Genomic DNA, 57,107 nt, shown 5'->3' with positions numbered 1-57,107 from the left:
CCTTCCGCGGCGGGACCACTCAGGCGAGGGTCGCCACGAGTACGGCCTTGATCGTGTGCAGGCGGTTCTCCGCCTCGTCGAAGACGACCGAGTGAGCCGACTCGAACACCTCGTCCGTCACTTCGAGGGAGTCCAGGCCGTGGCGCTCGTGGATCTCGCGGCCGACCTTGGTGCCGAGGTCGTGGAAGGCCGGGAGGCAGTGCAGGAACCTGACGTCCGGGTTGCCGGTGGCACGCAGGACGTCCATGGTCACGGCGTACGGGCCGAGGGCGGCGATCCGCTCGTCCCACACCTCCTTGGGCTCCCCCATGGAGACCCACACGTCGGTGGCGACGAAGTCGGCGCCGGCCACGCCCTCGGCGAGGTCCTCGGTGAGCAGGATCGTGGCACCGGAACCCTCGGCCAGTTCACGGGCCCGCGCGATCACCTCGTCCGCGGGCCAGTACTCCTTGGGCGCGACGATACGGACGTCCATGCCGAGCAGGGCTCCGGTGACCAGGTAGGAGTTGCCCATGTTGAACCGGGCGTCGCCGAGGTAGGCGAGGGCGATCCCGCCGCCTGCGAGATCCTTGTCGCAGTGCTCGGTCATCGTGAGCACGTCGGCGAGCATCTGGGTGGGGTGCCAGTCGTCGGTGAGACCGTTGTACACGGGCACGCCCGCGTGGGCGGCGAGCTCCTCGACCTTGTGCTGACTGTCCCCCCGGTACTCGATGCCGTCGTACATCCGGCCCAGCACCCGGGCGGTGTCCTTCACGGACTCCTTGTGCCCGATCTGGGAGCCGGAGGGGTCGAGATACGTCGTCGAAGCGCCCTGGTCGGCGGCGGCGACCTCGAACGCGCAGCGGGTGCGCGTCGAGGTCTTCTCGAAGATCAGGGCGATGTTCCTGCCGCGCAGGTGCTGGACCTCGGTCCCGGCCTTCTTGGCGGCCTTCAGCTCGGCGGCCAGCTCGATCAGGCCGCGGAACTCCTCCTCGGTGAAGTCCAGCTCCTTGAGGAAGTGGCGGCCGGCGAGGGCGGTCGGAACTGTCGCCATGGGGGTCGCTCCAGAAGTGCGGTGAAGAGATGCAGTGCACGGCACTGCGGTGGCAGGGACCCTCGGAAGTCTATACGACACTAGGCATTTTTATACAGACACTCGTGCGCCTATACGGCACTCCGTTCGACGGGACAGCTCATGCAGCGTGGCCCGCCCCTCCCCCGGCCCAGCTCGCTGCCGGGGATCTCGATCACTTCGATGCCCTGCTTGCGCAGATGGGTGTTGGTGGTGACGTTGCGCTCGTAGGCGACGACGACTCCCGGCTCCACGGCGAGGACGTTGCAGCCGTCGTCCCACTGCTCGCGTTCGGCCGCGTGCACGTCCTGGGTCGCTGTGAGCACGCGGATCTCGCTCAGGCCGAGAGCCGCGGCGATCGCGCGGTGCATGTGCTCCGGCGGATGGTCGGTGACCTTCAACTCCTTCTCGCCGACGCCCGGTTCGATCGTGTACGAGCGCAGCATGCCGAGGCCCGCGTACTGGGTGAAGATGTCGCCGTCGACCATGGTCATCACGGTGTCGAGGTGCATGAAGGCGCGCCGCTTCGGCATGTCGAGGGCCACGATGGTCTCCGCCGAGCCCGCCGCGAACAGCTTGTGGGCGAGCATCTCGACGGCCTGCGGGGTGGTGCGCTCGCTCATGCCGATCAGCACGGCGCCGTTGCCGATGACGAGGACGTCACCGCCCTCGATGGTGGACGGATAGTCGGCCTGCCCCTCGGACCAGACGCGGAACGTCTCACCGCGGAAGAGGGGGTGGTGCCGGTAGATCGCCTCGAAGTGGACGGTCTCGCGCTGCCGGGCCGGCCAGCGCATGGCGTTGATGGCGACGCCGTCGTAGATCCAGGCGGAGGTGTCGCGGGTGAAGAGGTGGTTGGGGAGCGGGTCGAGGAGGAACTCGTCGAGGTCCATGACATGGAAGCGCACGGAGGTCGGTTCGGGGTGCGCCTCCAGGAACTCCCGCTTGGTCATGCCGCCGACGAGGGCCTCCACCAGTTCCGGGGCGGGGAGCGTCTCGAAGGCGGCGCGGAGGTGGTCGGTGGCGAGCACCCCGTACTCCTTCTCGTCGAAGACGCGGTCCAGGACGAGCGCTCGGGCCGCCGGGATCTCCAGGGCCTCGGTGAGCAGGTCGCCGAAGAGGTGCACGGCGACCCCGCGATCGCGCAGCACGTCGGCGAACCCGTCGTGCTCGGCGCGCGCCCGGCGCACCCACAGCACGTCGTCGAAGAGAAGGGCGTCCTTGTTGCTGGGGGTGAGCCTTTTGAGCTCGAGATCCGGCCGGTGAAGGATGACGCGGCGCAGCCGCCCGGCCTCGGAGTCGACGTGGAATCCCATGTCTCCATCCTGACCATCGGGGACCACCTTCACCCCCTACCGGACCGATTCCGCACGAGCTTGTTCGGCTGCCCCTCCCCATCCGCTCGTTCTCGTCCCCTTGACGACAACAGGAGTCGCGACTATCGTTCCCCTTATCGTCGCACTGACGAAAAACGGAACCAGGGGGGTCTCTCATGGCCGACATCACCCGGCGCCTGGGCTGGCGCCATCTGCGCGGCGCCCCCACGGCGCATGTGCGCCACCACCGCTCCGGCGAACTGGTGCACGACGGACCGGGACTCAGCTTCTGGTTCCGCTCACTGAGCGCCGCGCTCTCCGAAGTACCCGTGGACGACCGCGAGTTGGCGATGACCTTCCACGCCCGTACGGTCGACTTCCAGGATGTGACGGTGCAGGCGACGGTGACCTACCGGGTCAGCGACCCGGCCGTCGCGGCCGCCCGGCTCGACTTCTCCATCGACCCGGACACGGGTGTGTGGCGCGGTGCGCCCCTGGAGCAGCTCGGCACGCTGCTGACCGAGACGGCGCAGCAGCACGCGCTGGACGTCCTCGCGCGTACGTCGCTGTCGTCGGCGCTGGTGGACGGCGTGACCTCGGTGCGGGAGCGGGTCGCCGCGGGGCTGGCGGCGGAGCCGCGGCTGCCGGCCACGGGCATCGAGATCGTGGCCGTGCGGGTCGTCGCGCTGCGTCCCGAGCCGGAGGTGGAGCGGGCGCTGCGCACCCCGGCGCGTGAGCAGATCCAGCAGGAGGCCGACCGGGCCACGTACGAGCGGCGGGCGGTGGCCGTCGAGCGGGAGCGGACGATCGCCGAGAACGAACTGGCCAGCAAGATCGAACTGGCCCGCCGCGAGGAGCAGTTGGTCGAGCAGCGCGGCACGAACACCCGGCGCGAGGCGGAGGAGAACGCGGCGGCGGACAAGGTACGGGCGGAGGCGGAGGCGACCCGGTCCGTGCGGCTCGCGGAGGCGGAGGCCGCGAGGGCGGTGAAGCTGGCCGAGGCCGAGGCCGAGAAGCAGGTGCGGCTGGCGGACGCCGAGGCTCAGCGCACCGAGCGGCTGACGCTGGCGGAGGCGGCGCGTACGGTCCGCCTCGCGGAGGCGGAAGCGGCCCGCTCGGTGCAGCTCGCCCATGCCGAGGCGCAGGCGGCGCGCGAGGTCGGGGAGGCCCGGGCCCAGGCCCAGGCGGCCTGGCTGCGGGTCCACGCCGACGTCGACGTAACGACCCTGCACGCCCTCACCGGGACGCGCCTCGCGGAGAACCTGCCGCGCATCGACAGCGTGACGATCTCGCCGGACGTCCTCACCGGACTCCTGTCGAGGCTCGGCGCCGGGGAACCCGGATGAGTCTCGCCCCGCGGGCCGTGCTGGTCCACCGCACCACGGAGTACGAGGAGTTGGTGGCCCGGCACGGCACCCACGGCCAGGCCGCCTTCTTCCTCTCCTCGCGGGGCCGGGACATCGAGGAGGTCGCCGAGCGCCACCGGCGCACCAGGCGCGCCCTGGCTGAGGTGACCGCCGCGATCCCCCTGACCTGGCGTCAGACTCGGGTGGAGCGCAGGGACTTGGACCGCTTTCTCTTCGCGCCCGAGGACGTGGTGGTCGTGGTCGGCCAGGACGGACTGGTGGCCAACGTCGCCAAGTACCTGGCCGGTCAGCCGGTGGTGGGCATCGACACCGATCCCGGCCGCAATCCGGGCGTCCTGGTACGCCACCGCCCGGGGGACGCCCGGCTGCTCCTGCCCGCCGTGCTCGCGGCCGGCACCGGCACGGCCGAACTGACCATGGTGGAGGCGGTCGCCGACGACACGCAGCGGCTGCTGGCCCTCAACGAGATCTACCTGGGCGCCCCGGGCCACCAGACCGCCCGCTACCGCCTGGGCCTCGACGACGACGGGGGTGCCGTCGAGGCCCAGGCCTCCTCCGGGGTGCTGGTGGGCACGGGTACGGGAGCGACCGGCTGGATCCGGTCGGTGTGGCAGGAGCGGGGCGGCGGCCGGACCGAGGCCGGCCTGCGGCTGCCGGGCCCGTCGGAGGACCGGCTGGTGTGGTTCGTACGGGAGGCGTGGCCGTCCCCCGCGACCGGCACCTCCCTGGTCGCGGGCGAACTCACGGCCGGCGGCCACCTCACCCTCACGGTCGAGTCGGAACGTCTCATCGCCTTCGGCGACGGGATCGAGAGCGACGCGGTGGAACTGACGTGGGGGCAGCGGGTACGGGTGGGGAGGGCGGGGGCGGCACTGCGGCTCGTCGGCTGAGCGGCGGCGGCGCCCTCACCAGCCGGGCCGCGCCCCGCCCGGGACCTCGCTGCCGATGTGCGCGGCCAGCCGTTCCGCCCGGGGCGGGTCGCCCCGGGCGGTCACGTGGACGAAGACGGTGTGCTGCTCGGCCCACCCCCGCTCCTGGGCGTGCTCGGCGCGGAACACCACCTGGACGCCGTCGTACGTCGACAACCCGTACTGGTTCGCCGCCGGATCGTCCGGCCAGGTTCCGTGCCGGACGATGGAGGCCGGGCCCGGGCCCGGAGCCGCCGCGAACCGTTCCTCGACGCTCCCCGTCGGGGCGTCCACCATGATCTCGAGCGGCAGACGCGCCTCCGGAGCGGCATCGTCCGTCGCCGTCACCTCGACGTCGAACGTGAGGTCGTCACCCGTCGCAGGGTCGATACGGACGTCCACATGGCCGAACCGCGCCCCGGGAAGGACCGCGGTCATCCGCCGCACGTCAGCGACCGTCCACAGCCGGACCGGTGGCCCGACCTCGGCGTCGGCCTCTTCTAGCAGCTTCTGGCAGCGCGCACGGGCGCCTGGCCTGCTTGTACGCGGCGGCCGCCGTCGGTGGTACGGGGAACGGGGTGCGGGGTACGGGGTACGGAGAACGGGGTACGCCCGCGGGTTGCCCGTGGACCGCACCGTCACCCGCTCCCGCCCGCCCGCGCCACCGCGTTTCGCACGGGCGGGACGGGCGGGGCACAGCGATGGGGCCCGGTCCGCGCCGACGGCACGGACCGGGCGAACGTCTCACAGCCGCGGGTCCACCGGCTCCGATTCCAGGGCCAGTACGCCGAACACCGCTTCGTGGACACGCCACAGGGGCTCGCCCTCCGCCAGCCGGGCCAGGGCCTCCAGGCCGAGGGCGTACTCGCGGATCGCCAGCGACCGCTTGTGGTTGAGGAAGCGGCCGCGCAGCCGGGCGAGGTTGTCGGGGCGGGTGTACTCCGGGCCGTAGATGATCCGGAGGTACTCGCGCCCCCGGCACTTGATGCCCGGCTGGACCAACCGGCCCTCCACACCGCGCACCAGAGCACCCAGCGGCTTGACGACCATGCCCTCGCCGCCCCGGCCCGTCATCTCCAGCCACCAGTCGACACCGGCCCGCACCGACTCGGCGTCGGCCGTGTCGACGTAGAGGCGTCGGGTGGTCTGGAGCAGACCCGTGTTGTCGTGTTCCACCAGCCGGTCGAGGAGCGAGAGCTGCTCGTCGTGGGGCAGGTCCGCCAGGCTGCGGCCCTGGACCGCGAGGATCTGGAACGGGGCCAGCCGCACGCCGTCCAGGCCGTCCGTGGTCCAGCAGTAGCGGCGGTACGCCTCCGTGAACGCGGCCGCGTCCGAGGCGCGTTCACGCTGGCGGGAGAGCAGCTCCCCGACGTCGACACCCCGGGCAGCGGCGCCCTCCAGGGCCGACAGCACACCCGGGAAGACCGCTCCGGACGCGGCTCCCACGGCCGCGTACTGCGAGCGCAGGAGACCCGAGGCCTTCAGCGACCAGGGCATCAGCTCGGCGTCCAGCAGGAGCCAGTCCGTGTCCAGTTCGGCCCAGAGACCCGCCTCCTCCACCGCCGTGCGTATCCGCCCGAGGATCTCCTCGGTCACGGTCTCGTCGTCGAAGAACGGCCGGCCCGTGCGCGTGTAGAGCGAACCCGTGGGGCCCACCCCGTCCGCCGCCGCGGAGCGGGAGGCGCCGCCGGCTCCGAACCGCTTGCGCGCCGTCTCCGCGTCCCGGCACACCAGGGCCACCGCCCTGGAACCCATGTGCTTCTCCTCGCACACGACCCGCGCCACACCGTCCTGCGCGTACTGCGCGAACGCCTCCGCCGGGTGCTCCAGATAGCCCTCGACGTGCGAGGTGGCCGTGGGCGCCATCGTCGGCGGGAGGTACGGCAGCAGGCGCGGGTCCACCGCGAACCGGCTCATGACCTCCAGGGCCGCGGCCGCGTTCTCCTCGCGGATGGAGACACGGTTCTGTCCCTCGTAACGGGTTTCGACGATACGTCGGCCGTGCACGTCCGCCAGGTCCAGCGGACGGCCGTCGTGCCCGCCGGGTGCCTCGGAGCGCAGCGGCTTCGTCGGCTCGTACCAGACCTGCTCCGCCGGTACGTCGACCAGCTCGCGTTCCGGCCAGCGCAGCGCGGTCAGCTTGCCGCCGAAGACGGCACCGGTGTCCAGGCAGATGGTGTTGTTCAGCCAGGTCGCCTCCGGAACGGGGGTGTGGCCGTAGACCACCGCCGCCCGGCCCCGGTAGTCCTCCGCCCACGGGTAGCGCACCGGCAGGCCGAACTCGTCGGTCTCTCCGGTGGTGTCGCCGTACAGCGCGTGCGAGCGGACGCGGCCGGAGGTGCGGCCGTGGTACTTCTCCGGCAGACCCGCGTGGCAGACCACGAGCCTGCCGCCGTCGAGGACGTAGTGGCTGACGAGGCCCGCGATGAACTCCCGTACCTCGGCGCGGAACTCCTCGCTCTCGCCCTCCATCTGCTCGATGGTCTCGGCCAGGCCGTGGGTGTGCTGGACCTGGCGTCCGCGGAGATGGCGGCCGTACTTGTTCTCGTGGTTGCCCGGCACGCAGAGAGCGTTGCCCGACCTGACCATCGCCATCACGCGGCGCAGAACGCCCGGGCTGTCCGGCCCCCGGTCGACCAGGTCGCCGACGAAGACGGCCTGCCGGCCCTCCGGGTGGACACCGTCGGCGTAGCCCAACTTGCCCAGCAGCGCCTCCAGTTCAAAGGCGCAGCCGTGGATGTCGCCGATGATGTCGAAGGGGCCGGTGAGGTGGGTCAGGTCGTTGTAGCGCTTCTCGGTGACGACCGAGGCGTGCTCGATGTCCTCGACGCCCCGCAGGACGTGCACCTTGCGGAAGCCCTCCCGCTCCAAGTGGCGCAACGAGCGCCGCAGTTCGCGGATGTGGCGCTGGATGACCCGGCGGGGCATGTCGGCACGGTCGGTGCGCGCCACGTTGCGTTCGGCACACACCTCCTCCGGCACGTCCAGGACGATGGCGATGGGCAGCACGTCGTGCTGCTTCGCCAGGTCGACCAGCTGACGGCGGGCTTCCGGCTGCACGCTGGTGGCGTCGACCACCGTGCGGCGGCCGGCCGCGAGCCGCTTGCCCGCGATGTAGTGCAGGACGTCGAAGGCGTCCCGCGTGGCGCTCTGGTCGTTCTCGTCGTCGGAGACCAGCCCTCGGCAGAAGTCGGAGGAGATGATCTCGGTGGGCTTGAAGTGCCGTCGGGCGAAGGTGGACTTGCCGGACCCGGACGCGCCGATCAGGACGACCAGGGAGAGATCGGTGACGGGCAGCACACGGCCCTGCCGGATGGAAACCTGAGTCTCGGTCATGCTGCCTTCGCCTCCTTCTCGTGCACGCTGCTCATGGTGAAAACGGCCATCTGGGTGGGCGGCCCGACCTCCGGGTCGTCCGGGCCGACCGGGACGAAGCCGACCTCGTAGCCGTGCCGTCCGGCGACCGCGGCCGCCCAGCCGCGGAACTCCTCGCGGGTCCACTCGAAGCGGTGGTCGCCGTGCCGGACATGGCCGGCCGGGAGGCTCTCCCAGCGGACGTTGTACTCGACGTTCGGGGTGGTCACCAGGACCGTGCGCGGGCGGGCCGAGCCGAACACCGCGTACTCGAGGGCGGGCAGCCTGGGCAGGTCGAGGTGCTCGATCACCTCGCTGAGCACGGCGGCGTCGTAGCCCTTGAGCCGGGCGTCGGTGTAGGCGAGCGAGCTCTGGACGAGCTGGACACGGGAGGCCTGCCGCTCACCCATGCGGTCCAGCTTCAGGCGGCGGGAGGCGATGGTGAGTGCGCGCATCGAAACGTCGACGCCGACGATCTCGGTGAAACGCGGGTCCTTCAGCAGCGCCTGCACCAACTGGCCCTGTCCACAGCCGAGGTCGAGAACGCGGGCGGCCCCGGACTCCGTCAGCGCCGAGACGATCGCGTCGCGGCGCAGCACGGCCAGCGGGGTCGGGCGCTCCTCCGTCTCGGCCTCCGCCTCGACCGCGTTGTCGATCTCCTCGACCTCGCTGTCGTCGGCCTCGGCGAGCCGGACCAGTTCAAGACGCTCCATCGCCTGCCTGGTCAGCGACCAGCGGCGGGAGAGGTAGCGGCTCGTGATCAGTTTCTGCTGGGGGTGGTCGGACAGCCAGCCCTCACCGGCCCGCAGCAGCTTGTCGACCTCGTCGGAGGAGACCCAGTAGTGCTTGGCGTCGTCGAGGACGGGCAGCAGGACGTACAGGTGGCGCAGGGCCTCGGCGACGGTGAGGGTCTCCGACTCCAGGACCAGGCTCACGTACCGCGAGTCGCCCCACTCCTCGAACTCCGTGTCGAGGGGCACCGGTTCGACACGCACCGCCCAGCCGAGCGGCTCGAAGAGAGCGCGTACGAGGTCGGCGCCGCCGCGGGCGGGCAGCGCGGGCACCTCTACCCGCAACGGCCGTGTCTGCGCGGGCAGTTCGGGCTTCGCCGCGCACACCCCGCGCATGGCGCTGGAGAACACGCCGCTCAGGGCGACCGCGAGCAGCGAGGAGGCCGCGTAGGGGCGGTCGTTGACGTACTGCGCGAGAGCCGCGTCCGGAGCGCCGCCCCGGCCCTTGCCCTTGCCGCGCCGGACCAGCGCCACTGCGTCCACCTCCAGCAGCAGCGCCGCCGTGCAGCGCTCGGCACCGGCCTCGGGGTAGAGGACGTGGGCCTTGCCGTAGGAGGTGGAGAACGCCTGCGCCTTGTCAGGATGCTTGTGCAGCAGGAAGCCCAGGTCTGTGGCGGGACGTTCGGGGGTGCCGGTGGTGCTGATCGTCAGGAACACGTGGGTGCCTCGGTAAGGTTCGGAAAAAGGAACGGAAGCGCTGTTCGTGCGCTCACCCGCCCCTACAACGTACAGAGAACGCTCCAGCGCCACTCACGTTTTTCCCAGTCGGCCACCACCCGTCCCCGCTGGTCAGACACTGGCCCGGACGCCGTGTCGAGGGGCGGGCCGGACACCGAATCGGCGGGGGCGGCGGGCCGACCGGCAGGACTGCGATGCGGCCGTGAGGACCGGTCGGCCATCGCGGCCGGACCGCGTTCGGCATAACGGTCGGCCCGTCGCCTGGCGGTGGGCCACGGCACGTCGTAACGCTCGGCCGCACGAGCGACCGGCCATCCTTCATCAACGATCAGACGCCCCGGGCGAAGACGGGCACGGGGAGTCAGAGCAGGGTCAGCGAGAGACACGAAGGCCTCCTGGTTGGCGGAGCGGTTCCTCGACAGCCCCACTCCACAACCGGAGGCCTTCGTCATCTCACGGAATCAGACCCTGTCGCCGTACAGATTCGACCGACCTGCCTCGGCAGCACAGCTAGGTCAGCTGCGCCTGCACCTGGGCGGAGATCAACTCCAGGTGATCGAGGTCGTGCAGGTCGAGGATCTGGAGGTACATCCGCCGGGAACCGGCCTCGGCGTACCGGCCGATCTTGTCAACGACCTCGGCCGGGGAACCGGCCAGCCCGTTGGTCCTCAGCTCGTCGACCTCACGGCCGATCGCGGCGGCGCGCCGGGCGAGTTCCGCGTCGTCCTTGCCGACGCAGACGACGAGGGCGTTCGAGAGGGTGATCGCGTCGGCTTCGCGACCGGCCTCCTTCGCGGCGTCCCGTACCCGGGCGAACTGGCGTTCGCTGTCCTCGACCGAGCCGAACGGCATGTTGAACTCGTCCGCGAACCGGGCGGCCAACCGCGGCGTGCGGGTCGCTCCGGTGCCGCCGATCAGCACCGGGATCCTCGCCTGTGCGGGCTTGGGCAGCGCGGGCGAGCCGGTGAGGTCGTAGTACGTGCCGTGGAAGTCGTAGGTCTTGCCGACCTCTGTCGCCCACAGACCCGTGACGATCTCCAGCTGCTCCTCCAGGCGGCCGATCTTCTCCTTCGGGAAGGGAATGCCGTACGCCTTGTGCTCCTCCTCGAACCAGCCCGCGCCCAGGCCCAGTTCGATGCGTCCGCCCGACATCTGGTCCACCTGCGCGACCTGGATGGCGAGGACGCCGGGCAGCCGGAAGGTGCCGGCGGTCATCAGCGTGCCGAGACGGATGCGCTTGGTCTCGCGGGCGAGCCCGGCGAGGGTGATCCAGGCGTCCGTGGGACCCGGGAGGCCGCTCACGTCGCCCATCTTCAGATAGTGGTCCGACCGGAAGAAGGCGTCGAACCCTAGGTCCTCGGTGGCCTTCGCCACGGTGAGGAGGGTGTCGTAGGTCGCCCCCTGCTGGGGCTCGGTGAAGATACGGAGATCCATGCTTCCATCCTGCACTCCGGTCTCCCCGTCAACCCCACCGGTCCCTTCTCCCCCGGGCGTCCCCGGGTGGCCCTGGGTGGCCCCGGGTGGCCCCCGGCGGCCCCCCGCGGCCTTCCCCGGCCTTCCCCGGCGTCCCCCGGGCCTCCCCCGGCGGCCCCCGGCCTCCCCCGGGCCTCCCCCGGCGGGTGAAAACGTCCGCGCCGTGCGTGGCGGGTCGCCCGGGCCGGTGACCCGCCCCCGTGGTGATCGTTGGCCGCTGCGGAGCCGGACCCACCGGCGATCGCGCCCGGCCGGTCAGCGTCGGGACGTCACCCGCATCGGCCCTCCCGGGCCGCCTAACAGCTTACGGAGGCCCTCATGTACGAAGAGACCGTGCCGCAGCAGGGCGGAGCCACCGCCGCACCCCAGGCGAAGGGGTTGCCGCAGCAGATCGAGGAACTGATGGCGGCGTTGAACGCGGACCTCTCGGCGTTGGATGCGGATTTCCAGTCGACCGGAGGCGCTCACCGGGTGCCGCGGCAAGAAGGCGACATGGGCTGACTCCCTCAACCGAACCGGGTCGGCTTCCTCACCTCTCCGGCAGGGCCGCGCCCTCCCTCTCCTCGCGTTCCTCCCTCGCCGCCAGTTTGCGCAGCATCTCCAGGACCCGGTCCCTGGACTCGTCCGCCGCGTCGATGGCCTCCATGCACTTCCAGTACGTGCCCTGGTCGTCCGCCGAGCTCGCCAGGCCGACCAGGGCGATTCCGACCTCGCCCAGCAGCCCGCTCAGGTCGATCAGGGCGTGTCGGGCGTCGTCCAGCTCGGTGAGCCGGGCGGCGAGCAGGTCCCCGGGATCCAGGTCCGGCGCGCCCAGCACACCGCAGCCTCTCCCCGCCAGCTCGGTCAGGCCCAGTGCCTCACCGCGCAGTTCGGGCGGCCCCGAGACGGCGAGGCGACTGCCGATCGCCTGCGCCAGGGCCTGCGCCTGCCACACTTCCTCGAGGATCCCCGCGCCCTCGCCGCTGCCCGCGAGCGCGCGCCTGCTCGTCAGAATGAGCCGCACCGCGTCCATGCGCTGCCCCCGTCTGCCCCGACGTGCTGCCGCACGTCCGCCCGAACACCCGTCTCCACCACTCCACTACCCAGAGTGAGGGTCTGTGGTGCCAAAAGCCAGAGGAAGGCCGAAATCTGTGGACAACAAATCGATTTCGATCCACTTCTTGACTCCGGAGAGTGAAAACGGACCGCGCGGCTCCCGTCCGAGACATCCGGGTGCCGCTAAGGCGCCGGGAACCTGTGCTCGTTGCGGTCGATCTTCGCGTCCAGTGCCGTCAGCGGATCGATACCGAGCACTTCGCACAGTTGCAGCAGGTAGGCGAGCACATCGGCGACCTCGTCCGTGACCCGGTGGGCGGTGTCCGGGTCGTCCATCACTCGCGTCGACTCCTCCGGCGTCAGCCACTGGAAGATCTCGACGAGTTCGGACGCCTCCACGCTGAGCGCGGCGACGAGGTTCTTGGGGGTGTGGAAGGGCTGCCAGTTCCGCGCGGCCGCGAACTCGGTCAGTCTGCGCTGCAGCTTCGCCACGTCGAGGTGTTGTTCGGTCACGGACCCAGGTGTACCACCGTCACTCCCTCGGTCCGAGCGGCCCAGTGCCCGTCGCTGACCGCGCCGACGCAGCGGATGTGCCCGCGCTCGGCCATCCGCACCGCCAGCCGCAGCAGTTCGGCGCGCTGCCGCACGTCGAGACCCCGGTCGAGGCCGTCCGCGAGCAGGGTGAGGGTCTGCATCGCGGCGGGCACCTCCCCGGCCGGGTCCACATCGAGGACGCCCGGCCCGGTGAGCAGCACCAGGGCGAGGGCGACATAGCGCAGTTCGCCGTAGCCCAGCCGGGCGAGCTCCGTGCGGCTGCCGTCCGCGCGGTCGAGCAGCGCGCGGACCGTGCCGTCGGCCAGCGTCTCGGCGCGCAGGTCCACGACCGGTCCGGCGGATCCGGCGGACAGCGCGGCCACCAGTTGCGCGTGCCGCCGTCCGCACTCCTCGCGGGTGCGCCAGAGGACGTCGGCGAGGTTGTCGCAGCCCGCCAGCAGCCGGCCGGAGCCGGTGGGCACGGGCACGCCCATCCAGTCGGGCTGCGGATCGCAGGCGAAGACCGACCGCAGGGCGACCACCATCTGTTCGGCGGCGGCGAGCACCTGCCGCTGCCCGTCGGTCTTGCCGGCCACGCGCAGCGGCAGCAGCGCGGTGCCGAGCCGGTCGTCGGGCAGCGGGGCGCGCGTCACCGGGGCCGAGCCGCCGGTGTGCCAGGCGGCTTGTACCGTGCGGCGCCCGGGATCGCGCAGGGCCGTCTCCAGCAGCACGACACCCGCCGCGCTCAGCCGTTCCCCCACGATGCGCAGCTCGGGTTCGGCCTGTACGGCCACGTCGAGCCGCACCGGCCCGCCGGGCCCGTCGGCCGTGCACCCGATGCGGAACCCCCGTCGGCGCTGGGCATCAGGCCGAGCTCCCTGCGGCACACACGCGACCGGGTCGGCGAACACCTCACCCAGCCGGGCCCCGCCCCCGAGCCGCGCCAGCGCCTCGTACGCCCGCAGCGCACTGCTCTTGCCGCTTCCACTGGCCCCGACGAAGAGCGTGACCGCCCCGAGCGAATACCGGGCGTGCCGATGCCCCGCGAAGGCGGAGAGCCGCAGTTCGGTGACACAGGGCCGGACGTACCGCACCTTGGCGGACGCCGTGCTGGGGCCCGGCGCGGCCGGAGCCCGCCGCTCCTCGACGGACGGCCCCTGCGCGGGCACGGTACAGGCGGCGTCCCTGGACAGCGCCCCGTCGGACGCTGGACGGGGTAAGGGCGAGGAAGAGGCAAACGACGAGGACATATCCGGACCGTAGGACTCCACCACCCAGACGAACCGTTCCGCCCCGAAAACCTTCCTACGATCGAGCGACGACGTCGGGCCCGGGAGGCGGACGCGACGACGTCGGGCCCGGGAGGCGGGAACAGCGGCCGAGCGCAACCGCACCGGACAAGCCGAGCAGGACGAGCCCGACCAGGCCAGGCAGAGCCGAACACGGCGAGCGCGCCCAAGCCGGACGCAGCCCAGCACGGCGGGCGCAGTCGCACCGGACGGACCCAAGCCCGGCCAAACCAAGCAACGGGGAGCCGACCAGGGCGAGCGCGAGCCGGACGCGCCACAAGGCGAGCGCAGCCCTCGCCAGGGCTCGGCCCCGCCGGGTCCGGTGAGCCCGCTCAGTCCCGTCGGCGTCACCCGGCTCGGCGCGTGCGTCGGCGCCGCCCATGCCCGCCGCTCGGCACGGGCGTCGGCGCTGGCGTCGGTCAGGGCCGCCGCTCAGCGCGGGCCTCGGCGCCGGTCATGTTCGCCTCCCGGCGCGGGGCACCCAGGCGCCCACGCGCCGGCTCAGACCCCGGGGACTCCCGCCCCTTCCATGATTCCGCTCACCTCGGTGCCCGGTGGGGTGAGCAGGAAGACGTTGCGGTCGACCCGGTGCATGCCGCTGGCGAGGCCGAAGACGACCCCGGTGGAGAAGTCCAGGACACGCTTCGCGGTGTCGGTCTCCGCGCCCGTCAGGTCGAGCAGCACCGGGATGCCGGCCATCAGCGTCTCGGCGACCTCGCGGGCGTCGGCAAAGACGTTGATCCGCAGCACGACGAACCGGCGCCGGGTCTCCGTCTCCGCGTCAGGGAGCGCGCGGTGGCCCACCGCCGACGGCCATGCGTCCCGGCCCCGCAGCGGAACAACCTGAGCGAGCCCTTCCCACTGTTCATCGGTGACGTCGTAACGGTTCACCGGCACCCCCCGAACTGACTCGCCTTCAATGCGTGCACCAGCCAATTCTTACGCCAAGTCACCCGTTCGGCCCAACAGCGACACGGACCGCCACCGCCTCGGATACCGCACAGCGGCTTTTCTTCGCGGCCACACCGGACGCTCCCGGGCCGACCGGCCCCCGCCCACCAGCCCCGATTACGTTGCGAAACCACGCACTTGGCAGAGACACCACTGATGGCACCCGGCCGAAAGCGTGATCCGCCGGCGTCCGCAGCCCAGGGCGGCCACCACTACCCGCCGATGGCGCCGCCATCGTCCGATGACGGCTCCGCGGCCGCACCCGTCATCGTCCCGGCCCTGGCGAGCGCGACGGCAGCGGTCCTCGCCGCCCACGCCAGGGACACCACGTGAAGCCACGGCGAGGTCGCGTCAGGCACCCGCGCGCGTGAAACGGAGCGTGGTGGTGATCGTCGTCAGGCCGCCCATCATGCCGAGCTGGTTCATGGTCATGCCGAACTCCCCCCGGTCCACGGTGAAGGTGGCGTCCAGGGTGACCGCGTCGCCGTCCGCCTGGCTCAGGCGCGCGGTGAAGGTCTGCGGCCGGCTGATGCCGAGCACCGTCAGCTGACCGGACACCTTGACCGCCCCGTCGGCGCCGAGTTCGGCACCACGTACCGCGAAGGTGATCTCGGGGTACTTGTCGGTGTCGAAGAAGTCCGCGCTGCGCAGGTGCTTGTCCCGCTTGGCGTTCTTGGTGTCGATCGAGGCCGCGTCCAGGGTCAGGGTGCCGGTGACGGTTCCGTCGGCAGCCACCTCGCCCCCGCCTCCGACGGTGGCGAAGACTCCTTTGACGGGCACCAGGCCCCACATCGCCTTGTGCTTCAGGGCGACGGTGGAGGCGCCCGTGTCGAGCTGCCACAGTCCGGTTTCCACGGCGACGGTCATGGCCGTTCTCCTTGGTGTTCACATTTGGATAGGGGTCGCGGCCACGCTAGCTGGTTATCCAAATCTGAACAACCGGGTCATGCAAATTTGGACTAGAGATACACTCGAGGCATGGCAGACTCCGCTGATCACCCCGCCGACCTGCCCGCATGCCCGTCAGCGCAGGGCGCAGGGGACGGTCTGCTGCCACCCGAGCTGCGGGGTTGGATGCTGCTGCTGGCCGCGACCGGGGCGGTGGAACAGCGGTTGCGTTCAGTGGTCAAGGAGCGGCTCGACGTCTCGCACGACGAGTTCCTGGTCCTGTGCCTGCTGGCTGAGCAGCCAAAGAGTGGCCTCCGCATGACCCGCGTCGCGGAGCTGCTGGGGCGGCCCAAGACCCGGCTGACGTACCAGATCGCCTGCCTTCAGCACGCCGGGCTGGTCACCCGCAAGTCGGTGTGCGGGGACAAGCGCGGTGTCGAGGTGGCTCTCACCGAGAAGGCCCGAGGCCTGCTCCGGGAGGCGTCCGGCGCCCTGGCCGAGACGGTGACGGGGGCGCTGGCCCATGTCATGGGGCCCGAGCAGTGTGCTGCGATGAGCGGACTGATGCCGGACGCGGCCACCGCCGAAGCGACGGAGCCGGAGCCCGCCACCGTCTCCGACTGAGTCCGGACGCCGCCCGACCCACGCCGGGGACACGCTCAGACCGATCGCGAAGCCCAGCTTCATCATCGGCGCGAGGAAGTCCGGGTATGTGGAACCCGCGTCGACCCGGGTGGGCAGGAAGACGCCCGCGGTGCCGATTACCATGCCGGCCACGACCATCGACCGCACGCCCAGCTTCGGGGTCAGCCCGCCGGTCACCACGGCGCCGACGAAGACGGCACCGGCCAGCGGCAGCAGTCGTACACCGGTCTCCAGCGCGTCGTAGTCCAGCACGACCTGGAGGAACTGGGTGGAGTAGCAGATCGCGCCGAAGGTAGCGACGGCCTGAGCCTGCGTTCGGTCACGACCACCGCGACCGGCCTCGACGCCCGCTTCACGGGCAGGGTCACCTTCCGCCCGGCCGAGGCGTCGTCGCACCGGCACAGCTGAGAACGAGCCCGCCGCGCCGGACCGAGCGACCGCCCGCTCGGCTCAGACCACGCCGGGACGCCCCGCCTCCGCCTCCGTACCCGTACCCGCACCCGATCCCGATCCCGTCACCGCAGCCGCAGCCGCAGCCGCCGATAGGACGACGTCGTCCACGACGGTCCGGGCCCGCTCCTCGGGGACACCGGCCGCGACGAGCGTGGCGACGGCGGTACGCGTCCCGTCGTCCTCCAGCGCGCCGGTGTTGACCTCCTCCAGCAGCGCGATGTGCATCCCCTCCAGGCCGGCGCTCAGCACGGCCGGCGGCAGATGGGTGTGGAAGGCGCCGTCCTGCTGTCCCCGCGTCAGGATCGCCGTCACCTCGTCGCGAGCTGGGGCGAGGATGCCGGCCACCCGCTCGACGCCGAGGTCGCGCTGGGCCAGCGCCAGGAGCAGCCGGTAGCGGTCGCCCACCGGCCAGATCGAGTACACGAAGTGCGCGAGCGCCCGCTCGGCCGGCTCCTCGGGCCGTACCGCGACCTCCAGTACGCCCCGCAATGCCTCGGACGCCTCCTCAGCGAGCGCCTCGAACAGCGCCGCCCGCCCGGGAAAGTGACCGAAGAGCGTACGGCGTACGACACCGGAGGCCCGCGCGATCTCCTCCAGGGTGACGTCCGGATTCCGGCCGAGCTCCTGGCGGGCCGTGGCCAGAATGCGCGCCCGGTTGGACCGCGAATTGCGCCGCTGCGGCTCGCGGGCCACGGAGTGGGTCACGGGAAACCTCGGATGGTTCGGTACGGACGAACGGGCGCCCATTGTGGCGGATCTTCGCGGTCGGGGCGACTCGGGGACGGCGCGGGGGGCGGCTCGGGTGCGGCCCGGATTGGACTGGATTAGACCAGTTTGGTCCGGAGCCGACTCGGGGCTCACCCGGGGCTCACCCGGGATTCCAGTGACGGACCGGCGAGGGCATCCGGCCGCCAACAGCCAGGTCCAGCGCCAGGCAGACCGGGGCGTCAGGCAGACCGGAGCGTCAGCCCGAGACCGGCTCGGCGGTCTAGGCCGGATCCCCGTGCCCCTGCCAGGGCCGGGCCAGTCCGACGAGGGCGAGTCCCGCCGTCGTCGCGGCGACCAGCATGATGAGGGCCATCGGCGAGGAGCTGTCCTCCCCAGCGGGCGCCCGTGAGGTGCTCACGAAGGAACCGCCCCCCGCTCCCGCATCCCTCGGCCGCCGGTCCTTTCCCCTTCGACCCGGGTGACCGGCACGGCCCGAGCAGACCTTCACGAGAACCGCCCGCTCCTTCGTGCGCGTCCTGCTCTACGGTGCCAGCAGTCACAGACGACCGGGGAGGAACCGTGCAGCAGCCGAGGACGGCGTTCGCCGAGCGCATCGCCGAGCGGAGAAGTGGCGGCGACGACCCCCGTGCTCTGGTCGGCGAGATGCGGCGCTCGGTCCTTCTGGTGCCGGTGGCCGACGGCGGTATCTGGTCGGTGCGTTCGGGCGGGGTGCGGTGGATCTGCGGGTTCACGGACGAGGCCGCACTGGCCCGGTTCGCCCTGCGTCACGCGCCCGGTGATCGGCCCATGGACTACGCGGCGCTGCTGGGCGCGCGCATCGTCGACGAGATCGTGCCCACCCTCGGCGAGCCCGCCGGTCTCGCCGTCGACATCGCCACCGAGGACGGGTCGATGTTCTTCCCGCCGGTCGTCGGCATCGTCCCGGACGCGGTCGCCGTCGACGCCGGTGAGGCGGGAGACAGGGGAGAGGGGAGGCGGTCATGAGCGGCGAGGGACCGGACCTTCAGCTCGACAAGGCGTCCGTCGCCAAGTTCACCCATGGCGTGGGCGCGACGATCGACGAGCTCGGTGAACTCGGCGGCGCCACCGGTTCGGTGATGGGCAAGGGGTTCTCGGAGCTGGCGATGACCGGGATGGAGGCCGGGCACCACGGCCTCGCGGTCGATTTCGAGGACTTCTGCGAGCGCTGGGAATGGGGCGTGCGCGCCCTGGTGAGCGACGCCAGCGCCCTCGCGAACCGCCTCGGCCTTGCGGCGGGCACCCAGTGGGAGCACGACCAGTACATCGCGGGCACGCTCAAGGTGGGCGCCAACTCCCTGATGGGCGGAAACCCGCACGCGAGCGAGGAGGAGATCGCCCAGCAGAACTGGGGCGACATCTTCACGCCGGACTACCTGGACCCGGACTGGAGCGGCGAGTCGTTCGACAAGGCCGGTCAGGACATCGAGCAGACCTGGAAGGACACCGGCCGCACCGTCCTCACCGAGGGCGACGGCGGCCGGCGGTCGGAGCTGCTCAACGACGCGCTCGGCATCTCCGACGACCAGTGGAACCAGGCGCTGGACGACACCTTCGGCCCGTCGCCGGACGAACGTGCCCAGCAGGAGCAGCAGCAGGGTGAGCGCGGGGGGAACTGAGCGTGGGCATCGGCGACTTCATCAGTGACATCACGCCCGACTCGGTCGAGGACGCGGTCGAGGACGGCGTCGAGTGGGCCGGCGACCGCGTCGAGGACGCGGGCAACTGGACCGCCGACCGGCTGGAGGACGCCGGCTGGCAGACCGGCGCGGACTGGGTGCGCGAGCAGTCCCGTTCGGTCGCCAACCGGCTGGGCGCCGAGGTCGACGAGATGGACCTCGGACAGACCGAGGACAAGACCAAGCTGATCTACGGCAGCCCGGACAAGATCCGCTCCACCGCCGAGAAGCTCCGCGCCTTCCAGTCGTCCTTCGACAGCGCGGGCGAAGGCCTCAAGGGCCTCGACTCGTCCCGGCTCAAGGGCGAGACGGCCGACGCGCTGCGCACCGCGGTCAGCACCCAGCCGCCCAAGTGGTTCACCGGTGCCGACGCCTGCGCCAAGGCGGCCGCCGCGCTGGAGGCGTTCGCCGGCACCGTCACATGGGCGCAGGGACAGGCTCAGACGGCGATCGACAAGTGGAAGGAGGGCGTCAAGGCGTCCGCGGACGCCGCAGACGCCCACCGCAAGAAGGTCGACGACTACAACGGCGCCGTCGACCGCTACAACGCCCAGCCCGCCGACAAGCGCGACCCCTCCACGCTCCCTCCCAAGCCCGCGGCGACCTTCGACGACCCCGGCAAGAAGCTGATGCAGGACGCGCAGGACCTCCTCGCCGAGGCCCGCAAGCAGCGCAACTCGGCGGCCGAGACCGCACGCTCCGCCGTCCGCGCCGCCCGCGACACGGCCCCGGAAAAGCCGTCCTACGCCGAGCAGTTGAACGACGGCATGCAGGAACTGCAACTCATGGGCGACCACGTCGGCGGCGGCATCATCAAAGGCACCGCGGGCATCCTCAACTTCGTCCGCGGCGTCAACCCCATGGACCCGTACAACATCACGCACCCGGCCGAGTACGCCACGTCCCTCAACAGCCTGGCCGCCGGACTGGTCGTCGCCGCCAACGACCCGGTCGGCACCGGCACCCAGATGGTCACCGACTTCATGAAGGACCCGGCCGAGGGCTTCGGCCGGCTGATCCCCGACCTCGCGCTGACCGCGGCCACCGGAGGCGGCGGCGCCGCGGTGAAGGGCGTCCGGATCGCCGAGGACGCCGCCGAGGCCGCACGGCTGCGCCGACTGATCGACGACGCCCCGGACGGCACCCACAGCCGACCGGACGGGGAGCGCCCCACCGAGGGCACGGACCCGGTGGACCTCGCCACGGGCCGGATGTTCCTGCCCCAGACCGATCTCGAGATCCCCGGCATCCTGCCGCTGCTCTTCACCCGCCGCACCGAGTCCGGCACCGCGACCGGCCGCTTCCTGGGGCCCGCCTGGTCGTCCACCGTCGACGAACGTCTGGAGATCGACGCCGTCGGCGTCCTGCACATCACCGCCGACGGACTGCTCGTCCCGTACCCGCACCCGGTCCCCGGTTCGCCCACCCGCCCGAAGGGGGGTCCGGCCCGCACGCTGCTGGCCCGCGACACCGACGGCGGCTACACGGTCACCGCCCCCGACAGCGGCCTGACCTTCCACTTCACCGCCCCGTCCGGCGGCGAACCTGGGGGCGACGGCGTCGCCTGGCTGACGGCCATCACCGAACGCAACGGCCACGCCGTCGACATCGACCGCGGCGAGGACGGACTGCCACTGGCCCTGGTCCACTCGGCGGGTCACCGGGTGAACCTGTCCGCCACCGACGGCCTGGTCACCGGCCTGTCCCTGGCCGGCGGGGGCGAGGGCGGGGCGGATCTGCCCCTGATGAGCTACGGCTACCAGGATCGCGACCTCACCACGGTCACCAAGCCGTCGGGCGCTGCCACCACCTTCGTCTACGACGACCGCCGTCGCGTCATCGCCTGGATCGACTCCAACAACAGCCGCTACGACTACGTTTACGACGACCGCGACCGGGTCGTCGCCGAAGGCGGCGAAGCCGGCCATGTCCAGATCACCCTGGCCTATTCCGCACCGGATGCCGGGACAGGTCACCGCACGACGGTCCTGACCACCGCCGACGGGCGCGTCACCCGCCAGCTGTACGGCCCCGGCTGCCGTCGGCTCGCCCTCACCGACCCGCTCGGCCACACCACCCGGTTCCGCTACGACCGCAGCGGCAACCTCGTGACCCGCACCGACCCGCTGGGCCTCACCACCACCTTCTCGTACGACGAGGAGGGCCGGGTCGTGTCCGCCATCCGCCCCGACGGCAGCGAACTGCGCACGGTGCGCGGCCCGTTCGGCCTGCCGGTGGAGGTCGTCGGCCCGGACGGCGCACGCATGGTCCACGAGTACGACGAACGCGGCAACCGTACGGCGGTCACCGACCAGACTGGTGCCACCACCCGCTACACCCATGACCGGGCCGGCCGGCTCACGTCGCTCACGGACCCTCTCGGATCCACGACACACGTGGTGTGCGACGCGGCGGGGCTGCCCGTGGAGGTGACCGACCCGGCCGGCGCCGTCACCCGCACGGAGCGGGACGCCCTCGGCAGACCGGTCCGCGTCACGGATCCGGTGGGCGGCGTCACCCGCCTGGAGTGGGACGCCGACGGGCAACTCGCCCGGCGCACCGGTCCGGACGGCGCCACCGAGTCGTGGACCTACGACGGCGAGGGCAACCTGCTCACCCGCACCGACCCGTCCGGCGGCGTCTCCCGCTTCGAGTACACCCACTTCGACCTGCCGGCCGCCCGTACCCTGCCCGACGGTGCGCGCTACGAGTTCGAGCACGACGCCGGGCTGCGCCTCACCCGCGTCACGAACCCGCAGGGACTGTCCTGGACCTACGAGTACGACGCCGCCGACAACGTCGTCTCCGAGACCGACTTCGACGGCCGCACCCTCACCTACCGGGTGGACGCCGCGGGCCGGCTGGCCGCCCGTGCCGACGCGCTCGGCGGGACCATCTCCTTCGAGCGCGACCAGCTCGGCCAGGTGGTCGCCAAGGACGTCGACGGGCGGGTGACGGCCTACGCCTACGACCGGGCCGGGCGCCTGCTGGAGGCCGCCGGACCGGACGGCGAACTCCGCTACCTGTACGACCGTCGCGGACTCACCAAGGCGGAACTGGTCGACGGCCGCGCCATCCTGTACGCCTACGACGTCCTGGGGCGCCGCACGCGCCGCACGACGCCCACCGGTCACGTCACCTCCTACTCCTACGGCGCCGATGGACTCCCCCACCGTCTGACCAGCGGAGGTCACCGGATCGACTTCACGCACGACGCCGCCGGCCGCGAGCTCGCCCGCGTCTTCGGCGACGCGATCACCATGACCTCCGCGTGGGACGAAGCCGGACGGCTCGCCACGCAGCAGATCACCGCCGGGGGCCGCGACGTCAACAACCGCGCCTACTCCTACCGCGCCGACGGTCAGTTGACCTCTGTCGTGGACCGGCTGTCGGGCTCCCGCACCTTCGATCTCGACCGCGTGGGCCGGGTCACCGCCGTCCACGCCCAGGGATGGACGGAGCGGTACGTCTACGACGACGTCGGCAACCAGACCTCGGCGTCCTGGCCCTCCGGCCACCCCGGCCGCGAGGCCACCGGACCGCGCGCCTACCAGGGCACCGCCCTCACCCGCGCCGGAGACGTCCGCTTCGAGCACGACGCCCTCGGCCGGGTCGTCCTGCGGCAGAAGACCCGCCTCTCCCGCAAGCCGGACACCTGGCGCTACACGTGGGACACGGAGAACCGTCTCACCTCCGTGACCACCCCCGACGGGACCCGGTGGAGGTACCGCTACGACCCGCTCGGCCGCCGCACCGCGAAACAGCGCCTGGCGGCCGACGGCGAGAGCGTGGTCGAGGAGGTCCGTTTCACCTGGGACGGCCTGACCCTGTGCGAACAGACGAGCCACCGGCCGGACGCCCCGAACACGGTCGCCCTCACCTGGGACCACCGGGACGTCGTCCCCCTGGCCCAGACCGAGCGCATCCTCACGGCCGACGACCGCCAGGAGGAGATCGACCGCCGGTTCTTCGCCATCGCCACGGACCTCGTCGGCACACCGACCGAACTCATCGACGAGACGGGCGACATCGCCTGGCGCACCCGGAGCACGCTCTGGGGCACCACGGCCTGGTCCCGTGACAGCAGTGCCTACACCCCGCTCCGCTTCCCCGGTCAGTACTACGACCCCGAGACCGGCCTCCACTACAACTGTTTCCGCCACTACGACCCCGAGACCGGCCGCTACACCTCGCCGGACCCTCTTGGCCTGGCTCCCGCCCCGAACCCCCTCGCGTACGTGGACAACCCGCACAGCGGGTGCGACCCACTGGGCCTCATGCCCAAGTACACGAAGGAGGAGCGGGCCCAGAAGCGGATCGACAAGATCGTGGACGGCGTCGTCGACAGGGCGAACAACGCGGAGTTCAAGAAGCGTTTCGACTACCACGGCGACACCCGGCACGCCTTCAGCGACGAACGGGTCATCGAGATCCTCAAGAACCCGGACGCTGTGTACCACTCGACGGGCCAGGCCGGGACGTTCACCTTCCGGCAGGGCGACGACATCGTCGTGATCGACGGACCCGGCAACACCCAGGGCCAGGCCATCACGGCGTACGGGCCATCGGGCATTAAGGGCGGCTCCGGAGCCGAGGCGCTCGGCGGCAAACCCACGGACCCTGGTGCGCCGGTGACCGACGAGGCCATCGTGACAGGCAGGATTCCCGCCAAGGACGGCTTCCAGCCTCCGGCAGTCCGGATCAGATGAGGCAGTGATGACGACGAAACTGAAGTTCGACGGCGACTGGCGCGCGACCGTGACGGACGAACCGCTCCCCCTCGTCCCCCGGCTCCTGGGCACTTTCGTGATCGTTTCCCCCTACGCCGACAGGGTGGAACGCGAGAAGTTCCTCGCGGACACGTTCGGCAGCCAGGACTGGCTGTGGGACGACCCCGACGTTCTCCGCTTCGACCCGACCGGCCGACAGCTGGTGGGGGCTGAGTTCCGGATGCCGGAGGAGTCCGCGTCGGCCGAGGACCGCGCCCGCCTTCCCGCCGCGCCCGCGGTACGCCCTGGCGGGCTCCGCGCGGACGAGGTCAAGGGCTTCCGGCACGAGATGTGCACGGTGCTGTGCCGCGCCCCCGGCGATACGGTGCTGACCTGTCTGCGTGACCTCGACGTCCTCGACGCGCCTCTGGAAGCCCGCATCGGCATCGCCCCCGACGTGGCGCTCCTCGTCCAGCAGGGCGCGGTCGTCGGCTGGAGCCTGACCGACCCGGTCCGGTACTTGACCTCTGGGTTCGCCGCCCCTGACCCCGACCCGCCCTCGCCCGCCACCCGCCGCCTGCTCACCGAATGCCTGGACCTGATCACCACGCCGCTGATCGAGGACGTGATGGACGGTGAACCACTCGCCCTGGCCCGCCTCCGGGCCGCCGACGAGTCCCTGCGCAACCAACGCGAGGACCGAAACCGAGCAGACGCGCTGCTCGCGCTGATCGCCACCCTGGTCGAGGACTACGGGAACGGGTGACGAAGGCCCGGCCACTGGCGAGTACACCTCCGAGGGCGAGGGGCAGGACCTCGAACGCTCCGCCAAGGTGGGCGACGGCCATGGCACTTCGACGCCGGCCACGGTTACGACCGAGCCCGCACCGGACCGGGCGGATCGAGCAAGCGGTCGTCTCCGACGTGTACCCGTAGCGACCGGGTCCGAGCCCGGCGGCACATCGGCTGCCCGGAACGCCGTCGGGTTCGACCGCCATCGGCTGTCAGGGTCTGGGCGCCCGTACCGTCCGGACGCCCGGCGCGAAATCCCCCAGAAGAAGCGAGAGATGCCCGATCCGAACCCCGCGGCCAAGAGCCTCAGCCAGGCGATCGACGGCGTCGACACCCGTCAGGTCAACGAAGCGGCCCGCGACTTCGTCGAGAAACTCACCTTCGCGACGGCCGACGAGATCCTCTCCATGCTCCGGGACGTCCTCGCCGAGGACTGGATGGCCCTCCCGCCCTGGTCCCGGAACCTCGCCTACCGCCTTGCCTGCCTGCAACGCCCCGACGACCCGCAACTGGCCCGCGAGGCAGCCGCGGACCTGCTGCGGGCCGGTACCCCTGCAGCAGCCCCTGTCGTAGTGCCCGCTGTGTCTGCCGCTCCACTACGTGGGCGAACGCGGGGAGCAGTTCTTCGTGTCCGGCGACGTCAACGGCTCCGTCCCGCCGGCCCCGCGGGTCGAGGCTGTGGCCAAGGAGGACGAACAGGCGCCCGATGGGCATTTGGGCGTGATCCGCAGCCGGACGGTCTCGCCTCCCGGGACGTCAAGGACCACGGCCCCGACCCTGCTTCCCGCCCGAAGCCGCGGTTCGCCGGAGAGGCCCTTCGCGAGGCTCGTACGAGTTGTGGCAGAGGTGCCTGGCTGAGAGCCGACGGGACCTGAGCTGGGAGCGTGGCTCACACGGCGCCGGTGATCTTGAAAGCAGCCCAGAACAGCGGGTTCTCGGCGACCTGTTGATCCAGGTGGCTTCGCCAGTCCGGAAGCACCGAGTCGATGCCCGACTCGGCGGAGAGCAACGGCCCTCCCCAGGAGGGCACTTGCCAGTGACGCGTCCGGAGGTACCGAGTGGTGTCGGTGAAAGCGGTGTGAGGGTCCACGCCGGCGCCGAGATATGCATGGAGTACGGCAGAAAAGACGACGCCTTGCAGGTCCGTGATCTCCCACAGTGTGGAAACGACCGCCTTCGCTCCGCGCGCAAGGAACGCCGACTAAAGACTGCGCAGAGTCTGCACGGTACGACCGGTTCCTTCATGCGTGCCCGTTCTGCAAGCGTTCAGGACGACCAGGTCGACGCTGCCGAAGGCGCCTTCGGCGAGGATTCTGCTCGTGGTCAGCGTGGCTGATCCGAGTGAACTGCCCTGCAGCACAAGTCCGGCAGCCCAACGGTTGAGATGCGTCAGTCCGTGCGACGCCACATGGACGATTCGTGCCCTGGACATCGCCTGCAGAGCACGGTCGGGGGTCGCCTTCTCTTGCTCGAGGACCTCCGCATGGTCGTACAGGCCGGCGATCAAGTCAGCCTCGCAGAGCGGCCCGTCGATCGACTCTAATACCGGCACACCATCACCGCTGTGCGCCACCACCAGGACCTCTACTGCGGCCGAATGCCGCTGGGATTGCTGGATGGCCGCCGTGAGACGAGCTGTCGGAGCGTAGACAACGTGATCAAAAACGTCGCTCAGTGTCACGGTTCGCGGGGCACGTAGCGGAGCGGCATGGAGCGGCAGTAGGTCCAGTGGAGTCGCGGGACTGAGCATCAATCGACGAAAGTCATGACGCACGGTCATGTCGATGATCGCTTCTGCCATTTCACTGCATTCGAGGAGGGCCTGTTCCAGGAAGTCATGCCACATACGTCCGGGAGCATCCTGCGGTAGCCGTGCCCATTCACTCACGACCTCAGGAAAATGCCCGAGGGGAATCTCCTCACACGAAACGAGATCGAAGTGCGCGCGGCCCGCACGATTCGTGCATGCGGCGAGCTGAAGCGTCCCATAGCGGTTGATCAGGTGCACGAAAGCCGTTTGCTCGCCCAGCGAGGATACGTCGGCATCGCCACTGGAACCCGCTTTCACCTTGCCTCGCGCGGATGCCCGGAGGAGTTCCAGAGTGCGCTGCCGCTCTTCGACAGCGGCCTTCAGCTCCATGTTCGCCCCACGCGTGTCTTCCCCGTCGAGCAGGTGCAACGCCTGCCGTGCACGCGCACCGGCGAGACGGCGTGCGGCGGACATGAAGTGTCGGTACTCCATGGCGTCGGAGACCAGGGCAAGTTCGTCCTGGATGTCCTCACCCTTTGCGTTTTCACAACTCCAGAAGGCCGCCATGGCGATCTGGTCGAGACCTTCGCCGGCCATCTTCTGCTTGATGCTCTCCGTCTCGTCACCAACCAGTCGACGGAGTGCCGCGATCGCGGCTTCCTTGCACCGGGAACGCAACTCTTCCGGCAGGGCGAGCCAGATGCTCCCCACAGCCCTGAGTTCACCGTCGTCAACGAGCCGGACGACGGTGAGGCGGGCATATCCGACGGTCGCAAGATGCAGAAGTTCCCAGGCATGTTCCACCGAGGCCAGGGAGTAGGTGTACGGAGCGCGCATGGGAGGGCCCGGGTCGCCGGGAGGTGTGGGAAACACCAACCAGATCCTGAGGCCGTCACCGTGATTTTCCGCTCCGAGGCCGTCCAGCGCGCCAGGGTACGGAAGTCGGCCGAACGGTCCGAGCGTCCGGCCCGCCGCTCGTTGAGCTGCCGTACGACGGCCAGGAGCTGCGGGATCGAGTGGAGCGCCCGCCCACGCAGCAGCCTGGCCTGCGACTCCCGCCCCTCCCCCGACACGAACCACTCGGCGAGCCCGGACCACCGCGCGGCCCACCGCTCGTACGCCACCGCCTCCGCCCGCTCGGCCTCCTCGGGAGCGGCGTCGGCGGCCTCGCGGGCGGCGGCGTGCCGCAGCAGCGGACCGACCCGCTCCTGCTCCTCCAGCTCCCCGATCAGCAGGGCGATCCGCCCGCCGAGGGTGATGAGGTCCTGGATGAAGCGCTCCAGATACTGGATCAGCCGGTCCTTGTAGGCGAGGAACGCCTCGACCTCGATGTCGTGCAGGTCGATGGTTCGCTGCAGCGAACCCATGAAGGCACGGGCGTTGTCGGCGAGATCGGTGAACCGCGCCGTCAGCACGGACAGGGCCACGTACGTCTTGGCCGGGTCGGGCTCGTCCTCCGCGGCGATCACCAGGAGTGCCCGCAGTTGCGTGACGATGTCGTGCAGCGCGACCGCCTGGAGTTCCCCGCGCCGCCCCAGCACCTCGTCGTACGTCCCCAGCGCCGCCTCGGCCGCCTCCCCGGCCCGGGTGAGCTGGTAGATGAACCGCCTGCGGTAGAAGTCCTCGACCGCGGTCACCCGCGCGTGGTCGGGGTCGGCCCGCAGGTTGCCCCATTCCACGAGCTTGTCCAGCGCCTGCGTCACTGCTTCGAGGTCACCGGGTCGGCTCCCCGCGTCCAGCGCCGCGTACACGTCCTCCGGCCGCAGATGCACCGCGAACCGCTCCTTGGCGGCGAGGAAGGCCCGCATGACCTGCCGGTAGAGGGGGGAGTTGGGGGCGGTGAGGTGAGCGAACGGGGTGTAGTCGCTGGAGGTCATCTCGCCGCATTCTTCCACCGTGGTCACGGGCTCACGTGTGAGTTGTGAACACGCACTCCGCCCAGACGGTCTTGCCCGGGCCTCCCGGCCGGAAGTGCCAGCCCCAGCGGGTGGCGAGCGCCGCGACCAGGAGCAGCCCTCGGCCGCCGCAGTCCTCGGAGCCGGGGGCGGGCAGCACTTCCGGTTCGGGCGGCGTGCGTTCGGTACGGGTGTCGGTGACCTCGATCCTGACCGTGCGGGCGGGTGCGCTCACGTGGAGGAGCAAATGGAAGTCCCGGCTGGGGACGTGGCCGTGCCGTACGGCGTTGGTGGTCAGCTCGGCGACGACCAGCACGATGACGTCGTGCGCGTAGGTGGCGTACGGGATCCCCCACGCGTCCAGTCGGTGCGCGGCCAGTCTCCGGGCGAGGCGGGCGCCGCGGGGCGTGGAGGTGAAGCACATCTCGAAGGTGTGGTCGAGCAGGTCGTGCGGGGCGGTCAAGTAGTCGGCGGGACGGGTGGGTTGGGTGGTACGGCTGGGGCTGCTGGGCTTGCTCGTCATGCCTGCAACGGTCCCGCCGGTGGCGTAGCGTGACCAGCCGTGACGCACCGACATGGCCCGTTGTACGCATCGTGTCGGAACGCGTACGAGGTGCGCGGCGTGACGAGGCCGCCGGGACGGCGTTGAGCCAGAGAGGCGGTAGCGGTGACCGAGGGCACGGACGAGGGGTCCGAACCCGTGATGGCAGGCGACGCGGGACGGGCGACGGCGGACACGTCCGGCCAGGCCGTGGTCATCGCGTTCGGGCAGACGATGAAGACGTTGCGGGTGCGGGCGGGCCTGGAACGCGAGGAATTCGGACGGCGGATCGGATACTCGGCGTCCACGGTCGCATCGTACGAGCAGGGTCGGCGGATTCCGTCGCCCAGGACCATCGAGCGCGCGGACGAGGTTCTGGACGCGGGCGGGTTGCTGACGGTGTGGAAGGAGCAGGTGGAACGGGCTCAGTATCCGGTGTTCTTCCAGGGGATGGCGACGCTGGAGAAGGGGGCTTGGAGCTGCTGATGTACGACACCCATGTCGTCAACGGTCTGCTGCAGACCGAGGAGTACATGAGGGCCCTGCTCGCCATGCGGTGCCCTCCCCTCGACCAGGAAACGATCGAGCAGCGGGTGACCGCCCGACTGGCCCGGCAGGAGATCTTCGGCCGTCGGCCCGCACCCTTGCTGAGCTTCGTGATGGACGAGGCGGTGTTGCGACATCGCTACGGCGGCAAGGGCGTACTACGGGGTCAGTTGGAGCATCTTCTGCTGATCGGCGACAAGCGGCACGTGGAGATTCAAGTCATGCCGGTCGATTGCGAGGACAACGCGGGTGTGAATGGACCGTTCACGGTCCTCACGCATAAGGACAGCAAGAAGTTTGTGTACTCCGAGGCACATGCGACCAGCACCCTCGAGACCGACTCGGAGCAGACGGTTCTCGCCGCCGCCCGTTATGGGATCATCCGATCGCAGGCTCTCACTCCGCGAGAGTCGCTGAAGTTGATCGAAGGGTTGTTGGGATCGCTATGAGCAACGCTGAGTCCTCAACCATCGCGTCCGACCTCGCTTGGTTCAAGAGCAGCTACAGCGGAACCGAAGGCGGTCAGTGCGTCGAGATAGCTGCGGGCACGGAAGCTGTGCACATCCGTGACTCCAAAGCCGTGGCCGGACCCGTCATCCGTGTGTCCCGTGAGGCGTGGGCGGGCTTCATCGGGGAGGCGTGACCGTCGTACGTCATGCCTGAGCCCTGCCGCCCGATCAAGGACGTCAGGGCTCACACACACCACCCTTACTTGGGCAAGTACGGGCTCGGCTTGCCGTACCAGCTGATCCGCAGAGTGTCGCGGGCGCGGGTGGCCGCGACGAACAGCAGTGATCGGGCCTTGAGTTCCTCGCGGGCGAGGCGCCGGGGGTCCGTGTCGCGGTAGCGCTGGACGACGGAGGCGCGAGGAAGGACGCCGTCGCGGGCGCCGACGATGGCGAGCCTCTGGTATTCGAGACCCTTGAAGCGGTGCATGGTGCCGACGTGGATGTCGCCGTCTCCCTTGACGCCCTCCTTGGTGAGTTCGGCGACGGTCAGCCCGGCCTCGGTCGCCAGGTAGTACATGACCTGGTTGACGGCTTCGCGGTCGGCGACGCACACGGCGATGTTGCCGCGGGGGTCGCGGACCTTGCCGTCGGCTCCACCGGTGGCGAGTTCCTCGCGCCAGGCCCGCAAAGTGGTGGCGAGCCTGGCGAGTTCGTCGTCCCAGCTCTCGCAGCGGACGAGTTCGGGGGCCGGACCACGCAGGACCGAGCGGTAGCCGTCGAGGGTGTCGGCGCCGTCGTCGAGGTCGTCGAAGGTGATCTGGTCGCTCTTGGGGTTCACCACTTCCATGGCCCGGTTCAGGATCTCGCGGGTGGTCCGGTAGCTGAGGGTGAGGCGGGCCGCGCGACCGCGGATGTTGACGCCGACCGTGCCCAGAGTGACCTGCTGGTCGTAGATGCGCTGGTGGGTGTCGCCGGCGATGAACATGTCGTCCTCGCCCGGCGCGACCATGGCGCGGAGCATCTTCCAGTGGGCGGGCCTGAGGTCCTGCGCCTCGTCGACGACGACGTGCTTGTAGCGGTGGCCCAGGTAGTACATGCCGGAGCTGTCGTCGCGGTGGATGAGGTCCTTGCCTCCGATCTCGTCCTTGTACTCCTGACGTTGCTCGATCTTGGCGGCACGCTGCATCTCGAAGCGGGCGGCGCGCTCGGCGGCCTGACCCCAGGTCTCGCGCCCTTCCTTGTCGAGACGGGTGGTGAACTGCTCCAGGATCTTCCAGATCTGCGCCCGGTCGGGACGGCTGACGGACCGCCCCCGCCCGGCTCGCCGCGCGTCGAAGTACGCCTTGCGGGTGCCGAGGGACTGGCCGAGGATCACCTGCTCCCATTCCTCGTAGAGGAACTCCGCGTCCCACCGCTTCTCGTCGAGTTGCAGGAGAACCTGGCGGAGCGTGCCCAGCGCGACGCTGTCGTAGATGCGCTGCTTTCCGGCACCGGCGACGGTGTTCTCGTTGAGGACGCGGGCGGCGAGCTGGTCGATGTGCGTGATGTCGATGCGGGCCAATTGCTCGGGTTCGAGCAGGAACGCCAGGCGGGCCCGCAGGTCGGTGGTGAGGTTCTTGGTGAAAGTGGTGAGCAGGATCGGCTTGTTGTGGCCGGGGGGCAGCTGTTCGGCGAGGTGCTTGACGCGGTGCAGGGCGACGATGGTCTTGCCGGTGCCGGGGCCGCCCGACACCCTGAACGGGCCGCTGCAGCGGCGGTCGACGAGCTTGGCCTGGGCGGGGTGGAGGAAGACCTTCCAGGCGCGGAAGTCGCCCTCTTCGATGATGTCCTTGAGGGCGTCGTCGATGGTGGTGACCGTGGTGCGGGCGAGCGCCGCGTGTAGGTCTTGCCGCTCGTCTTCGTCAAGTTTGACGTCGACGGGAGCGGTGATCTCCTTGCGCACGTCCGCGATGGACAGGCCTGCGGCGAGGCCGTACAGGATGTCCTTGGTGAGCAGGGGGGCGCCGGAGACGAGAGCGTCGAGTTCGGTGCTCTCGGTGACCGCGAGGGCGAGGCCGATGAGCTGTTCGGCGACGCCGAGGTCACGGAGGTCTTCGGCGGTGACGTCGGTGAGGAGCGGCTCGGCCGGGGGAACGGCGGTCGTGGTGTCGTCCGCGGGTTCGGAGGTAGCCGGTTCGGCGGTGGCCGGTATGGGGGCGGAGATATCCGGCTCGTCCGCGGCTTCTGGCTGCTCGGCCGGGGTGAGCGTCATCCCGGCCCGTTGCAGAACGCTCTGGCCCACCACGGAGAGGTCGACGAACTCGATCTCTCCGGTGATGCGGTTGATCGCGACGGAGAGTTCTTCGTACACGTGCCTGCGGTGGCGGACGGCGACGACCAGCCACTTCTCGCGGCCCGCACCGTCGATGCCGATCTTGGCGAGCAGCGCGCGGTAGGACTGGTCGATCTTGGCGCGGTAGACGCGGCCGTCGCCCTTGAGCGGCTTGAGGTCGAGACCGGGGTGGTCGGGGTTCTGCCGGAAGCGGTGGCAGAAGTCGTAGAACTTGCCCTTGACCGAGCGGTCGAGCTTGTACAGCTCCTGTTCGGCCTTCTCGTACAGGCTGAGCCGTGCGGTCATCGGTGGGTGGCGCCTTCCGTGTCCGGGAGCAGGGTGAGCAGGGTGTCGAGGTGGTCGAGCCAGTCGGCTGCCGTGCGCACGGTCCAGCCGTCGCCGGTGTAGGCGTCGTCCCGCTTCTTGCGTTCCTCGCTGTCGTGGGCGTCGGAGTCGACGAACACCGCCACCTTGGCGGCACCGGGCCAGGCGAAGTCGGCCTGCCAGCCGCGATCGCCCAGCTCATAGCCGAAGACCGGGGCTTTCTTGCCCCGCGCGGCGAGCGCCTTGGCCAGCCGGGTGAGGTCGGAGTCGGGCTCGTCCTCTTCGAGGAGTTCGAGGATGTCCTCGTCCCAGGCCGCGTCCCGGAGCATCCCTTCGACCGCCTGCTCCAGCGAGGAGGAGGTCGAGGCCCGGTCCGGCGCCGCTGCCGGCCCGGCGTTCTCCGCCGCGGCCGTCGCAGCGTCCGCCGACGGGCCCGTCGTGGCCGTCTCGGGGTGCAGCCGCGCGATGAGCGTCTCCAGTTCCCCGGGGCCGCCTCCGACCCGCAGTGCCTCCACGGCGAAGTCGGCGGCCAGACTGCGGGCAAGTTGTACGCCGTCGCCGCCGGTGAAGGCGAGGAACTGGAGGAGGTTGGACCAGTAGAGCCAGGAGCGCCACCGGAGTTTGTGTGCGGCCGTCCCGAGCTGGTCGCCGTCCAGGTCGTCGAGTACGGCGAGGGCGCCCCAGCCGACCCCGGCGGTGCCGTCGGGTCCGCCGGACGGGTCGACGGTGTAGAGCAGCGGCAGGCCGTGTTCGTCGGTGGCGGACAGGACGAGGATCTCGCCGTTCCCGGTGAGGGGTTCGACGTCGGCCGCCGGGTTCCCGCCCGTGGCGAGGGAGCCCAGGGCGCTGCGCAGGGTGGCGCGGGCCTGGGTGGGGCTGACGTACCGCGGCGGGATCGACACTCCGCAGGTCGGTCATCAGGAGATGCACGAGCAGGCGGAGGCCGTCCGCCGTGTGCCGCCCTTCGTGCGTCACTTGAGCTTCCTGATGACCAGGACGACCAGGACGGTCAGCACGATCGCTCCGGCGGCTCGCGCCAGTCGCCGGGACCGGCTTGGCGCGGGATGTCCCGTTCCGCCACCATGAGCCGGCTCAGGAGGTACAGGACCCTGTCCGACTTCCAAGTAAGGTTCCAGCTTTTCGACCAGCGCCAGACCGAGCGCCGACAGGACAGCGGACAGGGCCGCTGCGGCGAGTCGTCGGGGGCGCGATGGGTGACGGCCCTCGCGGGCCGTCGGACTGCTCCCTTCCGTGATGTACGGGTCGAGGTCCACGACCCGTACGGTCTCGCCGGTCTCCGGAGCGTCGAACGACGGAAAAGGGCTTACCCGATGGGTGGTCGAGTCGGCCTCGAAGAACGCCCGTACGTCAGTTCCACATCGGCGGTGCACTTCGGCGAACAGCTCCTGTGTGGCAGACGGCCCGGGAGGCGTCCGGAAGACGACGCCCTCGATCAGGGGTGTGCGCCGGGGCCGCTCATCGCGTATTCGCCGCCGGAAACACGAGCACCGGCCCTTGGGGAACTCAACTGCCCCGCATGAGCTTGCCGCGCCCCGCCGTCGGAGAAGGAAACGGGAAACAGCTTCGATCGCCTTGTCCGTCCGGGAGTTGGTGCCGCACTCTTCCGTGCAGCACCGCCTCAGCCCGGACGACCGGGTTTGGGAGGTTCCCGTGCCACAACCGTCCACCCCGTTCGGCGAGGAACTGAGGAAGCAGCGTCTGGAGGCCGGACTGAGCCTTACAGACCTGTCCGGTCTCGTGCACTACAGCAAGGCGCAGCTCAGCAAGGTCGAGCGGGGCATCAAGGCACCCAGCCGTGATCTCGCGCGGCTGTGCGACGCCGCACTCGGTGCCGACGGGGCACTGATCGCCCTGAGCACCCCTACCGCTGTCGACTCACCTGCCGTGTCGGTGCCAGGCCGGGTCGAGGAGGAGAACTGGATGATGCAGTTGTCACCGGACGGCCCGAACTCGTTCGGGCCCGTGGGCCGGCGTGAGGTGATGAATGCCGGTGTCGCCTCGCTGATGACCTGGAGGTCGGACGGATCGGGTCCGGCTTCCCCGGCCGCCGGCGCCGGCATGCTGGAAGCCTCACGCTCCCTGTTCACGCACTACCGCAGACTCGGTCAGTCCGTGGAACCCGGCCTGCTCCTGCCCGTTCTGATCGCGCAGACACACACGTTGCGGGAGCTGGCGGCGCAGAGCGGCAGCGGCACCAGGCACCGCCTGCTGGCGCTCGGTTCCCGGTACGCCGAGTACGTGGGCTGGCTGGTGCAGGAGACCGGGGACGAGCGTGCGGCGCTGTGGTGGACACAGCGTGCGGTCGACCTGGCCGCCGCCGGCGGTGATCAGGCACTGGCCGGTTATGCGCTGGTGCGCAGGGCGTTGGTCACGCTGTACCGGGAGGACGCCGAGCAGACGATCGCGCTGGCCCGCCGGGCGCAGAGCGGCATGCTGCCATCACGGATCCGCGGTCTCGCCGCACAGCGCGAAGCGCAGGGTCATGCCCTCGCCGGTGATGTCGGCGCCTGTCTACGTGCCCTGGACCGGGCTCGTACTCTGCTCGCCCACCGGAACGACGGCGCCGACGGCGCCGACGGCCCGGTGATCGGTTCTATGCACCTTCCCGATTCGGTCGGCATGGTCACCGGCTGGTGCCTCGTCGATCTCGGGCGACCGCGCGAGGCGGGCGAGGAACTGGATCGGCAGCTCACTCTGGTCGGCCCCGACGCGGTGCGTACGCAGGTCCGGTACGGCGTACGCCGCGCGCTCGCCCATGCCTCCGCCGGCGAGATCGACCACGCCTGCGCGCTGACGGAGCCATTGCTCGACGGCGTGACGGCGGTGCGCTCGGCGACCGTCACGACCGATCTCCGACGGCTCGTCCGGGTGTTGGGCCGCTACCCGGACCATCCACCGGTACGCCGGCTGGCACCGCGGCTCGGCACCTTGTCACGCCCGACCACCCCTCTTGAGGAGTCATCGTCATGAGCGAGATTTTCATCAATTACCGCACCGGGGACGGGGAGAAAACCGCGGCCCTACTACGTCAAGGGCTGTCGCACCGCTTCGGCCCGGGACACGCGTTCCACGCGTCACAGTCCATCGTCCCCGGTGAAAGCTGGCCCGAACGGCTACTGGCCGCGGTACGGCGCAGCTCCGTACTCCTGGCCATCATCGGACCGGACTGGACGAACTTCCGTACCCGGCTGGAGGACCCCGAGGACTGGGTGCGCAAGGAGATCGAGGAGGCTTTCACGTGTGAGGTCCCGGTGGTCCCCGTTCTGGACGGACGCAAAACCAGCCGGCTGAGCAAGGCCGATCTCCCGCCCGCGTTGCGACGGCTCGCCGATCTCCAGTCCATCGCGTTCGACTCTGGTGACACCGAGATGTGCGTCGCGCGCATCGGTGATCTGATGGCCGACCTGATTCCCGGCCTTGACGACCAGTCCGGGACCGAGGCGGGGACGCTCGCGCCGGGCAGCGTGACCAATTCCATCGGGACCGTGAGCGGCACAGCCGTACAGAGCCGTGACTTCACCGGTGACGTCGGCACGGTCGTCAAGGGGGCCCACGCTCCTGTCCACACAGGGAACGGCAACATCTACTCGCATTCACGTCATGTCTCGGGCGGTGACGGGATGACGTACTCCGAGGGTGACCACCACGGTGCCGTCCAGCACCGGTTCGGCGAACGGGACGGTCACGAGGACAAGGACCGGTGAACCAGCACACCGGCACCTGGGTCCGGGACTCGGGCGTCACGGTCACGGGCCCTGGCGACGTCTACATCGGAACGCAACTGCAGGACTCGGACAAGCCGGCCTTCCGCCGAATCGCCGAGGACCAACTCCGCCGACTGCGCTACGTACTGGTCGCCCCGCCGCGTATGGGCGAGGCTCGTGCCGTACTCGCCGACACCGGCACCGTCATCCTGGAGGGTGCCCCGGGCAGCGGCCGGTCGGCTGCGGCCCGCGTACTGCTGCACGAACATCACCGGGACAGTGGTGTCTTCCACGAACTCCTGCCCGGTGAGGAGGAGGAGCTCTCCCTCCAGGACCCCGCTCTGGTCGGGACCGGTGATCAGTTGCTGCTGGACCTGGCCGCCGCGGACGACCGCCGCTGGGCAGCGGCCCAGGCCGACCTCCCGGCGCTGCGCAAGGCCGTGCACGAGCAGCGGGCTCATTTGGTCGTGGTCATGCCACACCGTGGTGTTCTCGACCCGGACCTGCAGTACTGTCGCGTGGTACTCGAACGGCCACCCGGTATCGGCGTTCTCCGGCGGCATCTGCGCCTGCACGGTGTGCCGCCTGAGCAATATCTCCGGCCGAACGGCACCGTCACCGGGTTTCTGACGGCGAACAGGCCGATGCGGGAGATCGCGGAATTCGCCGACCTGGTGCGCCGAGCACGCGAGGCCGGTCAGCCCGGGGACGGATTCGGTCAGTGGTGCGAGGCGGCCGGGCGGGCGCGAAACGACGGCCGACGGGAAGCAGCCGCGCTCGTCACCAAGCTGCGGGAGGCGCCGCAACGAGCCCTGCTGATCGCGGTGTCCATGCTGCACGGGGCGCATGCCGATGTCGTTCACCGCGCGGCCGGGCGACTGCTGAGCGCCCTCGGGCCTCCGTCGGAGGGCGACTCGCCGCTGCAGCACCGGGACCTCGCCGAGCGACTCCTCGAGATCTCGGCCACTGCCACCCCCAACGGACAGGTCCGGTTCGAGAGACTGGACTTCGACTCCGCCGTTCGTGCCCATTTTTGGGACCACATGCCCGATCTCCGCCCCCACCTCGGCACTTGGGCGGCGAGTGTGGTGGAGCTGAACGACCCGCACGTCGTCCCCGTCGTACGCGATGGTCTGGTGGAACGAGTGGCCGGTGAATATCTGCGGACCGGACGTGCGGACGGACTGGGGGCTCTCATCGAAGGCTGGAGCACCGGTGGAACGAGCCGCCCTCGCCTGGAAGCGGCCGTTCATGCGCTCACCCGCGGGCTGGCGGACCCGGTGCTCGCCAGGGACTTCCGCGAGCAGATCTACCAGTGGTGCGCCAAACGGCGTCTCAAGGGGGAGCTCGCGCAGGTGCTGGTCCGCGTCTGTGCCGACGTCCTCGCGACCAGTCATCCCGATCAAGCTCTGGTCAGGCTCTACCACCTGGCCCGGCGTGAGCGCGGCACGACGCGTGCCCGACAGGCGCTGTGCGAGCTGGTGGCGCGCAGCCGCAGGCTGCACCGCGTGCTGCTCGACCGTCTCGCCCATTCCGACTTCTCACCCGCCAACCTCGAGATCTTTCTCCAGGCCAGCGATCCCGAACTGTTGACGCAGCGCACCGGCACCTCGCACACGCTCGTCGACGAACAGAGCGCGCAGCGCTCCCTGACAACCTGTTGGCACGCGGTACTGACCGAGCTGCCGCCTCCGAAGTGGCAGGCCGAAGCGCGACGCTGGCTCCACTGGGCGGCCGCCGACACCGGACCGCACGGCGGGCTCCTGCTAGACCTCCTCGTCAGCGCGGCACAGCAGTGCACGGAGAAGCGGGGCGAGGTCTTCGCTCTGCTGTACGCGTGCGCCCGCGACGCCGAACGCACCAGTCCGGGGGATGCGGCGCGGGCCGCGGAGACCAGCGATCTACTGCTCCACAAGATCAGCACGGCTCAAGGCGTCGCTCCGGCCACACCGCCGACGACCTCACCCAGGGGGACTCGACCATGACCACCGCACAGAAGACCACGACCGTCTTCCTCACCGTTCTGAGCAGTCTCCTGCTGAGCATCATCGGTCTGACGCAGCGGTGGCCCGCATGGGCATGGTCACTGCTGGCAGTACTGCTGCTCGTCGTCCCCGCAGCCGTCTTCCGGATCACCGCGATGCGCCGCGGCACGGTACCGGTGGCTTTCGAGGAGCAGTTCACGGCCGCCCCCGTGGAACGCACGGAACACCGCGTCAGCCAGGTTGTGCTGCCCAGCAAGTGGGCCGACTACGACTTCGTCTTCTCCTCGACGGTGCGCTGGTACCTCGTCGACGCTTCCGCGAATGCCCCCGTTCTCAACCCGGCGGGTCTCGCCGTCGACGCGGTCTTGAAGCGGGCCCGCGCCATCACCGAGCAACGAGAACCGGTCCGGGCCTCACTCGTCGAGCAGGAACTGTGCGGCACCCTCAGCCGGATGCTGCCTGAGCCCACCGGGCACCTCCAGGCGATGGCGGAGAACATCCAGCTCGTCCTGGCGCAGCAGGACCAAGAGCGCCTCGACAAGCTCGCCGATGTACGCAAGGACGAGGAGGTCTGGGTGCACCAGCGCAAGTACGAGCAGAGCAGGCGCCGGTACTTGGGCGAGGACGTCCTCAAGGACACCGGCAGCGCCGTGGTCTGGTGGCTCGCCAGGAACGACGAGCACGTGGAACGTACGGTGAACGACCTGGCCCTGCTCGCTCAGCTCACCTCGGCGGCCAATGACACCGACATTCCCGAACGGCTTCAGGATCTGATCTCTCAGCAGGCCGGCGAGCCGACGACGTCGGCCTTTCCCGGGGAGGAGTCTCCCTCAGCGCCGCAGGAACGGGAGACGGCCACGATGCATCTCTCCGCCTTCCTCGACAGCATCGGTTTCACCGACGGAGATGTACGCCGCCCGATGCTCGCCGCACAGATCGCCGGCCTCATCAAGGAGCAGAACCGCCATGAGACCGCCGAGGAGATCCAGCACCGCTTCGATCCGCCGGCGTCCCTCGCTCCGGACGACGACGAGGCACACACCTCCGGCTCACCCCTCGCCTAGGAGAAGACACATGGACAGCGAACTGGCCGTACTCGCGGCGTCGGGCGCCACCACATTGGTCTCCCTCATGGTCACCGACTCCTGGACACACGCCCGGGAACTCGTCGGGCGGTTCCTGACCCGCACAGGCGCGGACCCCGACACGTTCGACGACCTGCAGGACACGAGGACCCGGCTCCTCGCCGCCGACGCCACGGAGCGTGAACGGACCGCCCGCGAGATCAGCCGACGATACGGTGACCGTCTGCGCCGACTCGCGGACGCCGACGACGGCAGCGACGCGGCCCTGCGCGCTCTGCTGACCTCGTTACTGCAGCTCTCGGCGTCCACGGCAGACAACTGGCGCACGGTGGACAACCGCATCAGCGGAGGAGTCCAGCACGGTCCCGTTGTCCAGTCGGGCACCGTTGCTGGGCTGACCTTCCACGTGGATCACGTCGATCGCGCGGATCGCCAATGACGCCACCGCAAGGAGGGCCCGGCGCGCTCCTGTGCGCGGTCACCCGTTCCTGCCCCGGCTCGAGTTGGCTGCCCCGAGGCAGCCGCGCCGCGTGGCTACGCGCGCCCGGTGGTCACGGCACCCCGGAACCCATCCGGCGAGGTCGTCGACATCGCGTCGAGCGACGAAGCGGGGACCGGCATGAGGTGTGCGTCGACCCAGGTGTCCCCATCGCCACGTTGGCGCAGGGGGCGTCGATCACCTCGGCGCCCGGGTACGTGACGCCGTGGCACAGCACTCAGTGCGGAACGTCGAAGCCTTTGGTTGGCACAGCCCGACACTCCCGAACCAGCCAATGCGGCCGCGTGGGATGACGGCCGAACAGCGCGTGAGGGCAGAGCACGCGCGTGCCTTGCCCTCACGTCGTCGAACGTCAGAAAACGGGGAACCAGGCCGCCAGGCGCTTGGCGATGACCGGGACATCGATGTTGTCCTGCGCGACTTCTTCGACGAACGGGCCGGCAATGGCGACGGGCGGTGGGACGGTACTGGCACTGACGCCGTTGAACCGCAGGAAGACACGCATGGCGAGCCAGGCGGTGCGCTTGTTGCCGTCGATCAGCGCGTGATTGCGGGCGACGGAGTGCAGCAGTGCCGCCGCCTTCTCGTGCAGCGTGGGATACAGCTCGGCTCCGAACACGTTCGTCCGGGGGCGCTCGATCGCTGACACCAGAAGGCCCATGTCACGCACGCTGTGCTCCGTACCGTTGACCGTGCGGGCGATGGCCAGGATCTCGTCGAGCTGGATGTAGCGAACGTCCGTCACTTCAGGTAGTCCAGGATCTCCGCGTCGCTGTCCATGAGCTCGGCCAAGACGTCGTCGACCTTCAGCTCGGCCCGGTTCTGGGCGTCGCGGATGGCCTCAATGGCAAGTTCCTGCTTGCTGCGGCCCTCCCGACGAGCACGCTCGGTGAGCTTCGCGTCCAGGTCCTCGGGAAGTCGGAGTGTCATCGCCATACCGAGATGATACCAGGCCGGTATCAAGCGGCGCGGTCGGGCCGCGTTCTCGGCTCCGCGGAGGGTGGGACCAGGCGGCCGTGCGCATCGCTACCGCGGAGGCCCAGACCGCCCGATGAGCGAAGTGGTCAGCTGTCGGGTTTCTTCGAGCGCCACGGGGCGGTGGCCTGGGTGGGGCGAGCGCCGGCCTCGATCTGCAGGGCGTACACGGCGTTCGTCACGAGCTCGCGCGCGTATGCGGCGTCCAGTCCGCCAGGGCGGAAGAGGATGCGGTACATGATCGGCGCCACGACACGGTCGATCAGCAGTTCCGTCTCGGGCACCGGCTCCCCCCGCTGCACCGCACGGGCCAACACGGCGTCGATCTGCTCTGCGGCATACGCCGAACACTGACCGGCATTGGTGCCGTCGGGATCGCCGAGCAGGGCGTCCCGGATGTAGGCACGCCCGGTCGGTGAGACCATCTCGTCGAGGAACTGTTCCGCCCACGCGTCGAGATCGGCCCGCAGGCTTCCGAGATCGGCCGGATCCGTTTCCGGACGCAGTCGTTCGACGGCCACGTCGGACAGGAGTTCCTGCAGGTCGCCCCAACGACGGTAGATCGTGGAGGGGGTCACGCCCGCCCGAGTGGCCACCATCGGGACCGTGAGCGCGTCGCGGCCCACCTCCCCTACCAGTTCACGTACCGCCGCATGGACGGACTCCTGTACGCGTGCGCTGCGCCCGCCGGGGCGGGCCATGGGCTTGGGACTCATGACCTCCACCTTAATGCGAATTTGTTGCTTCTAGGCGGTGGCCTGCGGCGGCGACCCGCAGGGCTACGTATCCGGGCGCCCGAGCACGGCGGACGCCCTGCGGCGACGCAACCGCATGCCGGTCGGAACGTCCGCCTTCCCTCAGGCAGCGAGGGGAGCAAGCCGCCCCGCGCCGGCCACCGACTCCTCGTAGACCCGGCCCACACGGAGCACCGTCGCGTCGTGGAAGGGGCGCGCCATCAGCTGCATACCGATCGGCAGTCCGGCGCGGTCGTGACCGACCGGCAGGGTGAGGGCCGGGACGCCGGTGATGTTGGCGGGGGCACAGAGGCGGACGTAGCTGTCCGACACGGCCTCGGTCGTGCCATCGGCCCACTCGACGGCTTTCTGCCCCGCCTCGGCGGCGGTCATCGGCACCGTCGGCGCGGCGAGGACGTCGATTCCGTCGAACATGCGAGCCCAGGCGTCTCGCATCATGGTGCGGGCCCGCTGGGCGCGGAGGTAGTCGCCCGCAGAGGTGAGTTCGCCGGCCTCCAGCAGGATGCGAACGTCCGCCGCGTACAGGTCGGGGGTGGCCCGCAGCGACTGCTCGTGGTACGCGGTGGCCTCGGGAACCATCAGCCCCCACTGAACGGCCTGGATGTAGCGCGCCATCGGGATCTCGACGTCGACGAGCTCCGCCCCCAGCTCCGCCAGCCGCTCGATCGCGCCGCGTACGGACTCCTCGACCTCGGGCGTGACCCGGTCGAAGTAGTGGTTCCGCGGTACGCCGACCTTCAGTCCTCGTAGGTCGCCTCCCGGGAAGCGGTCCAGCATGGGGCCAAACACGCTCGCAGGGTCGCGCGGGTCGTGGCCGGCGGTCACCGACAGCACCAGCGCGACGTCCTGGACGGTGCGGGTGAGAGGGCCCACATGGTCCAGGGACCAGGACAGCGAGGTCACGCCCGTGCGTGGGACCAGGCCGTAGGTCGGCTTGAGGCCCACGACGCCGTTCAGGGCCGCGGGGACCCGGATGGAACCGCCCGTGTCCGTGCCCATGGCGAACGTCGCCCCGCCGGCGGCGACAGCTACCGCCGAGCCGCCGCTCGACCCACCCGCGACCCGGCTGTGGTCCCAGGCGTTGTTCGTCTGCGGAGTGGTCAGGCCGTAGGCGAACTCGTGCGTGTGCGTCTTGCCCAGGAGGACGGCCCCGGCGGCGCCGAGCCGTTCGGCCACTCGACTGTCGCGTTCCGCCACGTGCCCTGCCCGGACGTGCGAACTCGCCGTGGTGGGTATCCCCTCTGCGTCGATCAGATCCTTGAGCGCCATGGGGATCCCGTGCAGCGGCCCGCGTGGTCCGCTTCCGGAGATCTCCCGTTCGGCGCGGACCGCTGCGGCCAGGGCCGCGTCGGCGGCGAAGGTGACGTAGGCGCCCAGCCGTCCTTCGACGGCGGCAATACGGGCGAGCACCGATTCGGTGAGTTCGACGGGGGACAGCTCCCGTGCGCGCACCGCACGGGAGGCTTCGATCAGCGACAGCTCAAACGGTTGCATCGGCGTTCCCCTGTCCGGCTCGGTAGGCGGACGCGGGAGGGGTCTCGCCGAAATCGAGCTCGCGCAACGTGCTGATCACGGAGTGGATGTAGTTGGCCGTCACGGCCACTTCTTCATGTCGGCCGTCTGCGAGGGGGAGCCCCGCCCGCAGCGCCCCTCGGGCTGCCTCTTGGGGGGTGAGTTCGCTGGTCATGGCTTTCCTTCCGGATCCGTGCGGCGCGACGGGCCGGGGCTTGTACAGGACCTCCGACCACCGTAAACGCGAATCATTTGCTTTAGTCGATCGTAGGACCTACGGTGCCTTAAAGCAAACCAATCGCTTTAGTACAGGGAAGGAATCTCATGCAGAGCGTCCCCGCGGGCCTCACTCCTCCCCGCACCTCCCCATCCGGACGCCTGCCGTTCGCATTGCACACCTCGATCCTCATCGCGCTGCTCGCCGCATCCAGCGCGCCGACCCCGCTGTACCCCCACTACCAGGCTCAGTGGCAGTTGTCGGCCCTCGACATCACGGTGGTCTTCAGCGCCTACGCCCTGGCACTCCTGATCGCACTGCTGACGAGCGGAACCCTTTCCGACCATGTCGGACGCCGCCCCGTGCTCCTGGGCGCGCTCGCGGTCCAGGTCGCCTCCATGGCACTGTTCGCGACGGCCGACGGCCTGACCACCCTGATCGGCGCCCGCGTGCTGCAGGGCATCGCGACCGGCGCGGCGACCAGCGCAGCAGGCGCGGCTCTCCTCGACCTGGAAGACCCCGCCCGGCCGGGGCGCCCCGCTCTGGCCAACAGCATCGCGCCGGTGACGGGCATGGCGGCCGGCGTCCTGGCAGCCACCCTCATGGTGCGCTTCGCCCCCGTCCCGGCGATCACGGTGTACGCGGCCCTGATCGCCGTGTTCGCCGCGCAGGCCGTCGCCCTGGTCTCGACGTCCGAGACCGTCCGCCGCCGTCCCGGAGCACTGCGCTCGACGCGGCCCCACCTGGCGCTGCCGTCGGCGGCCGCCCACGCTCTCCTGCTCAACGGCGCCGGCGTCGTCGCCGTCTGGGCACTCGGCGGCTTCTACTCGTCCCTGGGGCCGGGCTTCACACGGCTCATCTCCCCCGACGGACCCGAATACGCCGGCGGCCTGGTCTTCTTCACGCTGACGGCCGTCGCCGCCCCGACGGTGTACTTCACGCGCAGGATGCGTGCCGACGTCTCCGCTCTTCTTGGGAGCTGCGCGGTGATTCCGGCGGCCGTCCTCACCCTGGGCGCCCTCTATCTCGCCGACCCCGTACTTGTCTTCACCGGGGCGGCGCTGGCCGGGTTCGGCTTCGGAGCTGTCTCCCAGGGTGCGCTGCGCGCGGTCGTCGACTCGGTACCGGCCCGGGAGAAGGGCGGCACGCTCGCCTCCTATTACGTACTCAGCTACTTGGCGATGAGTCTGCCCGCCATCGGCGCCGGCGCCCTCACCGCCGGCTTCGGACTGCGTGCGGCAGCACTGGCCCATGCCGGCTGCGTGGCCGTACTGGCGACCGTCGCAGTCGCGACGCTGACCGCGCCGCTGCGCAGTAGGCGCCGGACACCGTCTGAGGACGCCCACTCCCGCCCGGCAACGAGCAACCACACATCCGTCTCACGGGACATCCCCGCTCCAGACATCTCCGTCCTCGCGACCCATGACAGGTAAGGAAGGTCTTCGTGTTCACCTCATCGCAAACGACCAAGTCCACTACTCCCCCCGCCTCTTCCTGGACGGTGGGCAACCACACCGTACGACGCATCGACGAAGTGGCCCTGCCCGCCCAGACCGGTCCGTGGCTGCTGCCCGGGGCAACCACCGACCTCGTGAGCCGGACTCCCTGGCTGAGCCCCGAATTCGCCGACGAACAAGGCGTCCTGCGCCTGGCGAGTCACAGCTTCGCCGTCGAGGTGGACGGCATGCGGGTGCTGGTGGACACCGGCATCGGAAACGGGAAGCGGCGCTCCAACCCCGCCTGGCACAACCTGAACAGCGACTACGAAGCACGGCTACGGGCGGCGGGCTTCGCGCCGGAGAGCGTTGACGTCGTGGTCCTGACCCACCTCCACGCCGACCACGTGGGGTGGAACACGCGTGCCGAGGGCGACGCCTGGGTGCCCACCTTCCCGAACGCGCGCTATCTCACCTCACGCACCGAGTGGGACTACTGGGCGGGGGTCGACATGGAGGAGGCGCGTCGGCAGATGTTCCGGGACTCGGTCCATCCCGTCTGGAAAGCAGGCCTGTTCGACCTCATCGATGTCGCGGACGAGGGCACGGACGTCGCGCCGGGCATCCGTCTGCTGCCGACCCCCGGCCACACACCGGGGCAGGTAGCGGTGGAACTGAGCAGTCGTGGCGAGACCGCACTGGTCACCGGCGACAGCATCCACCACCCGGTCCAGATGGCGCATCCGGAGCTCTGCAGCTGTGTGGACGTCGCTCCCGAACTCGCGGCCAGGACCCGGAACCAGGTGCTCGGCTCACTGGCCGGTACGTCAACTCTCCTGCTGGGGAGCCACTTCCCGCCGCCGACTGCCGGACACGTGCGACGCGAGGACGGCGGGTACCGACTGGCCCCGGCTCCCTCAGGGGTCACGCCCATCGGCGGCTGAAGCGGATCGGAGCACCCGGGACGGCCGCGCACGAGTCGCGCCGAGTCCGTGCGGGTGACGTCCCGGGCGTCCGCGACCGGGCGGCCGGGAGTGGCCATGAGACTCCTCCGGCACGCGCTCCGTCGTCACCGATGGGGGCCGGAAGACGTGACGACCGATCACCGGCTTGCGCCCTTTGCGTAAGCCGGCTGTCGGCTGTCCCTCGTGGGCGACAGTCACGCCGACGCGTCGCGAACAAGGGCAACCTGCCGGCCCCACTCGCCCCTGGCGGGCCAAGCAACGCGACCCTGCTTCAGTCTCACGAACCGAGCGTCATTCAGGGCGCTGTCACGGTCGGCTCCCTCGCCGAGGAGGTAACGCTGATCGGCGTCGGCGAGTGCCGCGATCAGATGCTCCGTGCTCGCCCGCACCCGCTCGCGGGTGGCAGGACGCATCGTGCGGGTGCCGTGCCGGGCCTGACCGCGCACCCTGGTACTGCAACGGATCTGACCGACAGTCACGACAAGCACCGTTGCAGTACCAAGTCATACGTTCATGCGGTCAAGGCCGGATCCCTTGCGCGGAGGTCCGACCTCCGGCCTGTCCGGAACCACGTGACGTCCGAAATCGACCTAGAGGTAGGGAGTTACGGGCGTAGCCTCGTACGGCTCCGCCGCGAGGGAGCGCTACGGAGGTCAGTGCACGTGGAAATCGCCCTGGAGGTCGGCGGTACCGCCGAAGACGCCTACGACCTGCGGCAGTGGCTGCGCGGCGACCCCGAGCTGCGGCCGGCCGTCGTCCGGCTCGTCCCCGCGTCGCTGGCGCCCGGATCGATGGGCGCGTTCGGCGCGGTCATCGAGCTGCTGCTCCAGCCCGGCGGCCTGACCGTGACGCTGGCGGCCGGCGTGGTGGCCTGGCTGCAGACCCGGTGCGGCACCCAGACCGTGACGATCACCAAGCCGGACGGCACTCAGGTCGTCGTCACCTCCCAGGGCGTGCGCGGCCTCACGCCGGAGAGCAGCGGAGAGCTGGCGCTGGAGGTGGCGCGGGCCCTGGAGGAGCCGGCGCGGCAGACCTCGGTTCCCGAGAACCCCTGAGCCGTGACGGAGAGATGGGGGGATCTCGCCGGACCTGACTGCCGCGCCGTCGTCGTCGGCACCGGACGGCAGGGCGCGGGCGAGCACTGCGGCCCGGGCGGCGGCGTGCGGCTCGCCGACCTGCCGAGCGCCGCGCACACGGCGCGGGAGCTGGCCCGGGTGCTGCGCGAGCGGTGTGGGATGGCGGCGGGCCGGGTCACCGAGCTCATCGACCCAGCCGGCCCGACGGAGGTGCCCGCCGCGCTCCGCGACGCCGTCGAGGCGGCGGCGGGCGGCGTGGTGCTGTTCTGCTTCACCGGGCACGGCCGGCTCGGCCCGGGCGGGCAGCTCTATCTGACCACCGCGGCCACGGTGCGGCCCGACGACACGGTCACCGCCGTGCCGTACGCCGAGGTGCGCAATCTGCTCGGCGACGCACCCGCCCGCGCGGTCGTCGTCCTCGACTGCTGCTTCTCCGGCCGGGTCGCGGCCGCCCCGAGCGACGCCCACCGCGACCCGTACGCGACCGCCCGCCCTCCCGGCAGCTTCCTGCTCGCCTCGGCGACCGGCTACGCCGCCTCCTTCGCGCCCGTGGACCAGCCGTACACCCTCTTCGGCGGCGAGCTGGTGCGGCTCCTGGCGGACGGCGACCCGAGCGGGCCGCGCTGGCTGACCCTGCTCGACGTCTACCGGATCCTCGACCGGCGCTTCCAGGGCGGCCCCGCCCGCCCGTACGCGGAGGGCGTGGGCCGGGCCGCGGATCTCGTCGTGGCGCGGAACGTGTGCTCTCCGGCGCCCCCGGAGGAAGTCGACGTGCCCGCGGGCGGCGGCCCCTGCCCGTACCCCGGCATGCGCCCGTTCCTGCCCGAGCAGCGCCATCTCTTCTTCGGGCGCGAGGAGCTGGCCCGCGAGCTGCTCGACCGGGTGACGCACGGCGACGGGCCGGTGGTGCTCGTCGGCGCGTCCGGGGCGGGGAAGTCCTCGCTGCTGCGGGCCGGGCTCGTCGCCGGACTCGAGGAGCGGGGCACGGGACGGGTGCTGCTGGTCGACGGGCCGGGCGCGCGGCCCTTCCGTACCCTGGTCGAGCGCTGGGCGCGGGCGGTGGACCGGTCCTTCGAGGAGGTCGAACGGGAGGTGGGCGCCGGGTGGTTCGGGACCGGCCGGCCCGAGGTCCTGGTGATCGACCAGCTGGAGGAGCTCTTCACCGACTGCGCGGACCCGGAGGAGCGGGAGCTGTTCGTCCGGGCCGTCTCCGGCGCCGGAGCGGCGACCGGGCCGCGGATCGTCCTCGGTCTGCGCGCCGACTTCTACGGGCCCTTCATGCGCGACGCGCGGCTCGCCCGCATGCTCCGGACCGGACAGTTCACCGTCCCCGCCATGTCCGCCGAGGAGCTGCTCGCCGCGATCGAACGGCCCGCCGCGCACGCCGGCCTGCGCCTGGAGGACGGGCTCTCCGGCCATCTGCTGTACGAGCTGCGCCAGGAGGCGCCCGGCGGCGAAGCCGACTCCGTCGCGCTGCCATTCCTCGCCCACGCCCTCCAGCAGACCTGGGCCCGGCGCCGCGGCACCCAGCTCACCTTCGCCGGGTACGAGGCGGTCGGCGGGATCCGCGGCTCGGTCGCCCGGGTCGCCGACGAACTGCACGACGCGCTGGACCCGGCGGGCCGCGCACGGCTGCGTGAACTCCTGCTGCGCATGGTGACGTTGGTCGACACCGAGGGCCGGGCGGCCCGCCGCCGCCTCCCGGTCCCGGAGGCGGAGGGCGAGGCCGAGCGGGAGGACCGCGAGCTGCTCGACCGGCTCGCCGACGCCCGCCTGGTCGTCCTCGACCGGGGCGAGGCCCAGCTGTGCCACGACTCGCTGCTCCACGGCTGGCCCCGGCTGCACGACTGGATCCGCGACGACCGGGTGCGGCTGCTCGTCCTGCGCCGGGTGGGCGACGCGGCCGACAGCTGGGCAGAGGCGGACCGCGGGAAGAGCGCCCTGTACCGCGGCGACCAGCTGGCCGCGGCGCGGCAGGAACTCAGGGGCGAGGGTCCCGAACTCCGGCCCGTGGAGCGGGACTTCCTCGCCGCCAGCGACCGGGCCGAGCGCCGCACCCGCCGGATCCGCACCGGCGTCGGGGCGGTCGTGGCCACGCTCGCCGTCCTCGCCTCCTTGCTCGCGGTGCGGGCCGACCACGCCCAGCGCGACGCCGAGGCCCGCGAGAGCGTCGCCGTCGCCGAGCAGCTGGCCGCGCAGGCCGACACCATGCGCGAGCGCGACCCGCAGACCGCGCTGCGCCTGAGCCTCGCCGCGTACAGGACCGCCGACACCGGCGCCACCCGCTCCAGCCTCTACGCCGCCTACCTCTCCCGGCCACAGGTCGACCTGCGCGGTGACGTCCGACAGCCGGTGGTTGTTCTGGCGTACGGGCCCGGGTGGCCGCGTCCTCGCCACCGGCCAGCGCACCGGCGTCGTCCGCCTCTGGGATCTGAGCCGACCGAACGCGCCGGTGCGCGGCGCCGCCCTGGGGCAACTGCACGGCACCGCGCCCCTCGCCTTCTCCCCGCGCTCCCCGCTGCTCGCCGCGTTGAGCACGGACGCGCTGACGCTATGGGACGCGGCCGATCCCCTACACCCGAAGCGGCTCGGGGGCCTGAAGCTCGCCAAGGACCAGTCGTACAGCCTCGCCTTCAGCCCGGACGGGCGGACGCTGGCGGCGGGCGGGGAGAACGGGCGGCTGCGGCTGTGGGACGTCTCCGTGCCGTCCGCTCCGCGCCCGCTGTACGACAGGAAAGTCGCCCGGGCCCACCTGATGGCCGTGGCGTTCAACCGTGACGGGCGTTTCCTCGCCACCGGCAACGGCGTGAGCGAGGACGCCTCCGGCAAAGAGCGCCCGGCCGAGGTGCGGCTGTGGGACGTCCGCGATCCGGCCCGCCCCGCTCTCCTCACCACCGCCACGGCCGACTCGGTGATGGCGCTGGCCTTCCATCCGAAGCGGGACACGCTCGTGGCGACCGGCGGCGAGAGCGCGATGGCCTGGTGGACGCTTCGGGACGGCGGACGGCGGCTCGCCCGGATCAGACCGACGGACTCGTTCGGGAACACATGGGGTTACGGCGACAACCTGCCCTCGCTCGGCTTCAGCCCCGACGGCTCCGCCCTCGCCGCCGCAGACGGCGCCCGGCCGGGCGGGGCCGCCGTCCGGAGGGTCGCCGAACGCGACGGACCGGAGCTGCTGTCCTCGGTGAACGAGCGCGGCTCGGCGCCGAGCGGCGAGCCCGCGCAGGCCGTGGCCTGGAGCCCCGACGGGGCCTACCTCGCGGTGGGCGACGTCGGCGGCAACGTACGCCTCTGGCCCGAGCACACGCCCGGCCTCGCCCTCCGGGGAACCCTCGCCGACGGGGCCCCGGGGGCCTATCCGTACACGCGGGACGGCCGGTTCGTCCTCACCGGCGAGGCGGTCGTCGGCTCCCTGCAGAGCGTGCCGCGGGTCTGGGACATGAGCGGAGCGGACACCGTGCGCGGGCGGTCGCCGAAGCTGCGGTTCACCGTGCCCAGGTTGTGGGAGGCGCAGTACTTCCTGCCCGGCCGCGACCGGCCGGTGCTGCTCGCGCACCGCTGGACCGAGAGCACCGACGAGCACGCCTTCCGGATCTGGGACCTCGGCGGCGACGGGCCGCCGGTGGCGGGCGCCGAGATCCCGGTGCGCTCGCCCAACGTGCGCACCGCCATCTCGAAGGACGGCCGGCTGCTGGTCGTCGGGACCTCGTCGGATCCGACGGCCGCGATCTGGGACCTGAGCGACCCGCTCCGGCCGGTGCGGCGCGCGGTGATCCCGGCGACATCCTCGGCCGAGCCCGAGAGCATGGTCTTCATGGGCCCGAGAGCGCTCGCGACCGTGGAGGCCGAGGGCCGCGGCCGGGGCCTCGACCTGCGCCTGTGGGACCTGAGCGACCCCGCGCACCCGTTCCGCGTACCCGAGCCGCTGAAGGGCGCGGCGACCGCCCGGGCGCCCTTCGTCCACTCCCTGCGGCTGCTGCTCACCGACGGCAACGCCCAGACCGCAAGGCTGTACGACCTGCGGGACATTCGGCACCCGAAGTCCGTGGGGACGCTGCCGGCCGCCTCGGGCGGCTACACCCCGGTCGGCGGCAGTCTGCTCGCGACGACCCTCCAGGACGGCACCGTACGGTTCTACGACATCCGCGACCCGCGCCACCCGGTGCTCCGGCACGCCCAGCGCCTCGACCGGGAGGTCACCGCCATCACGCCCGACCTCGACGGCGGCCGCGTGCTCACCGCCGAGCCGTACCGCGTCTGGGACGTCGCCGCGGACGGCAGCTGGCGCATGCCGGCCTTCGCCACCCTTCAGGGCGTGCGGAGCGTGGACCTGCTGCCGGGGCGGACGCCGTTCATGACGGTGGTGGCGGACGCCCGGTCGAGCGACCGCGGCCCGGAGTACACGTACCTCCTCGACCGCGATCCGCGGAAGGTCTACGACCGCCTCTGCGCGACCCACCCGCTGGGCGTCGAACCGGACCAGTGGAAGGCCCTCATCCCACAGCTCGACTACCGCCCCTCCTGCTGACGAGGCTCACGCGAAACCGAGGGAGCGGCGGTGGGAACGAGTGCACCCCCGAGCGCGACATGGCCGAGCCTCGCTGACATCCGCCGACACCGGCCGCCCCGCCGACGGCCTCCAGGCCGACGCCGATCCCCCACGGGCCCTGACACTCCATCAGCGCGAGCGTCACAGAAGCGTCAGAGCTGCCCTGTGCGGCACCGGCCACGCACGGGGCCACCAGACGCCCGCCGTCCCGGCAACGGACGAAACCGCAGGTCAAAAACGTCCGACCGGCCTGTGCTGTGCTCTACCCCATGCACTTCGGGAAACAGGTCGAGCGCCACCGGCCACGCCTGAGAAACCCAAGAAATCCGCAGGTCAGTGCCCCTTTGTGACCGGCTCCAGAATCGCCACGCACTCCACATGGTGCGTCATCGGGAACAGGTCGAACGCCCGCAGCGTCCGCACCCGGTACCCCCCGTCCCGGAAGTACCCCAGGTCCCGTGCCAGCGCCGCCGGATCGCACGCCACGTACGCGATCTTCCGCGCCCCCAGCGAGACCATGTGCTCGACCGTCTTCTTGCCGGCACCCGCGCGCGGCGGATCCAGGACGATCAGGTCGACCTCGCTGATACCGGTGCGCGGCAGCACCGCCTCCACCTTGCCCTGTTCGATCCGCACCCGCTCGAACCCGGCGAGGTTGTGCCGGGCGTCCTCGACGGCGCGCTTGCCGGACTCGATGCCGAGGACCGCGCCCTTGTCGCCGAGGCGGTCCGCGAGGGCGCCCGCGAAGAGGCCGACGCCGCAGTACAGGTCGAGCGCCATGTCGCCCTTGCGCGGCAGCAGGCCCTGCATGACCGCCTTGACGAGGGTGTCGGCGGCCTGCGGGTGGACCTGCCAGAAGCCGCCGCTGCCGACGCGGTACGTCCGGCCGTCGGCACGCTCGCGCACGAACGCGCGGCCGTGGACGCGGTGGATGCCGCCGTCGTGCTCCTCGACGCGCATGACGGAGACGGGCCGGTCGAGCTCGACGAGGGGAAGCCGGGCGCCGGGCCGGGGTTCGAGGATCACCATGCGGTCCTGGGACCCCGTCGCGGCGATCGCGTCGACGGACACCATCCCTGACCAGTCGCGGTCCTCGATGCCCAGCTCGCTGACGCCCGGCGCCGCGATCATGCAGTGCTCGATCGGCTCGACCTCGTGCGAGCGGTGGCGCCGCAGGCCGGCGTTGCCGTCGGCGTCCACCGCGTACTGGACGCGGGTGCGCCAAGCGGGCACCTGGCCGGGCGGCAGCTTGTCTCCCTCGGCCGGCATCACGGTGCCGTCCCAGCCGGCTTCCTCGGGCGTGAGGCCCGCGAGCCGCAGCAGCTGCTCCGCGACGACCTCGCCCTTGAGGCGGCGCTGGGCGCCCGGTTTGGCGTGCTGCCAGTCGCAGCCGCCGCAGCGGCCGGGGCCGGCGTACGGACAGGGTGCCTCGACCCGGTCCTTGGACGCCTCCAGCACCCGCACCGCGTCCGCGCGCAGATACCGGGCCCCCTCCTCGCCCTCGGTCACCCGGGCCACGACGCGCTCACCGGGCAGCGTGTGCCGGACGAACAGCACCTGGCCGGCTTCCGTACGGGCGATGCAGTGGCCGCCGTGGGCGACGGGGCCGATCTCGACCTCGTACTCCTGCCCGACGAGCGACACCGCCTGCGACTTCTTCGGTTCTGCCTGCATGGCGGGGTGACTCCACAACGTCGAACGAGGAACGGCCGGACAACAGCCCACCAGTCTACGTGGCTGCCGTCCGGCCGTTCACCATGCGCCCGGGAGGAGCGAGGCTTCGCCCGGGCGAAGCGAGCGTCAGCTCTTCGCGTCCGGCCCCGAGGAGCCCGGGGCCTTGCCGGATCCCGCGGCCTTTCCGGAACCCGACGCCTCCCCGGAACCCGACGAGGTCGCCGCACCACCCGACGAGGCACCCGCGCCGCCCGGTGACGTGCCCGCGCCCGACGCCTCCTTCGGCCGCCCCTCCTGCAACGGACCGCGCCGCACCGCGCCCGGGGCGTTCCACTCCTGGCGCTTGCGGGCCCGCTTCTTCGCCGCCTCGGAGGACTGGAGCTGGTACGGGACGGACGTGACCATGACGCCCGGCGTGAACAGCAGCCGGCCCTTGAGCCGCAGGGCGCTCTGGTTGTGCAGCAGGTGCTCGTACCAGTGGCCGACCACGTACTCGGGGATGATCACCGAGACCGCGTCGCGCGGCGACTCCTGGCGCAGGCTCTTGACGTACTCGATGACCGGCCGCGTGACCTCGCGGTAGGGCGAGTCCAGGACCTTCAGCGGCACGTCGATCCCGCGCCGTTCCCATTCGTCGCGCAGCGCCTTCGTCTCGGCCGGGTCGACGTTGACGGTGAGCGCCTCGAGGGTGTCGGAGCGCATCAGCTTGGCGTAGGCGAGGGCGCGCAGCGTCGGGCGGTGGATCTTGGAGATCAGCAGCACCGAGTGGACGCGCGAGGGCCGGACGGTGTCGTCGCTGGGGCCGTCGGGAGCGGCGATCTCCTCGGACACGCCGTCGTAGTGACGGCGGATCGCGGTCATCGTCCCGTAGAAGATCACCATGCCGAGCAGGGCGACCCACGCGCCGTGCGTGAACTTGGTACCCAGGACGACGACCAGGACCAGGCCCGTGAAGAACGCGCCGAAGGTGTTGATCGCGCGGGAGCGGACCATGTGGCGGCGCTTGGCCAGGTCGGTCTCGGTCGCCAGCAGACGGTTCCAGTGCCGGACCATGCCGGTCTGGCTGAGCGTGAACGACACGAACACGCCGACGATGTACAGCTGGATCAGTCGCGTGGAGTCGGCGCCGTAGATGACGACCAGCAGCATGGCCGCGCCGGCGAGCAGCACGATGCCGTTCGAGAAGGCGAGGCGGTCGCCGCGGGTGTGCAGCTGGCGGGGCAGGTAGCGGTCCTGGGCGAGGATCGAGCCGAGCACCGGGAAGCCGTTGTAGGCGGTGTTCGCCGCCAGGAACAGCACCAGGGCCGTGGCCGCTGCGAGCACGATGAACAGGAAGCTGCCCTTGCCGAACACGGCCTCGGCGACCTGGGTGATCACCGGGTTCTGGACGTATCCGGAGCCGACCGCGGCGCCGTCGTTGAGCAGGTCGGTGGCCGGGTTCTCGGCCATCCGGACCTTGGTGACCAGGGCCAGCACGATGATGCCGCAGAACATGGTGACGGCCAGCAGGCCCATGGCCGCGAGCGTGCTCGCCGCGTTCTTCGACTTGGGCTTGCGGAAGGCGGGGACGCCGTTGGAGATCGCCTCCACGCCGGTGAGCGCCGCACAGCCGGAGGAGAAGGCGCGCAGCAGCAGGAAGACCAGGGCGAAACCGGCCAGGCCCTGGTGCTCGGCCTTGATCGTGTACTCGGCGGTCGGCGCCCGCATGGTGTCGTCGAGCACCAGCCCGCGGAAGGCGCCCCAGGCGATCATGATGAAGACGCCCGCGACGAAGACGTAGGTCGGGATGGCGAAGAGCTTGCCGGACTCCTTGACGCCGCGCAGGTTCATCAGCGTCAGCAGCACGATCACGGCGACCGCGCAGGCCACCTTGTGTTCGACGACGAACGGGATCGCGGAGCCGAGGTTCTCGATGCCGGAGGCGATGGAGACGGCGACGGTCAGGACGTAGTCGACGAGCAGCGCGCTCGCGACGGTCAGGCCGGCCTTGGGGCCGAGGTTGGTGGTGGCCACCTCGTAGTCGCCACCACCGCTGGGGTAGGCGTGGACGTTCTGCCGGTAGGAGGCGACCACCGTGAACATCAGCACGACGACCGCGAGGGCGATCCACGGGCTGAAGTGGTAGGCCGACACGCCCGCGATGGACAGGACCAGCAGTACCTCCCCGGGCGCGTAGGCCACGGAGGACAGCGGGTCGGAAGCGAATACGGGTAGGGCGATGCGCTTCGGCAGGAGCGTTTCCCCGAGCCGATCACTGCGCAGTGCGCGCCCGATCAGAATTCGTTTGGGCACGTCGGTCAGTTTGGACACAACAGAGGATCGTAGGCCTTCGAACACCGGGCCGCCCACCCTCCCCCACCCTCAGCCGGGTTACGGTGTGCCGCGTCTGCCTCCCGGGTGAAATCGGCCAGGCCCGCGCTGCGGATTCCGCGGCCCCGCCGATCTCCGTGCCTATATGACAATCCCCGCCCGCTGCCGCCCCTCGGAGGGTCCATGCACACGACCGCGGAGATCATCGGCGCCGCCGGCACCCTCGTCGGCCTCGGAATCCTTACCTTCCTCAGTCTTTGGAGCATCAGCCGCCGCTGATCCAGCGAAGCCTGCAAGGGGGTGCCCTGCGCCGACCGCGCGTGTGAAGCTTGGTCGGCGGTCTGAGACCCTGTTCAGAGCCAGGCCAGAATCTTTTATTGACTTCTTGTACTTCTTGACCTCGGAAGGACGGTCGTGCACATCGTCATCATGGGCTGCGGCAGAGTGGGTTCCGCTCTCGCGCAGACCCTGGAGCAACAGGGGCACACGGTCGCCGTGATCGACCAGGACCCCACCGCCTTCCGACGGCTGGGCTCCGGTTTCGGTGGTCGGCGGGTCACCGGAGTCGGCTTCGACCAGGACACCCTGCGCGAGGCGGGCATCGAGGAGGCCGGCGCCTTCGCCGCCGTGTCCAGCGGCGACAACTCCAACATCATCGCCGCCCGCGTGGCCCGCGAGATGTTCGGCATCGAGAACGTCGCCGCCCGCATCTACGACCCCCGCCGCGCCGAGGTCTACCAGCGCCTGGGCATCCCCACCGTCGCCACCGTCCGCTGGACGGCCGACCAGATGCTGCGCCGTCTGCTTCCCTCGGGTGCCGAGCCGCTGTGGCGCGACCCCACGGGGGGCGTCCAGCTCGCCGAGGTGCACGCCGCCCCGTCCTGGGTCGGTCACAAGATCAGCAGGCTTCAGGAGGAGACGGGCGTCCGCGTGGCGTTCCTCACCCGCCTCGGCGAGGCGTTCCTGCCCACCTCGCAGACGGTGCTCCAGGAAGGCGATCTCGTGCACGTGATGCTGCGCAGCGACGAGGTCGAGAAGGTCGAGGCCTCGTTCGCCGAGGGCCCCAAGGAGGACGGTCACTGATGAGGGTCGCCATTGCCGGAGCCGGCGCCGTCGGCCGCTCGATCGCGGGCGAACTGCTGGAGAACGGCCACGAGGTGCTGCTCGTGGACAAGGCGCCGACCGCGATCTCGGTCGAGCGCGTCCCCCAGGCGGAGTGGCTGCTGGCCGACGCCTGCGAGATCACCTCCCTCGACGAGGCAGCCCTCCAGCGTTGCAACGTCGCGATCGCCGCGACCGGCGACGACAAGGTCAACCTGGTCGTGTCACTGCTGGCCAAGACGGAGTACGGCGTTCCGCGCGTCGTCGCCCGGGTGAACAACCCGAAGAACGAGTGGCTGTTCAACGAGTCCTGGGGCGTGGACGTGGCCGTCTCGACCCCGCGGCTGATGTCGGCGCTGGTCGAGGAGGCGGTGAGCGTCGGCGACCTGGTCCGGCTGCTCCGCTTCAGCCACGGCGACGCCAACCTCGTCGAACTGACCCTCCCCGAGGAGTCGGCCCTGGCCGGCACCCAGGTCGGCGACGTGGAATGGCCGGAGGACACCTCGCTGGTCACCATCATCCGCGGCACCCGGGTCCTCACCCCGACCCGCGAGGACTCCCTCGAGGCGGGCGACGAACTGCTCTTCGTGGCCGCCCAGGCAAGAGAGGAACAACTGGAGGACCTCCTGTCGGTCCGCAAGGAGGACACCTCCGGCTGACCTTCGGTCCGAGGAACACGACGACACGACGATGGGGGGCGCCCGGGGTATTCCGGGCGCCCCCCATCGCCCAATGAGTGGCGTCCGCCTCCCATGCGGGGGGCG

The 57,107-nt window shown here is 70.8% G+C and carries 46 protein-coding genes and 6 pseudogenes; 25 read left to right on the top strand and 27 right to left on the bottom strand.

Going from position 1 to position 57,107, the window contains the following annotated elements; genetic code table 11:
- Positions 1-19: 19 nt before the first annotated feature.
- Positions 20-1,033, bottom strand: a complete 1,014-nt coding sequence (argF, locus tag ACFWBB_RS10905; protein ID WP_385269368.1) for an ornithine carbamoyltransferase — start codon at positions 1,031-1,033, stop codon at positions 20-22.
- Positions 1,034-1,143: 110 nt separating this feature from the next.
- On the bottom strand, positions 1,144-2,367 hold the full coding sequence (locus tag ACFWBB_RS10900) for an arginine deiminase (protein ID WP_385269366.1): 1,224 nt from the start codon (positions 2,365-2,367) through the stop codon (positions 1,144-1,146).
- A gap of 176 nt (positions 2,368-2,543) precedes the next feature.
- On the opposite strand from ACFWBB_RS10900, the gene ACFWBB_RS10895 reads away from it, so the two are divergent.
- Together ACFWBB_RS10895 and ACFWBB_RS10890 are read left to right on the top strand one after the other, a co-directional pair.
- A complete protein-coding gene (locus ACFWBB_RS10895; RefSeq protein WP_385269364.1) occupies positions 2,544-3,713 on the top strand; it encodes an SPFH domain-containing protein in 1,170 nt (389 codons plus the stop codon).
- Positions 3,710-4,624 carry a hypothetical protein gene (locus ACFWBB_RS10890; RefSeq protein ID WP_385269362.1) on the top strand — a complete coding sequence of 305 codons (915 nt, stop codon included), beginning with the start codon at positions 3,710-3,712 and terminating at the stop codon, positions 4,622-4,624. The genes ACFWBB_RS10895 and ACFWBB_RS10890 overlap by 4 nt, the downstream gene beginning before the upstream one ends.
- A 15-nt stretch (positions 4,625-4,639) precedes the next feature.
- Here ACFWBB_RS10890 and ACFWBB_RS10885 read toward each other — a convergent pair whose 3' ends face one another.
- The 5 genes and pseudogenes from ACFWBB_RS10885 to ACFWBB_RS10865 form a co-directional block, all read right to left on the bottom strand.
- Complete coding sequence (locus tag ACFWBB_RS10885) at positions 4,640-5,080, bottom strand: hypothetical protein (RefSeq protein ID WP_385269360.1); 441 nt, start codon at positions 5,078-5,080, stop codon at positions 4,640-4,642.
- Positions 5,081-5,386: 306 nt separating this feature from the next.
- Positions 5,387-7,978 carry a polynucleotide kinase-phosphatase gene (locus ACFWBB_RS10880; protein WP_385269358.1) on the bottom strand — a complete coding sequence of 864 codons (2,592 nt, stop codon included), beginning with the start codon at positions 7,976-7,978 and terminating at the stop codon, positions 5,387-5,389.
- On the bottom strand, positions 7,975-9,444 hold the full coding sequence (locus tag ACFWBB_RS10875) for a 3' terminal RNA ribose 2'-O-methyltransferase Hen1 (RefSeq protein WP_385269356.1): 1,470 nt from the start codon (positions 9,442-9,444) through the stop codon (positions 7,975-7,977). The genes ACFWBB_RS10880 and ACFWBB_RS10875 overlap by 4 nt, the downstream gene beginning before the upstream one ends.
- 194 nt (positions 9,445-9,638) lie before the next feature.
- Positions 9,639-9,851: pseudogene (locus ACFWBB_RS10870) on the bottom strand (helix-turn-helix domain-containing protein); the annotation flags it as partial.
- 124 nt (positions 9,852-9,975) lie between these two features.
- A complete protein-coding gene (locus ACFWBB_RS10865; RefSeq protein ID WP_385269354.1) occupies positions 9,976-10,899 on the bottom strand; it encodes an LLM class F420-dependent oxidoreductase in 924 nt (307 codons plus the stop codon).
- Between the two features lie 357 nt (positions 10,900-11,256).
- Between ACFWBB_RS10865 and ACFWBB_RS10860 the strand changes: the two genes are divergently transcribed.
- Positions 11,257-11,439, top strand: a complete 183-nt coding sequence (locus ACFWBB_RS10860) for a hypothetical protein (RefSeq protein ID WP_385269352.1) — start codon at positions 11,257-11,259, stop codon at positions 11,437-11,439.
- A gap of 28 nt (positions 11,440-11,467) precedes the next feature.
- Here ACFWBB_RS10860 and ACFWBB_RS10855 read toward each other — a convergent pair whose 3' ends face one another.
- The 4 genes from ACFWBB_RS10855 to ACFWBB_RS10840 all read right to left on the bottom strand — a co-directional run bounded on the left by ACFWBB_RS10855 (position 11,468) and on the right by ACFWBB_RS10840 (position 14,687).
- Positions 11,468-11,950, bottom strand: coding sequence for a DUF6099 family protein (locus ACFWBB_RS10855; protein WP_385269350.1), 483 nt, complete (start codon positions 11,948-11,950; stop codon positions 11,468-11,470).
- A gap of 206 nt (positions 11,951-12,156) precedes the next feature.
- On the bottom strand, positions 12,157-12,486 hold the full coding sequence (locus tag ACFWBB_RS10850) for a nucleotide pyrophosphohydrolase (protein WP_385269348.1): 330 nt from the start codon (positions 12,484-12,486) through the stop codon (positions 12,157-12,159).
- Complete coding sequence (locus ACFWBB_RS10845) at positions 12,483-13,757, bottom strand: ATP-binding protein (protein WP_385269346.1); 1,275 nt, start codon at positions 13,755-13,757, stop codon at positions 12,483-12,485. The genes ACFWBB_RS10850 and ACFWBB_RS10845 overlap by 4 nt, the downstream gene beginning before the upstream one ends.
- A 540-nt stretch (positions 13,758-14,297) precedes the next feature.
- Positions 14,298-14,687 carry a cell division protein SepF gene (locus ACFWBB_RS10840; RefSeq protein ID WP_189927663.1) on the bottom strand — a complete coding sequence of 130 codons (390 nt, stop codon included), beginning with the start codon at positions 14,685-14,687 and terminating at the stop codon, positions 14,298-14,300.
- A gap of 216 nt (positions 14,688-14,903) precedes the next feature.
- Between ACFWBB_RS10840 and ACFWBB_RS10835 the strand changes: the two genes are divergently transcribed.
- Positions 14,904-15,080 (top strand): hypothetical protein, encoded by a 177-nt coding sequence (locus tag ACFWBB_RS10835; protein WP_385269343.1) that lies wholly within the window; start codon positions 14,904-14,906, stop codon positions 15,078-15,080.
- A gap of 18 nt (positions 15,081-15,098) precedes the next feature.
- Here the strand turns inward: ACFWBB_RS10835 and ACFWBB_RS10830 are convergent, their stop codons facing one another.
- Positions 15,099-15,614, bottom strand: a complete 516-nt coding sequence (locus ACFWBB_RS10830) for a YceI family protein (RefSeq protein ID WP_385269341.1) — start codon at positions 15,612-15,614, stop codon at positions 15,099-15,101.
- Between the two features lie 111 nt (positions 15,615-15,725).
- Here ACFWBB_RS10830 and ACFWBB_RS10825 point away from each other — a divergent pair, with 111 nt between their 5' ends.
- Both ACFWBB_RS10825 and ACFWBB_RS10820 read left to right on the top strand, forming a co-directional pair.
- On the top strand, positions 15,726-16,259 hold the full coding sequence (locus tag ACFWBB_RS10825) for a MarR family winged helix-turn-helix transcriptional regulator (protein ID WP_385269339.1): 534 nt from the start codon (positions 15,726-15,728) through the stop codon (positions 16,257-16,259).
- A 142-nt stretch (positions 16,260-16,401) separates the two neighbouring features.
- Positions 16,402-16,524: a hypothetical protein gene (locus ACFWBB_RS10820; protein ID WP_385269337.1), complete on the top strand. Its 123-nt coding sequence runs from the start codon at positions 16,402-16,404 to the stop codon at positions 16,522-16,524.
- A 206-nt stretch (positions 16,525-16,730) separates the two neighbouring features.
- Here ACFWBB_RS10820 and ACFWBB_RS10815 read toward each other — a convergent pair whose 3' ends face one another.
- Together ACFWBB_RS10815 and ACFWBB_RS10810 are read right to left on the bottom strand one after the other, a co-directional pair.
- Positions 16,731-17,438, bottom strand: coding sequence for a TetR/AcrR family transcriptional regulator (locus ACFWBB_RS10815; RefSeq protein ID WP_385269335.1), 708 nt, complete (start codon positions 17,436-17,438; stop codon positions 16,731-16,733).
- A gap of 283 nt (positions 17,439-17,721) precedes the next feature.
- A complete protein-coding gene (locus tag ACFWBB_RS10810) occupies positions 17,722-17,859 on the bottom strand; it encodes a hypothetical protein (RefSeq protein WP_385269333.1) in 138 nt (45 codons plus the stop codon).
- A gap of 161 nt (positions 17,860-18,020) precedes the next feature.
- Between ACFWBB_RS10810 and ACFWBB_RS10805 the strand changes: the two genes are divergently transcribed.
- The 4 genes from ACFWBB_RS10805 to ACFWBB_RS10790 are packed head-to-tail and all read left to right on the top strand — an operon-like array spanning position 18,021 to position 24,634.
- On the top strand, positions 18,021-18,446 hold the full coding sequence (locus ACFWBB_RS10805) for a hypothetical protein (protein WP_385269331.1): 426 nt from the start codon (positions 18,021-18,023) through the stop codon (positions 18,444-18,446).
- Positions 18,443-19,099 (top strand): hypothetical protein, encoded by a 657-nt coding sequence (locus ACFWBB_RS10800; RefSeq protein ID WP_385269329.1) that lies wholly within the window; start codon positions 18,443-18,445, stop codon positions 19,097-19,099. Before ACFWBB_RS10805 ends, ACFWBB_RS10800 begins: the two co-directional genes overlap by 4 nt.
- 2 nt (positions 19,100-19,101) lie before the next feature.
- Positions 19,102-23,868, top strand: a complete 4,767-nt coding sequence (locus tag ACFWBB_RS10795; RefSeq protein ID WP_385269327.1) for a putative T7SS-secreted protein — start codon at positions 19,102-19,104, stop codon at positions 23,866-23,868.
- A gap of 7 nt (positions 23,869-23,875) precedes the next feature.
- The gene (locus ACFWBB_RS10790) at positions 23,876-24,634 is read left to right on the top strand and encodes a hypothetical protein (RefSeq protein WP_385269325.1); all 759 of its coding nucleotides are present in this window, start codon (positions 23,876-23,878) and stop codon (positions 24,632-24,634) included.
- A 915-nt stretch (positions 24,635-25,549) separates the two neighbouring features.
- Here ACFWBB_RS10790 and ACFWBB_RS10785 read toward each other — a convergent pair.
- From ACFWBB_RS10785 to ACFWBB_RS10775, 3 genes and pseudogenes are all read right to left on the bottom strand, one after another.
- Positions 25,550-26,440, bottom strand: a pseudogene (locus ACFWBB_RS10785) (CHAT domain-containing protein).
- A gap of 350 nt (positions 26,441-26,790) precedes the next feature.
- The gene (locus ACFWBB_RS10780; RefSeq protein ID WP_385269323.1) at positions 26,791-28,314 is read right to left on the bottom strand and encodes a TIGR02677 family protein; all 1,524 of its coding nucleotides are present in this window, start codon (positions 28,312-28,314) and stop codon (positions 26,791-26,793) included.
- 4 nt (positions 28,315-28,318) lie between these two features.
- Complete coding sequence (locus ACFWBB_RS10775; protein WP_385269321.1) at positions 28,319-28,828, bottom strand: ATP-binding protein; 510 nt, start codon at positions 28,826-28,828, stop codon at positions 28,319-28,321.
- A 180-nt stretch (positions 28,829-29,008) separates the two neighbouring features.
- On the opposite strand from ACFWBB_RS10775, the pseudogene ACFWBB_RS10770 reads away from it, so the two are divergent.
- Together ACFWBB_RS10770 and ACFWBB_RS10765 are read left to right on the top strand one after the other, a co-directional pair.
- Positions 29,009-29,841, top strand: a pseudogene (locus ACFWBB_RS10770) (helix-turn-helix domain-containing protein).
- A complete protein-coding gene (locus tag ACFWBB_RS10765) occupies positions 29,838-30,035 on the top strand; it encodes a DUF397 domain-containing protein (RefSeq protein WP_385269319.1) in 198 nt (65 codons plus the stop codon). Before ACFWBB_RS10770 ends, ACFWBB_RS10765 begins: the two are co-directional and overlap by 4 nt.
- Before the next feature lie 65 nt (positions 30,036-30,100).
- Here ACFWBB_RS10765 and ACFWBB_RS10760 read toward each other — a convergent pair whose 3' ends face one another.
- Together ACFWBB_RS10760 and ACFWBB_RS10755 are read right to left on the bottom strand one after the other, a co-directional pair.
- Positions 30,101-32,458 carry a UvrD-helicase domain-containing protein gene (locus ACFWBB_RS10760; RefSeq protein WP_385269317.1) on the bottom strand — a complete coding sequence of 786 codons (2,358 nt, stop codon included), beginning with the start codon at positions 32,456-32,458 and terminating at the stop codon, positions 30,101-30,103.
- Positions 32,455-33,378 carry a hypothetical protein gene (locus ACFWBB_RS10755; RefSeq protein WP_385269315.1) on the bottom strand — a complete coding sequence of 308 codons (924 nt, stop codon included), beginning with the start codon at positions 33,376-33,378 and terminating at the stop codon, positions 32,455-32,457. The genes ACFWBB_RS10760 and ACFWBB_RS10755 overlap by 4 nt, the downstream gene beginning before the upstream one ends.
- Before the next feature lie 769 nt (positions 33,379-34,147).
- Here ACFWBB_RS10755 and ACFWBB_RS10750 point away from each other — a divergent pair.
- From ACFWBB_RS10750 to ACFWBB_RS10730, 5 genes are read left to right on the top strand one after another with little or no spacing between them, the layout of a single operon-like run.
- Complete coding sequence (locus ACFWBB_RS10750) at positions 34,148-35,467, top strand: helix-turn-helix domain-containing protein (RefSeq protein ID WP_385269313.1); 1,320 nt, start codon at positions 34,148-34,150, stop codon at positions 35,465-35,467.
- Positions 35,464-36,201, top strand: coding sequence for a toll/interleukin-1 receptor domain-containing protein (locus tag ACFWBB_RS10745; protein WP_385269311.1), 738 nt, complete (start codon positions 35,464-35,466; stop codon positions 36,199-36,201). The genes ACFWBB_RS10750 and ACFWBB_RS10745 overlap by 4 nt, the downstream gene beginning before the upstream one ends.
- Entirely contained in the window at positions 36,198-38,186 is a 1,989-nt protein-coding gene (locus tag ACFWBB_RS10740; protein ID WP_385269309.1) for a hypothetical protein, read from the top strand. Before ACFWBB_RS10745 ends, ACFWBB_RS10740 begins: the two co-directional genes overlap by 4 nt.
- Positions 38,183-39,250, top strand: coding sequence for a hypothetical protein (locus ACFWBB_RS10735; protein ID WP_385269307.1), 1,068 nt, complete (start codon positions 38,183-38,185; stop codon positions 39,248-39,250). The genes ACFWBB_RS10740 and ACFWBB_RS10735 overlap by 4 nt, the downstream gene beginning before the upstream one ends.
- 10 nt (positions 39,251-39,260) lie before the next feature.
- Positions 39,261-39,710, top strand: coding sequence for a hypothetical protein (locus ACFWBB_RS10730; RefSeq protein WP_385269305.1), 450 nt, complete (start codon positions 39,261-39,263; stop codon positions 39,708-39,710).
- 95 nt (positions 39,711-39,805) lie between these two features.
- Here the strand turns inward: ACFWBB_RS10730 and ACFWBB_RS10725 are convergent.
- From ACFWBB_RS10725 to ACFWBB_RS10700, 6 genes and pseudogenes are all read right to left on the bottom strand, one after another.
- Positions 39,806-40,011, bottom strand: a pseudogene (locus tag ACFWBB_RS10725) (peptidase C39 family protein); the annotation flags it as partial.
- A gap of 111 nt (positions 40,012-40,122) precedes the next feature.
- Positions 40,123-40,515 carry a type II toxin-antitoxin system death-on-curing family toxin gene (locus tag ACFWBB_RS10720; protein ID WP_385269303.1) on the bottom strand — a complete coding sequence of 131 codons (393 nt, stop codon included), beginning with the start codon at positions 40,513-40,515 and terminating at the stop codon, positions 40,123-40,125.
- On the bottom strand, positions 40,512-40,706 hold the full coding sequence (locus ACFWBB_RS10715; protein ID WP_180329038.1) for a ribbon-helix-helix protein, CopG family: 195 nt from the start codon (positions 40,704-40,706) through the stop codon (positions 40,512-40,514). The genes ACFWBB_RS10720 and ACFWBB_RS10715 overlap by 4 nt, the downstream gene beginning before the upstream one ends.
- Before the next feature lie 128 nt (positions 40,707-40,834).
- Entirely contained in the window at positions 40,835-41,461 is a 627-nt protein-coding gene (locus ACFWBB_RS10710) for a TetR/AcrR family transcriptional regulator (protein WP_385269300.1), read from the bottom strand.
- A 141-nt stretch (positions 41,462-41,602) separates the two neighbouring features.
- The gene (locus ACFWBB_RS10705; RefSeq protein ID WP_385269298.1) at positions 41,603-42,994 is read right to left on the bottom strand and encodes an amidase; all 1,392 of its coding nucleotides are present in this window, start codon (positions 42,992-42,994) and stop codon (positions 41,603-41,605) included.
- On the bottom strand, positions 42,981-43,187 hold the full coding sequence (locus ACFWBB_RS10700) for a hypothetical protein (RefSeq protein WP_385269296.1): 207 nt from the start codon (positions 43,185-43,187) through the stop codon (positions 42,981-42,983). The genes ACFWBB_RS10705 and ACFWBB_RS10700 overlap by 14 nt, the downstream gene beginning before the upstream one ends.
- A 149-nt stretch (positions 43,188-43,336) precedes the next feature.
- Between ACFWBB_RS10700 and ACFWBB_RS10695 the strand changes: the two genes are divergently transcribed.
- The 6 genes and pseudogenes from ACFWBB_RS10695 to ACFWBB_RS10670 all read left to right on the top strand — a co-directional run bounded on the left by ACFWBB_RS10695 (position 43,337) and on the right by ACFWBB_RS10670 (position 51,237).
- Entirely contained in the window at positions 43,337-44,662 is a 1,326-nt protein-coding gene (locus tag ACFWBB_RS10695; RefSeq protein WP_385269294.1) for an MFS transporter, read from the top strand.
- An 11-nt stretch (positions 44,663-44,673) separates the two neighbouring features.
- The gene (locus ACFWBB_RS10690) at positions 44,674-45,609 is read left to right on the top strand and encodes an MBL fold metallo-hydrolase (protein ID WP_385269292.1); all 936 of its coding nucleotides are present in this window, start codon (positions 44,674-44,676) and stop codon (positions 45,607-45,609) included.
- Positions 45,610-46,292: 683 nt separating this feature from the next.
- Positions 46,293-46,685 carry a hypothetical protein gene (locus tag ACFWBB_RS10685; protein ID WP_385269290.1) on the top strand — a complete coding sequence of 131 codons (393 nt, stop codon included), beginning with the start codon at positions 46,293-46,295 and terminating at the stop codon, positions 46,683-46,685.
- Positions 46,686-46,688: 3 nt separating this feature from the next.
- A pseudogene (locus tag ACFWBB_RS10680) lies at positions 46,689-48,626 on the top strand (caspase family protein); the annotation flags it as partial.
- 415 nt (positions 48,627-49,041) lie between these two features.
- Positions 49,042-49,368, top strand: a pseudogene (locus tag ACFWBB_RS10675) (WD40 repeat domain-containing protein); the annotation flags it as partial.
- Between the two features lie 39 nt (positions 49,369-49,407).
- Positions 49,408-51,237 (top strand): WD40 repeat domain-containing protein, encoded by a 1,830-nt coding sequence (locus ACFWBB_RS10670; RefSeq protein ID WP_385269462.1) that lies wholly within the window; start codon positions 49,408-49,410, stop codon positions 51,235-51,237.
- A gap of 354 nt (positions 51,238-51,591) precedes the next feature.
- Here ACFWBB_RS10670 and ACFWBB_RS10665 read toward each other — a convergent pair whose 3' ends face one another.
- Both ACFWBB_RS10665 and ACFWBB_RS10660 read right to left on the bottom strand, forming a co-directional pair.
- Entirely contained in the window at positions 51,592-52,932 is a 1,341-nt protein-coding gene (locus tag ACFWBB_RS10665) for a class I SAM-dependent RNA methyltransferase (RefSeq protein ID WP_385269288.1), read from the bottom strand.
- 126 nt (positions 52,933-53,058) lie between these two features.
- Positions 53,059-55,242 carry an APC family permease gene (locus ACFWBB_RS10660; RefSeq protein ID WP_385269286.1) on the bottom strand — a complete coding sequence of 728 codons (2,184 nt, stop codon included), beginning with the start codon at positions 55,240-55,242 and terminating at the stop codon, positions 53,059-53,061.
- Positions 55,243-55,656: 414 nt separating this feature from the next.
- On the opposite strand from ACFWBB_RS10660, the gene ACFWBB_RS10655 reads away from it, so the two are divergent.
- Together ACFWBB_RS10655 and ACFWBB_RS10650 are read left to right on the top strand one after the other, a co-directional pair.
- A complete protein-coding gene (locus ACFWBB_RS10655; protein ID WP_385269284.1) occupies positions 55,657-56,325 on the top strand; it encodes a potassium channel family protein in 669 nt (222 codons plus the stop codon).
- Positions 56,325-57,002: a potassium channel family protein gene (locus ACFWBB_RS10650; protein ID WP_385269282.1), complete on the top strand. Its 678-nt coding sequence runs from the start codon at positions 56,325-56,327 to the stop codon at positions 57,000-57,002. The genes ACFWBB_RS10655 and ACFWBB_RS10650 overlap by 1 nt, the downstream gene beginning before the upstream one ends.
- Positions 57,003-57,107 lie beyond the last annotated feature (105 nt).

The sequence above is a fragment of the Streptomyces sp. NPDC060000 genome (assembly GCF_042737375.1).
Taxonomy (GTDB): Bacteria; Actinomycetota; Actinomycetes; order Streptomycetales; family Streptomycetaceae; genus Streptomyces.
This window is presented reverse-complemented; position numbering and strand designations above follow the sequence as displayed.

Excerpts from the sequence above, each read along its gene's own strand:
- argF (WP_385269368.1), bottom strand. The coding sequence starts at position 1,033 with ATGGCGACAGTTCCGACCGCCCTCGCCGGCCGCCACTTCCTCAAGGAG.
- ACFWBB_RS10695 (WP_385269294.1), top strand. The coding sequence starts at position 43,337 with ATGCAGAGCGTCCCCGCGGGCCTCACTCCTCCCCGCACCTCCCCATCC.
- ACFWBB_RS10705 (WP_385269298.1), bottom strand. The coding sequence starts at position 42,994 with ATGCAACCGTTTGAGCTGTCGCTGATCGAAGCCTCCCGTGCGGTGCGC.
- ACFWBB_RS10715 (WP_180329038.1), bottom strand. The coding sequence starts at position 40,706 with ATGGCGATGACACTCCGACTTCCCGAGGACCTGGACGCGAAGCTCACC.
- ACFWBB_RS10760 (WP_385269317.1), bottom strand. The coding sequence starts at position 32,458 with ATGACCGCACGGCTCAGCCTGTACGAGAAGGCCGAACAGGAGCTGTAC.
- ACFWBB_RS10890 (WP_385269362.1), top strand. The coding sequence starts at position 3,710 with ATGAGTCTCGCCCCGCGGGCCGTGCTGGTCCACCGCACCACGGAGTAC.
- ACFWBB_RS10790 (WP_385269325.1), top strand. The coding sequence starts at position 23,876 with ATGACGACGAAACTGAAGTTCGACGGCGACTGGCGCGCGACCGTGACG.
- ACFWBB_RS10895 (WP_385269364.1), top strand. The coding sequence starts at position 2,544 with ATGGCCGACATCACCCGGCGCCTGGGCTGGCGCCATCTGCGCGGCGCC.
- ACFWBB_RS10855 (WP_385269350.1), bottom strand. The coding sequence starts at position 11,950 with ATGGACGCGGTGCGGCTCATTCTGACGAGCAGGCGCGCGCTCGCGGGC.
- ACFWBB_RS10710 (WP_385269300.1), bottom strand. The coding sequence starts at position 41,461 with ATGAGTCCCAAGCCCATGGCCCGCCCCGGCGGGCGCAGCGCACGCGTA.
- ACFWBB_RS10820 (WP_385269337.1), top strand. The coding sequence starts at position 16,402 with ATGCCGGCCACGACCATCGACCGCACGCCCAGCTTCGGGGTCAGCCCG.
- ACFWBB_RS10730 (WP_385269305.1), top strand. The coding sequence starts at position 39,261 with ATGGACAGCGAACTGGCCGTACTCGCGGCGTCGGGCGCCACCACATTG.
- ACFWBB_RS10860 (WP_385269352.1), top strand. The coding sequence starts at position 11,257 with ATGTACGAAGAGACCGTGCCGCAGCAGGGCGGAGCCACCGCCGCACCC.
- ACFWBB_RS10665 (WP_385269288.1), bottom strand. The coding sequence starts at position 52,932 with ATGCAGGCAGAACCGAAGAAGTCGCAGGCGGTGTCGCTCGTCGGGCAG.
- ACFWBB_RS10800 (WP_385269329.1), top strand. The coding sequence starts at position 18,443 with ATGAGCGGCGAGGGACCGGACCTTCAGCTCGACAAGGCGTCCGTCGCC.
- ACFWBB_RS10735 (WP_385269307.1), top strand. The coding sequence starts at position 38,183 with ATGACCACCGCACAGAAGACCACGACCGTCTTCCTCACCGTTCTGAGC.
- ACFWBB_RS10900 (WP_385269366.1), bottom strand. The coding sequence starts at position 2,367 with ATGGGATTCCACGTCGACTCCGAGGCCGGGCGGCTGCGCCGCGTCATC.
- ACFWBB_RS10775 (WP_385269321.1), bottom strand. The coding sequence starts at position 28,828 with ATGACGAGCAAGCCCAGCAGCCCCAGCCGTACCACCCAACCCACCCGT.
- ACFWBB_RS10650 (WP_385269282.1), top strand. The coding sequence starts at position 56,325 with ATGAGGGTCGCCATTGCCGGAGCCGGCGCCGTCGGCCGCTCGATCGCG.
- ACFWBB_RS10825 (WP_385269339.1), top strand. The coding sequence starts at position 15,726 with ATGGCAGACTCCGCTGATCACCCCGCCGACCTGCCCGCATGCCCGTCA.
- ACFWBB_RS10885 (WP_385269360.1), bottom strand. The coding sequence starts at position 5,080 with ATGACCGCGGTCCTTCCCGGGGCGCGGTTCGGCCATGTGGACGTCCGT.
- ACFWBB_RS10865 (WP_385269354.1), bottom strand. The coding sequence starts at position 10,899 with ATGGATCTCCGTATCTTCACCGAGCCCCAGCAGGGGGCGACCTACGAC.
- ACFWBB_RS10700 (WP_385269296.1), bottom strand. The coding sequence starts at position 43,187 with ATGACCAGCGAACTCACCCCCCAAGAGGCAGCCCGAGGGGCGCTGCGG.
- ACFWBB_RS10880 (WP_385269358.1), bottom strand. The coding sequence starts at position 7,978 with ATGACCGAGACTCAGGTTTCCATCCGGCAGGGCCGTGTGCTGCCCGTC.
- ACFWBB_RS10745 (WP_385269311.1), top strand. The coding sequence starts at position 35,464 with ATGAGCGAGATTTTCATCAATTACCGCACCGGGGACGGGGAGAAAACC.
- ACFWBB_RS10845 (WP_385269346.1), bottom strand. The coding sequence starts at position 13,757 with ATGTCCTCGTCGTTTGCCTCTTCCTCGCCCTTACCCCGTCCAGCGTCC.
- ACFWBB_RS10835 (WP_385269343.1), top strand. The coding sequence starts at position 14,904 with ATGGCACCCGGCCGAAAGCGTGATCCGCCGGCGTCCGCAGCCCAGGGC.
- ACFWBB_RS10765 (WP_385269319.1), top strand. The coding sequence starts at position 29,838 with ATGAGCAACGCTGAGTCCTCAACCATCGCGTCCGACCTCGCTTGGTTC.
- ACFWBB_RS10830 (WP_385269341.1), bottom strand. The coding sequence starts at position 15,614 with ATGACCGTCGCCGTGGAAACCGGACTGTGGCAGCTCGACACGGGCGCC.